The 43396-nt window shown below is 66.0% G+C and carries 34 protein-coding genes; 7 read left to right on the forward strand and 27 right to left on the reverse strand.

The window, feature by feature from the left end:
* The 6 genes from ACXJKJ_RS23310 to ACXJKJ_RS23335 form a co-directional block, all read right to left on the reverse strand.
* Positions 1 to 449: FGGY family carbohydrate kinase (locus tag ACXJKJ_RS23310; protein ID WP_457392859.1), on the reverse strand; the 449-nt coding region annotated here is incomplete at its 3' end.
* Positions 449 to 1681 carry an ROK family protein gene (locus tag ACXJKJ_RS23315; protein ID WP_056193159.1) on the reverse strand — a complete coding sequence of 411 codons (1233 nt, stop codon included), beginning with the start codon at positions 1679 to 1681 and terminating at the stop codon, positions 449 to 451. The genes ACXJKJ_RS23315 and ACXJKJ_RS23310, both read right to left, overlap by 1 nt.
* A gap of 151 nt (positions 1682 to 1832) precedes the next feature.
* Positions 1833 to 2663 carry a 3-keto-disaccharide hydrolase gene (locus tag ACXJKJ_RS23320; protein WP_457392862.1) on the reverse strand — a complete coding sequence of 277 codons (831 nt, stop codon included), beginning with the start codon at positions 2661 to 2663 and terminating at the stop codon, positions 1833 to 1835.
* Positions 2664 to 2810: 147 nt separating this feature from the next.
* The gene (locus ACXJKJ_RS23325) at positions 2811 to 4091 is read right to left on the reverse strand and encodes an L-fuconate dehydratase (RefSeq protein ID WP_457392865.1); all 1281 of its coding nucleotides are present in this window, start codon (positions 4089 to 4091) and stop codon (positions 2811 to 2813) included.
* On the reverse strand, positions 4088 to 4942 hold the full coding sequence (locus tag ACXJKJ_RS23330; RefSeq protein ID WP_457392868.1) for an ureidoglycolate lyase: 855 nt from the start codon (positions 4940 to 4942) through the stop codon (positions 4088 to 4090). Before ACXJKJ_RS23330 ends, ACXJKJ_RS23325 begins: the two co-directional genes overlap by 4 nt.
* A 50-nt stretch (positions 4943 to 4992) precedes the next feature.
* Positions 4993 to 5745, reverse strand: a complete 753-nt coding sequence (locus ACXJKJ_RS23335; protein ID WP_056193466.1) for an SDR family oxidoreductase — start codon at positions 5743 to 5745, stop codon at positions 4993 to 4995.
* A gap of 330 nt (positions 5746 to 6075) precedes the next feature.
* Between ACXJKJ_RS23335 and ACXJKJ_RS23340 the strand changes: the two genes are divergently transcribed.
* Positions 6076 to 7344, forward strand: coding sequence for a GGDEF domain-containing protein (locus ACXJKJ_RS23340; protein ID WP_457392871.1), 1269 nt, complete (start codon positions 6076 to 6078; stop codon positions 7342 to 7344).
* A gap of 12 nt (positions 7345 to 7356) precedes the next feature.
* Here ACXJKJ_RS23340 and ACXJKJ_RS23345 read toward each other — a convergent pair whose 3' ends face one another.
* The 16 genes from ACXJKJ_RS23345 to ACXJKJ_RS23420 form a co-directional block, all read right to left on the reverse strand.
* Complete coding sequence (locus ACXJKJ_RS23345; RefSeq protein ID WP_457392874.1) at positions 7357 to 8334, reverse strand: YeiH family protein; 978 nt, start codon at positions 8332 to 8334, stop codon at positions 7357 to 7359.
* An 81-nt stretch (positions 8335 to 8415) separates the two neighbouring features.
* A complete protein-coding gene (locus tag ACXJKJ_RS23350; protein WP_457392876.1) occupies positions 8416 to 9189 on the reverse strand; it encodes a ferredoxin--NADP reductase in 774 nt (257 codons plus the stop codon).
* Complete coding sequence (locus ACXJKJ_RS23355) at positions 9186 to 9485, reverse strand: gamma-butyrobetaine hydroxylase-like domain-containing protein (protein WP_457392879.1); 300 nt, start codon at positions 9483 to 9485, stop codon at positions 9186 to 9188. The genes ACXJKJ_RS23350 and ACXJKJ_RS23355 overlap by 4 nt, the downstream gene beginning before the upstream one ends.
* Positions 9485 to 10345, reverse strand: a complete 861-nt coding sequence (locus ACXJKJ_RS23360; RefSeq protein ID WP_235531857.1) for an ABC transporter ATP-binding protein — start codon at positions 10343 to 10345, stop codon at positions 9485 to 9487. The genes ACXJKJ_RS23355 and ACXJKJ_RS23360 overlap by 1 nt, the downstream gene beginning before the upstream one ends.
* Positions 10346 to 10350: 5 nt before the next feature.
* A complete protein-coding gene (locus ACXJKJ_RS23365; protein ID WP_056193470.1) occupies positions 10351 to 11301 on the reverse strand; it encodes an ABC transporter permease in 951 nt (316 codons plus the stop codon).
* 5 nt (positions 11302 to 11306) lie between these two features.
* Positions 11307 to 12770, reverse strand: coding sequence for an ABC transporter substrate-binding protein (locus ACXJKJ_RS23370; RefSeq protein WP_457355569.1), 1464 nt, complete (start codon positions 12768 to 12770; stop codon positions 11307 to 11309).
* Positions 12771 to 12840: 70 nt separating this feature from the next.
* Complete coding sequence (gene fdxA, locus ACXJKJ_RS23375) at positions 12841 to 13179, reverse strand: ferredoxin FdxA (RefSeq protein WP_457326261.1); 339 nt, start codon at positions 13177 to 13179, stop codon at positions 12841 to 12843.
* Entirely contained in the window at positions 13176 to 14129 is a 954-nt protein-coding gene (locus ACXJKJ_RS23380) for a HEAT repeat domain-containing protein (protein WP_457392882.1), read from the reverse strand. The genes fdxA and ACXJKJ_RS23380 overlap by 4 nt, the downstream gene beginning before the upstream one ends.
* A 2-nt stretch (positions 14130 to 14131) precedes the next feature.
* The gene (locus ACXJKJ_RS23385) at positions 14132 to 14365 is read right to left on the reverse strand and encodes a 4Fe-4S dicluster domain-containing protein (protein ID WP_201804485.1); all 234 of its coding nucleotides are present in this window, start codon (positions 14363 to 14365) and stop codon (positions 14132 to 14134) included.
* A 13-nt stretch (positions 14366 to 14378) separates the two neighbouring features.
* Positions 14379 to 16106 carry a fumarate reductase/succinate dehydrogenase flavoprotein subunit gene (locus ACXJKJ_RS23390; protein WP_457392885.1) on the reverse strand — a complete coding sequence of 576 codons (1728 nt, stop codon included), beginning with the start codon at positions 16104 to 16106 and terminating at the stop codon, positions 14379 to 14381.
* A gap of 13 nt (positions 16107 to 16119) precedes the next feature.
* Entirely contained in the window at positions 16120 to 16908 is a 789-nt protein-coding gene (locus ACXJKJ_RS23395) for a GntR family transcriptional regulator (protein WP_457392887.1), read from the reverse strand.
* 324 nt (positions 16909 to 17232) lie between these two features.
* Positions 17233 to 19560: a GGDEF/EAL domain-containing response regulator gene (locus ACXJKJ_RS23400; protein ID WP_457392890.1), complete on the reverse strand. Its 2328-nt coding sequence runs from the start codon at positions 19558 to 19560 to the stop codon at positions 17233 to 17235.
* Between the two features lie 2 nt (positions 19561 to 19562).
* The gene (locus tag ACXJKJ_RS23405; protein ID WP_457392892.1) at positions 19563 to 22568 is read right to left on the reverse strand and encodes a response regulator; all 3006 of its coding nucleotides are present in this window, start codon (positions 22566 to 22568) and stop codon (positions 19563 to 19565) included.
* A complete protein-coding gene (locus tag ACXJKJ_RS23410) occupies positions 22565 to 23173 on the reverse strand; it encodes a YfiR family protein (protein WP_457392895.1) in 609 nt (202 codons plus the stop codon). The genes ACXJKJ_RS23405 and ACXJKJ_RS23410 overlap by 4 nt, the downstream gene beginning before the upstream one ends.
* Positions 23173 to 25011, reverse strand: a complete 1839-nt coding sequence (locus ACXJKJ_RS23415) for a TonB-dependent receptor plug domain-containing protein (RefSeq protein WP_457392898.1) — start codon at positions 25009 to 25011, stop codon at positions 23173 to 23175. The genes ACXJKJ_RS23410 and ACXJKJ_RS23415 overlap by 1 nt, the downstream gene beginning before the upstream one ends.
* Before the next feature lie 314 nt (positions 25012 to 25325).
* Entirely contained in the window at positions 25326 to 27539 is a 2214-nt protein-coding gene (locus tag ACXJKJ_RS23420; RefSeq protein ID WP_457392900.1) for a PAS domain-containing hybrid sensor histidine kinase/response regulator, read from the reverse strand.
* An 86-nt stretch (positions 27540 to 27625) separates the two neighbouring features.
* On the opposite strand from ACXJKJ_RS23420, the gene ACXJKJ_RS23425 reads away from it, so the two are divergent.
* A complete protein-coding gene (locus ACXJKJ_RS23425; protein ID WP_457392902.1) occupies positions 27626 to 28381 on the forward strand; it encodes an alpha/beta fold hydrolase in 756 nt (251 codons plus the stop codon).
* A 14-nt stretch (positions 28382 to 28395) separates the two neighbouring features.
* The gene (locus ACXJKJ_RS23430; protein WP_457392904.1) at positions 28396 to 29157 is read left to right on the forward strand and encodes a MauE/DoxX family redox-associated membrane protein; all 762 of its coding nucleotides are present in this window, start codon (positions 28396 to 28398) and stop codon (positions 29155 to 29157) included.
* Positions 29158 to 29273: 116 nt separating this feature from the next.
* Here ACXJKJ_RS23430 and gstA read toward each other — a convergent pair whose 3' ends face one another.
* The 5 genes from gstA to ACXJKJ_RS23455 all read right to left on the reverse strand — a co-directional run bounded on the left by gstA (position 29274) and on the right by ACXJKJ_RS23455 (position 37335).
* Positions 29274 to 29879: a glutathione transferase GstA gene (gene gstA / locus ACXJKJ_RS23435; protein ID WP_457392906.1), complete on the reverse strand. Its 606-nt coding sequence runs from the start codon at positions 29877 to 29879 to the stop codon at positions 29274 to 29276.
* 130 nt (positions 29880 to 30009) lie between these two features.
* Positions 30010 to 31818 (reverse strand): response regulator, encoded by a 1809-nt coding sequence (locus ACXJKJ_RS23440; RefSeq protein WP_457392909.1) that lies wholly within the window; start codon positions 31816 to 31818, stop codon positions 30010 to 30012.
* Complete coding sequence (locus tag ACXJKJ_RS23445; RefSeq protein WP_457392912.1) at positions 31815 to 34748, reverse strand: sensor histidine kinase; 2934 nt, start codon at positions 34746 to 34748, stop codon at positions 31815 to 31817. Before ACXJKJ_RS23445 ends, ACXJKJ_RS23440 begins: the two co-directional genes overlap by 4 nt.
* A gap of 237 nt (positions 34749 to 34985) precedes the next feature.
* Positions 34986 to 36278 (reverse strand): MFS transporter, encoded by a 1293-nt coding sequence (locus ACXJKJ_RS23450; protein WP_457392915.1) that lies wholly within the window; start codon positions 36276 to 36278, stop codon positions 34986 to 34988.
* Positions 36279 to 36315: 37 nt separating this feature from the next.
* Positions 36316 to 37335 (reverse strand): LacI family DNA-binding transcriptional regulator, encoded by a 1020-nt coding sequence (locus tag ACXJKJ_RS23455; RefSeq protein WP_457355523.1) that lies wholly within the window; start codon positions 37333 to 37335, stop codon positions 36316 to 36318.
* Positions 37336 to 37547: 212 nt separating this feature from the next.
* On the opposite strand from ACXJKJ_RS23455, the gene ACXJKJ_RS23460 reads away from it, so the two are divergent.
* From ACXJKJ_RS23460 to ACXJKJ_RS23475, 4 genes are all read left to right on the forward strand, one after another.
* Positions 37548 to 38687 carry a glycoside hydrolase family 88/105 protein gene (locus ACXJKJ_RS23460; RefSeq protein ID WP_457392917.1) on the forward strand — a complete coding sequence of 380 codons (1140 nt, stop codon included), beginning with the start codon at positions 37548 to 37550 and terminating at the stop codon, positions 38685 to 38687.
* A 20-nt stretch (positions 38688 to 38707) separates the two neighbouring features.
* The gene (locus ACXJKJ_RS23465; protein WP_457392920.1) at positions 38708 to 39979 is read left to right on the forward strand and encodes a DUF2264 domain-containing protein; all 1272 of its coding nucleotides are present in this window, start codon (positions 38708 to 38710) and stop codon (positions 39977 to 39979) included.
* Positions 39979 to 41181 carry a DUF4861 family protein gene (locus ACXJKJ_RS23470; RefSeq protein WP_457392923.1) on the forward strand — a complete coding sequence of 401 codons (1203 nt, stop codon included), beginning with the start codon at positions 39979 to 39981 and terminating at the stop codon, positions 41179 to 41181. The genes ACXJKJ_RS23465 and ACXJKJ_RS23470 overlap by 1 nt, the downstream gene beginning before the upstream one ends.
* A gap of 462 nt (positions 41182 to 41643) precedes the next feature.
* On the forward strand, positions 41644 to 43396 hold a 1753-nt coding region (locus ACXJKJ_RS23475), incomplete at its 3' end, for a TonB-dependent receptor (protein ID WP_457392926.1).

The following is a 43396-nucleotide window of genomic DNA, read 5'->3' on the forward strand; positions in this document are numbered from 1 at the left end:
CTGGCCACGCGCTCGAAGACTTCGGGCTCGTGCTTCTTCACCCACAGCAGCTTCGGGGCGGTGAAGCCGGGCATGGCGAGGTTGCCGGCGATGTCGTGCAGGCGCGGCGCGGTGGTTGTCAGCTCGTCGCACTCGGCGTGGCTGCGGCCGTCGTTCCACAGGATGGCCGGGCGCAGCACGGCGTCGTCAGCGCCCAGCAGCACCGCGCCATGCATCTGGCCGGACAGGCCGATGCCGCGCACGGCGGCGAACTCGGTCGGGTGGGTCGTGCGCAATTGGGCGACGGCGGTGCCGGTCGCGCGCCACCAGTCGGATGGATTCTGCTCGGACCACAGAGGTTCCGGTGCCGACAGCGTCAATGCGCTGCCTGCGGTACCAACGATGCGACCGCTGTCGTCAAGCAACAGCAGCTTGACTTCCGAGGTACCCAGATCAATGCCGAGAAACATCAAGCAGCCTCCGCTGTTTCAAGAAAAATGGTTCCACCGTCAGCCAGAGGTAACGCGGGGCGGGTCAGTCGATAACGTGCCAGCGCTGCAGCGCCGACAGCGACGGCGTTGACGCCGAAGCGCGACGTGCGCACGATCGGCGGTGGCAAACCGGCTGCAGCGGCATAGGCGTTCAGCGTATCCAGCGCCGGCTTAAGGAATGGTTCCCCCAGCTCGATCGCGGCACCACCGAGAACGATGCACGCGGGGTCGTAAGTGGCAGACAGGTTCTGCAGCAGCACGCCGAGGTAGCGTCCGGCGGAGGCGACGGCATTCTGGGTCTCAGGGTCGTTCCCCAACAGATGGCTGCGTATCCGAGACAGCGAGGTCATCTCCGTCCCCCTGCCGTAGCCCCGCTGCATGGCGCCCATCGAGATCAGCGCCTCCGCGCAGCCCCGGCGCCCGCAGGAACAACGCGGACCATCGAGTTGCAGCACGGTGTGCCCCACTTCGCCAGCGAAACCTCGGTTGCCGGTCAGCAGCCGGTCACCGACGATGACACCGGCACCGAGGCCCTCGCTGATGGAGACGTAGAGCAATGGGTCCGCTGCGGTCGAGGAGTTGAACTCCACTTCGCCAACCGCGGCGACAGCAGCTTCGTTCTGAAGGAAGAGCGGCACGTGCGCCAGCGGGGAGTCAGCCAGTCTTTCGGCCAGCAGTGCTGCGAATGGCACATCGCGCCAGCCCAGGTTGGGCGCGAATCGAAGCACGCCACGCGCTGCATCGACGCCGCCGGGCAAGCCGACACCGATACCCAGCGCCTGCTCGCTGGCGGCGAGCTGCCCGAAGACCTTCAGCAGCGATGCGGCAAGTACTCGAATGCACGACTTGGCCGAGCGAATGGCACCGTAGCTGGCGACAGTTTCTGCACGTATCTCGCCCGTGAGGGACGTGGCAACCACGCGCACGGAGTCGACGCCGACTTCGGCACCGAGCAGCAGCAGTCGGGTTGGATCGATGAACAAGGGCGTGGGGCGGCGACCCATGTCGCCTGTCGGGACGATTTCGCGCTCGACCAGCCAACCCTCGGTAATCAATTCACGGGCGAGCAGGCCGACGGTGGATTTAGTCAGGCCCACCACAGCAGCCAGATCGGCTCGTGACTGACCTGGTTTGGCGCACAGTTGCCTGACGAGCGCCATGCGATTGATGACTTTGAGGAGCTGTTGGCTCGCGGCGGCTTCGACCTGCAAGGCACTTCTCCCTGATGAACTTTCGTGGTCGGACCACAACTTGTCGTTGTGTTTTTGGTATGACCAATGTTAGTTGGGGCGATGGACAAAGTAAATAGGGGCGCGCGGCTTCGTCATCGCAGGCCGCGAGTCACGGCAGCAGCAGGAGATTTCACCGAGGCACTCCCGGAGCCTGTTGCCCGGTCCGGGAAGTGGTGGGAAGGGATCGGATCCTGATGTTCCGAAACCATACGGGCTGCGATTCCGCCTGCAGCGCGATATGGCCGAATGACAACTGCAGGGGAGCACCGGCATCCAGCAGGGCCTTTGCGCTGTCCTCCCTGGGATCAAGCTGGGGGTGCTGATAGCGCAGGACCTCGACGCCATTGACGCGATGGACGACTTCCTCGTTGCCTCGAACCTCGACCTCCACCGCTACCCACTCATCCAGGGGGAACAATTTCGAGGTCGACTCGATGATGTGGTCTGTCACCAGCCGGCCCTTCATCTCGAGGTTGGTGCCAGGCGTGCACACATTTCCCGYCTGGCGGCCCGCCGTTGCGCCCGCGCTGAGGAACTGGAATTCCATGCTGGCAGGCCAGGCCTGGTTGAGCCCCATCGTCCAGGGCGACTGTGAATGGATCATCACGCCGCTGTTGAGTTTGGCCCAGGGTGGGGCATCTGCAACGGCAGTGCCCGTGATCCGGTACTCGAGCCTAAGGATGTAGTTGGCGTAGGCCAGGTTGGAGTACAGATGGCCGAACTGTTCGTCGAACTTGCCGTAGCCGTCATAGCTGACCTTGATCACGCCGTCTTCCACCCGAAACGTGTTTGCGTAGTTGTCTCCAAGCGGATGCTTGTTGATCTTCACGGTCCATCCGGAAAGGTCGCGGCCATTGAACAGCGAATGCCATTCGCCCTCGTCCTGCGCACTCGCGTGGGCTGGGGCCAGGAGGGAGATGCACAGGCTGGCCAGCAGCGCTGACGGAGATCGGTTCTTCATGACGTGGACCTATCCGGGAAAAGGCAAAATCGCGCGGTCTCTTTCAAGGCCGCGCGTTGGTGCTGGAACGGTTCTGGCGAGTTATTGCCGACCGTCGGAAAAATCGATGCCGGACCGAGGGCGTACTTGAAGGCGCGATGAGTCCCTTCAGCCCGCGAACCGGTACTGCTCCAGCGAGGCCGGTTTCATCGTGATCGAAAAGCCAGGTGCTTCGGGCGGCATGTAGGCCGCGCCGCGCACGACACAGGGGTCGACGAAGTGCTCATGCAGGTGATCCACGTACTCGATGACACGGCCGTCACGCGTGCCGGCAATGCAGAGGTAGTCGATCATGGACAGGTGCTGCACGTACTCGCACAGGCCCACGCCACCGGCATGCGGGCAGACGGGCAGGCCGTGCTTGGCGGCCATCAGCATGACGGCCAGGATCTCGTTGACGCCGCCCAGGCGGCAGCTGTCGATCTGCACCACGTCGATGGCGCCGCGCATCATGAACTGCTTGAACAGGATGCGGTTCTGGCACATCTCGCCGGTGGCGACCTGCATGGGCGCGATGGCCTGCCGAATGGCACGGTGGCCTTCGACGTCGTCGGGGCTGGTCGGTTCCTCGATGAACCAGGGCTTGGCAAAGGCCAGGTCCTTGAGCCAGTCGATGGCCACGGGAACATCCCAGACCTGATTGGCGTCGATCATCAGCTTGCGGTCCGGCCCCAGCACCTCGCGAGCGATACGCAGGCGGCGGATGTCGTCCTCGCGGTCGCGGCCGACCTTGAGCTTGACGTGGTTGAAGCCCGCGTCCACAGCCTCCTGGCACAGCCGGCGCAGCTTGTCGTCGGGGTAGCCCAGCCAGCCGGCCGAGGTCGTGTAGCAGGGGTAGCCCTCGCGCTCCAGCGTGGCCAGGCGCTCGGCCTTGCCCTCTGCTGCGCGGGTCAGCAGCGCCAGCGCCTCGTCGGGTGTGATGCAGTCGGTGATGTAGCGGAAGTCGATGCAGCGCACCAGCTCGGCCGGGCTCATGTCGGCCACCAGGCGCCACACCGGCTTGCCCTCGGCCTTGGCCCACAAGTCCCATACGGCATTGACGACGGCGCCGGTGGCGAGGTGGATGGCGCCCTTGTCGGGCCCGATCCAGCGCAGTTGGCTGTCCGACGTGACGTGGCGCCAGAAGCGGCCCATGTCGGCGGCAATCCAGCTCAGCTCCAGGCCGACAACCAGGTGGCGCATGGCCTCAATGGCGCGGCAGCAGATATCGTTGCCACGGCCGATGGTGAAGGTCAGGCCATGGCCTTCCAGGCCCGGCGTGTCGGTTTCAAGGATGACGTAGGCGGCCGAGTAGTCCGGGTCGGGGTTCATCGCGTCCGAACCGTCGAGGTGCTGCGACGTCGGGAAGCGCACATCCACCGTGCGCAGGCCTGTGATGCGGGTGGTCATGCTGCGACGGTCTTCTGCGTTTGAACGCCCAGGCCCTGGATGCCCAGGCGCATGGTCTGGCCGGGCTTCAGGTACAGCGGCGGCTTCTGGCCCAGGCCGACGCCGGGCGGCGTGCCGGTGGAGATGATGTCGCCGGGCTGCAGGCTCATGAACTTGCTCAGGTAGCTGACGATCTGCGCAACGCCGAACACCATGGTGCGCGTGTTGCCGTTCTGGAAGCGCCGGCCGTCGATCTCCAGCCAGAGGTCGAGTTGCTGCGGGTCGGCCACCTCGTCGGCCGTGACGAGCCAGGGGCCGATGGGGCCGAAGGTGTCGCAACCCTTGCCCTTGTCCCACTGCGTGCCGCGCTCGAGCTGCCATTCGCGCTCTGACACGTCATTGACGACGCAGTAGCCGGCCACATGCTTCATCGCGTCGGCTTCCTCGATGTAGCGGCCACCTTCGCCGATGACGACGCCCAGCTCCACCTCCCAGTCGGTCTTGAGCGAGCCGCGCGGGATCTGCACCGCGTCATCGGGGCCGCAGATGGCGCTGGTCCACTTGGCGAAGACGACGGGCTCGGTCGGCACGGCCAAGCCGGACTCGGCAGCGTGATCGGCGTAGTTCAGGCCGATGCAGATGAACTTGCCGACGCGGCCGACGCAGGGGCCGAGGCGCAGGTCCTGCTGGGGTGTGCCTTCGACGAGCGGCAGCGAGCTGGCGTCGACGGCGCGCAGGCGCTCCAGCGCCGCGGGGGTCAGCACGTCGCCCGCGACATCGTCGACAAGGCCCGAGAGGTCGCGCACGCGGCCGTTGTCATCGAGCAGGCCGGGGCGTTCTTGGCCCACAGGGCCGTAGCGAAGGAGTTTCATGGGAAGTTCGTTATTGACGGATCGGGAGATATGCCGAAATGACGCGCGCCTTAGATCGTGACGCCACCATCCACGCAAACGGCCTGCCCGGTGATGAAGCGCGACGCGTCGCTGAGCAGGAAGACGACGAGCGGTGCGATGTCGTCGACTGTGGCCAGCCGGCCCATGGGCTGGCGGGCGATGAAGTCTTTCTCGGCCTGCACGGGATCGGCCGCCGCAGCGATCCGCCCGCGCAGGGACGGTGTGTCCACCGTGCCAGGGCAAAGGGCGTTGCAGCGCAAGCCTTGCTTGACGAAGTCCGCAGCGACTGCCTTGCTCAAGCCGATGACGGCCGCCTTGGTCGTGCCGTAGGCGAAGCGGTTCGCAAAGCCCTTCACCGAAGAGGCCATGGATGCCATGTTCAGCACCGAGGCGCCGCCGCCGTGGCGTGCGGCCTCTGCGAGCATGCCCGGCAGGAAGGCGCGCAGCGTGCGCAGCATGCTCTTCACGTTCAGGTCCATGCTGAAGTCCCAGGCCGCTTCGTCGCAGTCGAGCACCGTGCCGTGATGCACGAAGCCGGCGCAGTTGAACAGCCCGTGCAGAGCAGGGAGCCGACCGGCCAGGCTCTGCACCGACAGGGTGTCGCGGACATCGAGAACCTCGGTACGCAGCGCCGAAGACGCCGCTTCCCGGGCCAGCGCGGCCAAGCCGCTCTCCTGGATGTCCGTGGCGATCACCTCGGCACCCGCCGCAAGGCAGGCCAGGGCGCTTGCACGTCCGATTCCCTGTGCTGCTGCGGTGATCAGAACGGTCTTGCCCGTCAGGCAGGCGGAAGGGGCGTGGAAGTCACTCACGATGGTCAGGGTATTGAAGGTCTGACCAGTGTAGGCGAACATGGCATAAATCGTTAAATTGGCCTTACCAATTTCAATTATCGAAGGCGCTGGCGCCCATCGAACCGATTCGCGGCAGTTGGCCAGGCCGCGTTTTTCATGGATTGCCGTCGACGGCGATTTGCCCCGTGAGGCGAGCGCTTCGTTGTGCCGGCGCCCGCCTTTGGATCTAGAGTGCACAGGACGCGAATGCCGAAGTTTGATGGCGTGCAATCTGACCTGACCAGCATCAGATTCCTCATGGGAGGGATCGTGCTCACCGTGGCCGTGCTGGGTGTTCACATGATGCTGCCCGCGCGAACTCTGGATCTGCTGGAGCCGGGCGTGAGCAAGCATTTCCTGGAAGCCCCCCCTCAGGCCGGCGAGGAAGCCGCGGTGCAGTGGGTGGACGCCGGGCGGTTGCGATGGCGTTGCCAATACGTCGTCTCCGGGAAGTACCAGCCGTGCGTCCTGACCTATCTGCTGACCGGCGACGATCTCAGCCGCGGCCGGGATCTGAGCGGTTTTGACCACATCGAGCTGGAACTGGACTACCAAGGGCCGGCGCCATTCCTGCATCTTGATATCCGGAATTTCGATCCGCGCTTCTCCAGGCTCGAGGACGCCAACAGCTCGCGGATGCACGCGGTCACGCTTCGAAGGCGAGACGTTGAGCAACCGGTGCGCATCAAGTTGAGCGAACTCAACGTGCCCGACTGGTGGGTCCAGATGTTCAATCTGCCTCGCGAGTACAACCAGCCGAGCCTGGACAACGCGACGTCGTTGTCCATCGGCATTCCCGGAGAGCTGACCGGCCAGCACCATGAACTGCAGCTTCGCCGCCTGGTGCTGAAGGGCGAATGGATCGGCGACGACCGCGTCTACCTGGGCATCCTGCTTGCCTGGCTTTTTGGTGCTTGCGCCATGGTGTTGCGTGGCTGGCAGCGACTGCGCCTGAGCCATCGCCGCCAGCAGCGGGAGATCGATGCCTTGACCGCGCGCACGCGTCAGTTGCGCATCGAGCAGGAGAACCTGCGCCGCCTGGCTACGGTCGATGAACTGACCGGTGTGTTGAACCGGCGCGGCCTGGAGCAATCGCTGGGTGACATGGAAGAGGCGGCACAGGGGATGTCGCTCGTGCTGCTGGACATCGACCACTTCAAGCATGTCAACGACCGCCATGGCCATGATTGCGGCGACGAGGTATTGCGCCGCGTTGCGGCCATCGTCGCGGCCAACCTGCGCGCGAGCGATGTCATCGGTCGCTGGGGCGGCGAGGAGTTCCTGATCGCCTGCCAGGGCACGCGTGTGCGTGATGCCGCCCGCCTGGCCGAGAAGCTTCGCGAACGCGTGCAGCAGAGCGAGGTCAGCTGTACTGCGGGCCGCCTCGCAATCACCGCCAGCTTCGGCGTGGCGCTGTCGCCGCCGGGAGGGTCGGCTGCGAACGCCCTCAAGCGGGCCGACGAGGCCCTGTATCGCGCCAAGGAGGCCGGCCGGAACCGCGTCGAGATAGACAGGACGCTGCAGAGCGACTCACCGACCACGGTCTGATTTGTTGGACCCTCAATAAAACCGCAATCCCCAGGCGGCGGCGAGCGAAACGGCTGCAAGCCACAAGCTCGTCGCCACCATCAGCAGGATGGGCCGCCAACCTGCGCTGGCGAGGTGCGGGAACGACGTCTTCATGCCGAGCCCGGCCACCCCCAGCATGAGGCAGGCGCGCGAGGCGAGATTGAGCTGCTCCTGCACTGGCCGCAGGCATCCCAGCGAGTTGAGCGTCGCCAGCGCGACGAACAGCCACAGAAAGCCCGGCACCAGCCCGCCGAGTCGCATCACCATCGGTCGTGCCGTGGGCGGCGGCTCGTCGGCCGAAGTGCGGCAGGCGATGGACACGCCCAGCACGACGATGAAGAGCAGGCTGACGCGCAACAGTTTGACGATGGAGGCCGCGTCGCCGGCGGCCGCAGAGATCGAATAGCCCGCTACCACCACCTGCGCCACGTCATGGATGCTTCCGCCGATGAAGAGGCCAGCACCAGCCGGCGACAGCTGCAACTGCCGCGCGATCAGTGGGTAGGCCACCATCGCCGCCGTCGACAGCAGCGTGGCCAAGACGGCCACGACGAGCGCGTGGCGTTCGTTCGGCGTCTCCCCCTCACCGGCACGCGGCAGCACCGCACCAATCGCCAGCGCCGCCGAGGCGCCGCAGATGGCCGTGGCGCCGCCCGCCAGCACGCCGAGCGCCCACGGCAGGCGCAGTGCCTTAGCCAGCCACCGACCGCACAGGAGGGTGCTGGCGACCGCGAACAACACGACAAGCAAGGTCGGCCAACCGAGCCCGGCGACCTGCTCCCAGCTGATGCGCGCACCCAGCAGCCCCACGCCCAGGCGCAGCAGCGTGCGGCCGCAGAAGTCCACACCAGCGGCCGTGCGGTCCTGCGGGCTCTGGCTGTGCAGCGCCGCGCCGAACAGCAGCGCATACAACATCGGCGGCCCCTGATACAGCGCGGCAACGAATGACGCAGCCAAAGCGATCAGCACGCAGGTCGCCCAACCCGGCCAGACTCGCCGCAGGGCCTGGCCATGAGCGTCGAAGAAGGCAGCCCGTGCCAGCATGGCCGTTCACTTCTCGACGAAGGCCCGCTCGATGACGAAATGCCCGGGATGGCTCATATTGCCCTCGGTCATGCCCATCTCGTCGAACACCGCGCGCGTGTCGCGCAACATCTCGGGGCTGCCGCACAGCATGAAGCGGTCGTTCTCCTTGCACAGTGGCGGCAGGCCGATGTCGCTGGGCAGCTTGCCGTTGGCCATCAGCGTCGGGATGCGCCCCTGGTTGCGGAAGGGCTCGCGCGTGACGGTCGGGTAGTAGATGAGCTTGTCGCGCACCTGGTCGCCGAAGAATTCGTTGTCGGGCAGCTCGCGCGTGATGATGTCCTCGTAGGCCAGCTCGCTCACCTGGCGGCAGCCATGCACGAGGATGACCTTCTCGTAGAGCTCATAGACGTCGGGGTCGCGCACGATGGCCATGAAGGGCGCCAGGCCCGTGCCGGTGGCCAGCAGGTAGAGATGCCGACCGGCCAGCAGGTTCTGCGTGACGAGGGTGCCCGAGGCCTTGCGGCCGATGTGCACCGTGTCGCCGACCTGGATGTGCTGCAGGCGCGAGGTCAGAGGGCCGTCGGGCACCTTGATGCTGAGGAACTCCAGCGTGTCGTCCCAGTGCGGGCTGACGACGCTGTAGGCGCGCAGCAGCGGCTTGCCGTCGACCATCAGGCCGATCATCGTGAACTGCCCGCTCCGGAAGCGAAAGCCCGGGTCGCGGGTGCAGGTGAAGGAGAACTGGCGGTCGGTCCAGTGGCGGACGTCCAGCACCTTGGCGTCGAAAAGAATGCTCATGCGCAAGGCTCCAGGCAGAGTTGATGCAGATAGGGCCAGGGGTAGATGCCGCGGTCGTGGCCGTCGCTGAAGACGAGCTGCAGGCCCTGCGGCCCGACCGGGTGAAGGCCGGTGAGCTGTGTGTCGACGGGCGCCTGCACGGGCTCGCCGCTGCGCCGGCGCTGCTCGCAACCGGCACATTTGCAGGCGGCGCGCAGCACCGGGCCACTGAGGCGGGCGGCGCGGCCGTCGGCCCAGGCCAGCGCCAGCACGCCGCTGGCCTGGTGCCAGACGACTTCGGTGGGAACGGCGTCCATCAGACGAGGTGCTCCACGCCCTGCGGGCCGATCTCGGTGCACAGGCCCGCCAGCCCGCCTTCGCTCAGTTCGCCCCCCATGGCCGCGATGCTTTCCTCGCGGATCAGGCCCTTGATCTGGCGCACCATGGCGACGAACTCGGGCTCGGAGGTCATGTCCGGCGTGCGCGGCCGCGGCAGCGGCACGTCCAGCTCGGCCTTGATGCGTCCGGGCCTTGCCGTCATCACGTAGATGCGGTCGGACAGGAACACCGCCTCCTCGATGTCGTGCGTGATGAAGAGCACCGAGATGCGCAGGCGCTGCCACATATTGGTCAGGATCTCCTGCATCACCACGCGGGTCTGAGAGTCGAGGGCGCCGAAGGGCTCGTCCATCAGCAGCACCTGCGGGCTGGTGGCCAGCGCGCGGACGATGCCCACGCGCTGCTTCATGCCGCCGGAGAGTTGGTCGGGGTAGTGGTTCTCGAAGGACAGCAGGCCGGCCAGCCCCAGCAGCGTGCGCGCCTGCGCCTCGCGGTCGCTGGCCGACGCACCCTTCATGCGCAGCCCGAACTCCACGTTCGCACGCACCGTCATCCATGGGAAGAGCGAGTACTGCTGGAACACGACGCCGCGGTCCGAGCCCGGGCCCGTGATGGGTTGACCGTCCAGCAGCACCTGACCGCCACTGGGCTTGAGGAAGCCTGCCACCGCGTTCAGCAGCGTGGACTTGCCGCAGCCGGACGGCCCGATCAGCGACACGAACTCGCCGGGCCGCACATGCACGTTGGCGGCGCGCACGGCTTCGAAATCCTGGCCTTTTGAGTGGAAGCGGATGTCCAGCTCGCGCACGTCCACGCGGCCACGGGATGCTGTCGCCATGTCCATCAACGTCCTCCTTGCGAATGGGCCTGCCAGGGCATGGCGAGCTTGGCCAGCAGCCGGATGGCGCCGCTGCACAGCAGCCCCAGCACGCCGATCGTGATCATCCCGAGCGCGATCTCGGCATAGCTGATCAGCGAGTAGGCCTCCCACGTGAAGTAGCCGATGCCGAACTGCCCCGAGATCATCTCGGCGGCGATCAGCGACACCCAGGCCACGCCCATGCCTACCGCCAGGCCCGTGAAGATGTGGGGCAGGGCGCCGGGCAGCACCACGTGCCTGAGCAGGCTGGCCTCGCCCGCGCCCAGCGTGCGGGCGGCGCGCAGCAGCACCGGGTCGATCGCCTCGACACCATGCACGGTGTTGAGCAGGATGGGGAAGAAGGCGCCCAGGAAGGTGATGAAGACGATGCTCACCTCGTTGTCGGGCCACAGCATGATGGACATGGGCACCCAGGCGATGGCCGGGATGGGCCGGAAAACCTCCATCGCCGGCATGGCCAGCCCGCGCACGATGCGGTAGCGGCCGATCAGGATGCCCAGGCCGACGCCCAGGCCCGTGGCCACCAGGAAGCCGAGCAGGATGCGCCGCACGCTGATGCCGATGTTGGTGACGAACTTCGGGCTGGCGTTGACCTCCACCACCTTCTCCAGCACTTGGGCCGGCGTGGGGATGTTGTTGAAGCGGATGTAGGCGTCGAGCTTGTAGCGCGTGGCCAGGTGCCAGAAGAGCAGCACGCTGGCGATGGACAGCGCACCCATCAGCACCGCCGCGCCACGGCCCCGCCAGAAGCGCTGCCGCAGGCTGGGCGCAGCAGCCGCGGGCAACGGCAGGGGCAGCGGCGTGATGCCCTGGCCCACGTGGGCGGGCGGGGCCGCCTTGGGCGCCGCCGCAGGCATTGCAGCAGGCGGCGCCAGGGGCGGCGTGTAGGTTTGGATGCGGGGCAGCGCGCTCATGGTGTTCACTTCACGCTGACCGCGACGACAGTGGCGTTGGCCTGCCCCAGGGCCTCCGCAAAGGTGGCGAGCTTGCCGTGCGTCCTGGCGGCGTAGGCCTCGGCGTCTTTCTTCAGCAGGAAGGGCACGGCCAGCGGCGCCTTGGGGTTGCTGGCGTCGACCGCGTAGAAAGCCTTGTCGGCGACGACCTTGATGCCCAGCTCCTTGTCGTAGAGGTAGGCGACGTTGACCTTCTTGCCCGCCGCCTCGTACTGCTTCACGCCAGCCAGCAGGCAGGCGGGCGAGCTGGCCACGACGATCTCGCCGCTGGACAGCCAGATCTCGCCGGCCTCCTTGGGCCGCGTGACCGGCACCTTGCAGATGGGGTCGTTGCCGGCGATGTCGTAGTTGGCGAGCGTCTGCTTCTGGGCCTCGTAGTCCTGGCCGCGCTGCTTGAAGGCTTCGCGCAGATAGCTCTCGTTGACCCAGGCGACGGCGTCGAACTCCTTCACGCGGCCCAGCTTGGCCAGCACGCCGTGTGCGATCTTGATCGTCTCGACCCAGCGCGGCTTGATGCTCGGGTCCAGCGTGTGGATGCCGCCCGGGCCGAGGAAGAGGTAGACGACCTCCTTCTCGATCTTGGTCCACTCTTCGATCTTGGCGGCGGCCAGCTTGGGGTCCTTGCGCACCCAGTCGTTGGCCTCCATCAAGGCCTTGATGTAGGCCACGACGGCCTCGGGGTATTTGTCGGCGAACTCCTTGCGCACGACGACGCCGTGGAAGGTCGGAACCTTGGTCTGTGCGCCGTCGAAGATCTTGCGGGCAAAGCCCCGCTGCGGCAGCAGGTCGGCGAAGGGCACGAAGTCGCCGTGGGCGTCGATCTTCTTTTCCTGCAGATTGGTGGTGCCCACCTCGGGGCTCTGGCTGACGAGGTTCCAGTAGTCCGCCGGCCAGCCGCGCTCCTGCATCGCCTGCAGCATCATGCCGTGCGCCGCCGAGCCGAAGGGCACCGACACCGTCTTGCCCTTGAGGTCGGCCAGCTCGTAGTAGGGGCTGTCCTTGTGCACCACGACGCCGTTGCCCGAGCCGAAGGCGTTGTAGGCGATGACGGCGACGAGCTGGGTCTCGTTGCCCTTGTTGAGCTGCCCGGTGGCGCCGTTCACCAGCAGCGGGTAGTCGCCCATCATGCCGATCTGCAGCTTGCCGGCGACCATGCCGTTGGTGATGGGCGGGCCGGAGGTGAAGTTCTGCCAGTCGAGCTTCCACTCGATGTTGGCGTACTTGCCCGTCTTGGGCAGGTGCTTCTCCAGCAGCTTGAGCTCCTTGAGCACCACACCGCCGGTGACGGTGTTGGTGGTGGTGTTCTGGGTGCCGATGCCTATCGTCACCACCTCCTTGGCGGCGTGGGCCTGCGGGGCCAGGAAGGCCGCGCAGAGCGCGAGGCACTTCGCGAGGGTGGCGGAAACATGCGAGAGCTGGGGCAACTTCATCTCAATCTCCTGGCAGTCGGGTAGGTTCAGAAGCAGCGGCGCAAGATCGGTGCCTGCGTCGCGCCGGGTCTCAGGCGGGCGCGGCGGTCTCCGTCAGCAGGGCGCGCTTGTGCGTCTGGTTGGCCCAGTGCTCGGCATCGGGCAGCGGTTCCTGTGCGGCAGTGATGAGCGGCCATTGCGCGGCCAGGCGCCGGTTCAGTTCGGCGTATTCGCGCTGTTCGGGGGGCAGGTCCTTCTCGTCGAAGATGGCCTCGACCGGGCACTCCGGTACGCAGACGCCGCAGTCGATGCAGGCGCTGGGGTCGATGACGAGAAAGTCAGGGCCTTCGTGGAAGCACTCCACGGGGCAGGCGGCGACGCAGTCGGTGTACTTGCAGCGGATGCAAGCCTCGGTGACGACGAAGGTCATGCCGCACCTCCATTCATCTGGATGGTGGTGAGTGCGAGCTTGGAGAGCTTGCGCACGTCCGGGTCGGGGTCGCGCAGCGTGCGTTCCAGCGGCGTGATGGCGCGCGGGTCGCCGATCTCGCCCAGCGCGATGACGGCTTCTTTGCGCAGGTTGCTGACCGGGTGGATCAGCGCCTCCACCAGCGCCATCACACCGTCGCGCGCCTTCAGCTTGCCCAAGGACCGAGCGGCCTTCACCCGCACCTGCCAGTACTCGTCGTCCATGGCGCGCACGAGGTTGGGCACGCCCAGCGCCGAGCCCGTCTTGGCGAAGGTCGTGGCGGCTTCCTCACGCACCTGCCAGACCGGGTCGTTGAGGGCACGGCTGAGGGCCGGATGCACGCTGACCTCGGCATCGTTGGCAAAGCTCAGCGCGCCGACCGCGACGCGGCGGACTTCGGCATCTGTGTCGTGTGCCGCCACCTCGGTCAGCGCCGAAATGGCTTGCGGCTTCTTCAGATAGCCCAGCACGCTGACGGCAGCGCGGCGCACCTTGGCGTCGGCATGGGCGAGCGCGGCCATAGCGGGGTCGAAGGCGGCGTCCACGCGCAGGGCTTTTACGGCCTGCAGCGCGGCGGCCTGCACTTCGGGGTCCGCGTCGCCCAGGTAGGGCAGCAGCGCCGTGGCGGAGGCTGAGTCTTTCAGCTCTGCGAGCGTGTAGGCAACGGCCTCGCGCACCTCGGCGTCCGGGTCCTTCAGCAGGGGGGCGAGCGCCGCCAGCACCTCGGGCTCCTCGAAGCCCTCGAGCGCCTTCGCCGCTTCAAGCCGCACGGTGGCGTCGGTATCGGCGAGGGCTGCAACGAGCAGCGGCGCGATGTCGTCTTCCTCGTCGGTGTAGGGCAGGTCGATGACGGCGATGCGGCGCACGCCTGCATCGCTGTTGCGCAGCCGGTCATGGATGGTGGCAAGCATGATCACCTCACCAGGTAGGGGATGTCGACGCGCACGGCGCCGGTGGGGCAGTCCTTCTCGCAGGGCATGCAGTACCAGCATTCATCGAACTTCATGAACGCCTTGTTCTTCGTCAGATCGATGGCCAGCACGTCGAGCGGGCAAACGTCGACGCAGACGGTGCAGCCCTTGTCAGCGATGCACTTGTCCTCGTCGATGACGACGGGAGCCTGGGTTCGGGTCAGGGCGATGGTCATGGTGGTTTCTCCGTTAGGCAGCGGCAGGTGTTGCCACGCGCAGGCGCTGGTAGGCGGACTTCTCTTCCTCGTTCAGCTCCACGACGTAGGGCTCCACCTCGCGCTTGCGGAACACCGCGTTGCCATTGGCATCGCTGGTCACGTTGGTGTGGCAGAACCAGTCGGCGTCGTTCTTCTCGGGGTGGTCCACACGCAGGTGGTACAGGCCCCAGCGGCTCTCGGTGCGGAACAGCGAAGCGCGTGCCGCCAGCTCGGCGCAGTCACGGATGGTGTGGGCCTCCATCGCACGCATCAGCTCGTGCGGGTCGGCCGCGCCCATGTGCTGCAAGTCCTCGCGGATCTCGTCGAAGCGCTGCAGGCCGATCTCCATCTTGCGGGTGACCTTGGGCGGCTGCAGGTAGTCGTTGACGATGCGGCGCGTCTTGTACTCAACCTGGAATGGCGTCAGGCCGTCGACCTTGCCCAGCGGCGCGTAGACGCGGGCCTTTTCCTTTTCCACCTGGCCCGCGTCGAAGGCGAGCTGGGAGACACCGCTGACGTAGTCCGCCGCGTTCTCGCCGCAGAACTTGCCGTAGACGAAGGCGCCCAGCATGTAGTTGTGCGGGATGCTGGCGCAGTCGCCGGCCGCGTACAGGCCGGGGATGGAGCATTCGCCGCGCTCGTTGGTCCAGATGCCCGAGGCGCTGTGGCCGCTGCAGAAGCCGATCTCCGAGATGTGCATCTCAATCATCTGCTTGCGGTAGTCGGTGCCGCGGCCCTCGTGGAAGCGGCCGCGGCTGGGGCGCTCGTTGGTGTGCAGGATGTGCTCGATCTCGCTGATCGTTTCTTCAGCCAGGTGATCGAGCTTCAGGAACACCGGGCCCTTGCCGCCTTCGAGTTCGTTGAAGAACTCCATCATCATCTGGCCGCTCCAGTAGTCGCACTCGATGAAGCGCTGGCCGGCGTTGTTGGAGGTGTAGCCGCCGAAGGGGCCGGTCACGTAGGCGCAGGCCGGACCGTTGTAGTCCTTGATCAGCGGGTTGATCTGGAAGCACTCGAGGTTGGTCAACTCGGCGCCGGCGTGATAGGCCATCACGTGCCCCTCACCGCAGTTGGTCGGGTTTTCGTAGGTGCCAAACAGATAGCCACTGGCGGGCAGGCCCAGACGCCCGGCCGCACCCGTGCAGATGACCACTGCCTTGGCCTTGATGACGTGGAAGTCTGCCGTGCGGCAGTCAAAGCCCATGACGCCGGCAATCTCGCCGTCCGGGCCGGTCAGCAGGCGGGTCGCGACGACGCGGTTGGTGATCTCCACGCGCGCCCGCTTGAGCTGCCGGTACAGCACCCGCTTCATGTGGTGGCCCTCGGGCATGGGCAGCACATAGCTGCCCAGGTGGTGGACCTTGCGCACCGAGTAGTCGCCGGTCTCGTCCTTCTCGAACTTGATGCCCCAGCGGTCCAGCTCCTCGATCATCGGGAAGCTGTTGGCCGCGTAGGCGTACACCCCCTTCTGGTCGACGATGCCGTCGTTGGCGACGGTGATCTCCTTGGTGTACTGCTCGGGCGTCGCGTGGCCGGGGATGACGGCGTTGTTCAGGCCGTCCATGCCCATGCTGATGGCGCCGCTGCGCTTGACGTTGGCCTTGTCCAGCAGCAGCACGCGCAGCTTGGGGTTCTTCTCCTTGGCCTTGACTGCGGCCATCGGGCCGCCGGTGCCACCGCCAACGATGACGATGTCGTATTCGGTTTCGATCGTGTTCATGTGCAGGCTCTCCTCAAGAGGCTCGTTCTGAAACAGGCACGCGATCGACGCGCACCTTGTACTGGAAGGCGTCACCGCGGTAATAGAGGTGTTCGTAGTCGATGGGCGCGCCGTCGGCGGTGTGCGTCGTGCGCTCGATGAAGAGCACGGGCGAGCCCTCCTCGACCTTGAGCTGCCCGGCCAGCGTCTCGTCCGCCAGCGTCGAGCCGATCTGCAGCTCGGCGTGGCCGAGGGCCAGGCCGTAGTCGTTCTCCAGGATGGCGAAGATGTCGCGCGCGGCCAGGTCTTCCTTGGCCAGGCGCTGGCCGATGGCCGCGGGCACGTAGGTGACATCCAGCGAGATCGGCTCGCGGTTCAGGAAGCGCAGGCGGTGCAGCTCCGTGACCTTGGCGCGTTTGGCCAGCTGCAGCTTCTCGGCCACCTGCTGCGACGGCAGCACCGTCTTGATCGACAGCACGCGGGCAAAGGTCTCGTAGCCCATCTGCCGCATCGCCTCGCCGAAGCCCTGCAGGCGCCCCAGATCCTGGAAGGCCTTGGGCTTGGAGACGAAGCTGCCCTTGCCGTGGATGCGGAAGATCAGGCCTTCGTTCTGCAGGTCATTGAGCGCCTGGCGCACGGTGATGCGGCTGACGTCGAACGCGGCCATCATCTCGCTCTCCGACGGCATCTGCTGATGCGGTTGGTAGCTGCCGTCGAGGATGCGGGCGCGCAGGATCTCCTTGATCTGCGTGTACAGCGGCAGCGGTGACGACAGCTTGATGCGATGAGCGCCGTCCGCCTCGGGGGCAGGGACCAGCGTCAAGGATTTCCTAGCTGCAAGAGCGCCTTTGCTCATGGCCGTCCAACTCGTTATGACAAGTCATCACGAGCAGGAGCCGTGCCAGCTTTTCCAGGCTGGGTTTGCACGCGGCTGGTGCCGCAGGGCGGCTGGTGCTGCAGGGGCTGTTTCCAGTGTCTGACGCCCGGGACGGCGGCGTCAGGAAGGTCTCATCGAGACCGCCCGCTGCCCCTCACGCCATGTGTTCTGGCAATGCACCGAAGCGGGTCCATGCCCCAATTTGAATGCGCCAAATGTGTGAATGACCCGCCGCTGGCGGAGCCCTGAAAACCGGACATCGATCCGCCGTCAATGCTCCAGAGGCTGGCGTCGCATGGGCAGCGCGATCCTTTCGCCGGCCGCCCCCGTGCCAGGGGCGGCCGCGGTCATTGCCAACTGCCGGCCCTCCAGCAGCATGCGGGCGTATTCCTCGGCCGGCACCGGGCGGCTGAAGTGGTAGCCCTGGATCTGGTCGCAGCCGCTGGCCCTCAGGAACTCCAGCTGCGCGGGGGTCTCGACGCCTTCCGCAATGACGTGCATGCGCATGCTGTGAGCCATGGCGATGATGGCCAGCGAGATGGCGGCGTCTTCTGGGCTGCGTGTGATATCGGTGATGAAGGACCGGTCGATCTTCACCGAGTTGAAAGGAAAGAGCTTCAGGTAAGCGAGCGAGGAGTAGCCGGTGCCAAAGTCGTCCAGAGACAGGTGCAGGCCGAACTGGCGGAGGTCATGCATGGTGCGCTCGGCCGCGATGGGGTCCTGCATGACCAGGGTTTCGGTCAGCTCGAGTTCGATGGCGTCGGCGCCCAGCCCGTTGTCGCGCAGGGCCTGCTCGACGCACTGGCGTACCCGGCCCTCGCGGAACTGCAGGGTCGACAGGTTCACCGCGACCGGCCGCGTCGCGATGCCTCGCGACCGCCAGACCGCCTGCTGGGCGCAGACGGCCTGGATGACCCATTCGCCGATGGGCACGATGAGGCCAGTCTCTTCGGCGATTGGAATGAAATCGCCCGGCGGCACCAGGCCGCGCTTGGGATGCTGCCAGCGGATCAGGGCTTCGGCCGCGGTGATCTGGCCATCGGCCAGATTGACCTTGGGCTGGAAATGCAACACGAACTGCTGCTGGGCCAATGCTTCGCGCAGCTGCCCCTCCATCTCCAGCTTCTCGGCCATGCGGGCATTCATCTCTGGCGAATAGGTGGCATGCTTCTCGCCAGCCAAACGGGCCTGCTTGAGGGCGGACTCGGCATTGCGGAACAGCGATTCGGCACTGGCGCCGTCCTCCGGATACACGGACACGCCCAGGTGGGCGGACAGGCTGACGTCGCTGCCATCGACTGACGTGGGTCGGCCGATGACTTCGTCCAGCACGCGCAGCAGCGTCGCGACGTCCTCGTCGCCCTTGTAGCTGCCGGCGACGGCGAAGTTGTCGCCCGCCAGCCGGGCCACGTTGTGGCTGCGCGCGAATTCGGTGGCCAGGCGCTGCCCCAGTTGTCTCAGCAACTGGTCCCCCACGTGCCGGCCCAGGGTGTCGTTCAGCCGTTTGAACCGGTGGAGGTTGGCAATGACGGCCACCACGCCGGTGCCGGCCGCAGCCGCGGACTGGATTGCGAGGTCAAGGCGGTCCAGGAAGACAAGGTTGTTGGGCAGGCCGGTCAGTGCGTCATAGCGGGACAGGTAATGGACCTTTTCCTCCTGCTCGATGTGCCTGAGCGCAAACGAGATATCGCCGGCCAGCTCGCCGAGCAGCTTGAGCTCGTCCTCGTCGAAGAGATGGGCCTCCGTGGCGTACAGCGCGATGACGCCGACGAGCCGGTCACCGGAAGTCAACGGCAGCGCAATCGCGGAGCCGACCCCCTTCGCCGGCGCAACGGCGTGGACAGCCGCACCCATGTCCTCCTGCGAGAGGTCGTTGCAGTACACGACGCCGCCGCCATCGAGCGCCCGGTAGGGAAGTGAGCGTCGACCTGGCGCACCGGTTGCGCCCAGAGCGCCGCGCAACTCGTCGAGCTGCCCGGCATCCAGGCCTCGCGCGGCAATGGGGTCGAGCCTCTTCAAAGGGCCGTGGGCGAGGCCGATCCAGGCACTCGCGAAGCCGCCATCCTCGGCGGCGATGCGGCAGGTTTCATCGAACAGCGCCTGCCGGTCGCGCAGCCTGACGATGGCCGAGTTGATGCCGCTCAGGACGCTCTTGATGCGGCTGAGCCGGCTGATCTTCAGCTGCTGGGCCTCGAGCTCCTTGACGTAGCGCTCCAGCATGGAGGTATGCACCAGCGACAGGTGGGTGCGCACCCGTGCCAGCACCAGGGCCGGCGACACGGGCTTGACGATGTAGTCGACCGCGCCGCAGTCGAATCCCGCGGCCTCGTCGCCGACGTCGGCCAGCGCCGTCACGAAGATGACGGCGATGTGCTGGGTCTGGGGGGCGGCCTTGAGCCGGCGGCAGACCTCATAGCCGTCCAGGTCGGGCATCTGGACGTCCAGCAGGATCAACGAAGGCTGGTGCTTCTGCGCGGCGGCGAGGCATTCACCGCCACTGCGCGCGAACGCCAGCGGATAGTACGGCGCGAGGATCTGCTTCAAGGTTGCGAGGTTGATCGGCTCGTCGTCGACGATGAGGATGGGTCCGTTCGGCATGCCTACTTCCTTTGCTCTTCCAGTTCGGCGACGAGGTCCCGGGCCATCTGTTCCGCACGCCGGAAATCGAACTCCTCGACGCTGGCAAGCAAGGCGGCCAGCGTGGCCTGCGGCAGCAGCCCGTCCAGACGCTGGAGCACGGGTGCGGCCAGGTCCGGGTTGTCGCTGTCCAGTGCGTCCAGCAGCTCATGAAGCAGGGCCGCCACCCGTGCCCTGTCGACGGACGGGCTGGCCGGCGCCGGCTGCGGTTCATTCGCGGCGGCGTCAGCCGTGAACGCCGCAATCGATCGGAGCGCCTGGGCGAAGGCGGCCTCGAACGGCGCCCATTCGTCGAAGGGGTCCCTGCCTTCGATCAGCCGATGCTCCAGGCGGCCGGCAGCGCGTGTCAGCTGGGGAAGAGCCAGGTTGCCCGCAGAGCCCTTGAGCTTGTGCAGCAGGGCGGTGGCTTCCTTTTCTTGCCCTTGGTTGAGCAGCTTGCGCAGCTGCGCCGCGCTGTCGGCGTTGTCGCGGGCAAACTTGGCCAGGAACTTCCGGTAGACGGCGAGGTCCTGCCAGACCTTGCGCGCGTCGGCCACCGAGATGCCTTCAAAGGGAACGCCGTCCTCGGCCTGCGGGCCGACCGGCGCCACGGCCTCGACGGATGCGATGTCGGCCGGCTCGCGCTGCGCGGTCAGGCGCTGAATGGCCGCGATCAGCTCATCGACGGCAAAGGGCTTGGCCACGAAGGCATTCATGCCGGCTTCCCGCGCCTCTTCCTGCTGGATCTTGAACGCGCCGGCCGTCAGCGCGATGACCGGGAGGTCTGCCAGGCCTGGCGTGCCGCGCAGCACGCGCGTTGCCTGGTAGCCGTCCATCACCGGCATCTGGACGTCCATCAGCACGATGTCGACCTCGCCGACATGGGCCGTCAGCCAATCCAGGGCCTGCAGGCCGTTCTCGGCCAGCTGCACGGTGGCGCCTTCGGACTCGAGGATGCGCAGCGCAACCTCGCGGTTGATGTCGCTGTCGTCAACGACGAGGGCGCGCAGGCCAACAAGGCGCTGCGTCGCCTCGGCTTGCGGGCTGTCGGACATGGCCGCAACCCCCCGGCGTCGCATGGCCTGGGCCACGCTGTTGTACAGCGAAGAGCTGGTCACGGGCTTGTTGAGCACGCCGTCGATCAGCTCGCTGCCCTCGCTCTTGAGGAGCTCGTCCCGGGAGTAGGCCGTCACCATCAGCACGATGGGCGCTTGCTGTCCCTCCATCGTGCTGCGGATGGCCCGCGCGGTCGCCAGCCCGTCCAGGCCGGGCATCTTCCAGTCCAGCAGGAGCACGTCATAGGCCGCGGTGCCCTGGAGTCGATTGCGCACCTTGCCGAGGGCGGCTTCGCCGGAATCGGTCAGCGTGGGTGCCCAGCCCATGGCCCGAGCGGTCAGCGCAAGGTTTTCGCGCGCCACGTCGCTGTCGTCCGCTACCAGGACTTCCAGTTTTGACAGCGCCGCGGGCTGGTAGTTCTGGATCGGGACCCATTTGAAAGGCAGGCTGAACCAGAATTCGCTGCCTTTGCCAGGCGTGCTGATGACGCCGATCTCTCCGCCCATCTTGGTGACGAGCTGGCGGCAGATCGCCAATCCCAGCCCGGTACCTCCGAAGCGGCGCGTCGTTGACATGTCCGCCTGGGCAAAGGCCGAGAAGATGTGGCTCTGCTTCTCCAGCGGAATGCCGATGCCCGTGTCGCTGACCGAAAAACGAAGGCGAGCCGAGCCGTCGGTGCGCTCCAGCAGCGCGATGCCGACCTTGACGACACCGCTGGAGGTGAACTTGATGGCGTTGCTGGTCAGGTTGATCAGGATCTGTTCGAGCCGCAGCGCATCGCCGTGCAGTTCGCCACCAACATCGGGCGCCGGCGAGATGACAAGCTCCAGATCCTTGTCGCCCGCATTGGCGCTCATGATGTTGGCCAGGTTGTCCAGCACGCCGTCCAGGTGCAGGGGGGCCTCTTCGATCTCCAGCTGGCCGGCCTCGATCTTGGAGAAGTCCAGGATGTCGTTGATGATGGTCTGCAGCGACCGGCCGGCATTGCGGATCTTCTTGACCAGGTCCAGCGCATCGGGCTCCAGCGGCTTGTTCGCGAGCAGGTAGGCCAGCCCGAGCACGGCATTCATCGGSGTGCGRATCTCGTGGCTCATGTTGGCGAGGAAGTCGGCCTTGGCGCGGCTCGCGGCCTCGGCCTCCTGGGTGCGAACGACCAGCTCCGCGGTGCGCCGCTCGACGCGCTGCTCCAGCTCCGCGTTCAGCGTGCGTACGGCCACCTCGGCCGTGCTGCGCTCGGCGATCTCATGCTCGAGCGTCTGCAGCATGCCGTTGAAGGATTCGGCCAGCTCTCCGATCTCGTCCTCGGTCGTCTTGCGGGCACGCAGGCTGAAGTCGCGCTGCTGCATGACCTGCTGCGCCACTTCGCTGACAGCCAGCATGGGCCGGGTGATGCGGCGCTGCAGCCGAAAGGACACCAGCAGGCCCAGGGCGAGGCTGCCGCCGAGCACGACGCCGAAGATCAGGAGATAGTCCCGAAGCCATTGGGCGACGTCGTAGCGGCCATCGATGTAGACCGCTCCCAGGCGGCCATTGGCGCCATTGACCGGCAGCATCACGATCAGATTGCTGCGCAGGACCTGCACCCCCGCGGATGGCGGCTCGGCAGGCAGGGCCGCGCCGGGGGTGGCGGCGTTCACGTAGCGCGCAAACAGCTTGCCGCCTGCCGTGTAGATTGCCGCGGCATTGATGTTGGGGTCACCGCGCAACTGGCCGAGGGTGTCGGTGGCAACCTTGGAATCATCGAACTCCAGGGCTGTCGCGCTGCCCTGGCCGAGGATGTCGGCAAGCGTTGTCAGTTCGCGCACCGAGCGGTCGCGGTTCTCCACCATGTCGTGATAGAAGAAGGCGGCGCTGGCCCCGAGCAGCGTGCAAGCGTTGACGGCCAGCACCATCAGCAGCAGCTTGTTGCTTATCGAGCGCAAGCGGATCCTCATTCAGAGGCTCCCGGGTTCCCGCGCTGTGCGACAGCCAACAGGCGCGAGCTGATCTTGAGCCCGTGTCGCTCCGCGTTGCGGACCGAGATCTCGAAGCGCACCCGGTTGTCCACCAGCATGAAGTTGATGACGCAGCCCGCGTCGATGCCGCCTGGGATGTCCGAGACCGTCAGTGTCGGCAGGGCCTTGTAGGGCTCGAGCGTGCGCCTGAGTTGCGGGGTGTCGGCGCCGCTCACAAAGATGAGCTGGACACTGCGGGGCAGGTCTCCGGCCTTGAGAAGGCGCACCTCGACGGGGTGGTCGCTCAGTGAACGGCCCGACGTGAGCTTGTTGAGCTCGGTGGCGATGTCCCCGGCGCCGATGATGCCGATGGTGAAAGGCATCGTGGCGTCCATGAAGGCATTCGGCGGCCACTCCACATAGCCGGCGAACTTGTACAGATAGGCGGCCTTGATCTGGGCTTCCAGCGCACGGCTGTCGTTGTCGGCGGCGCCGCTCTGCGCGGCGGCGAAGAAGAGAAGACCTGCGATCGCCATGCGCCGCAGCACTGGCACATTGCCGCGCCATTGCAGGAGGCACCCGAGAAATAGGCTCAGGCGCGGCATCAGAATCTCGCCGTGGCGGTGATCTGGGCGGTGCGCCCGACCATGATCGGGTCGGCCCCGGTTGCGCCGCCCTGCGCGAACTCGCGGTGATTTGCATGCAGGAGATTGCGCGCTGAGACGGCGAAGGCCAGCCTGTCGGAGTACCGCCAGCCGACACGCGCATCGGCCTCGTTGTAGCCGGGCACGGTGGTGAAGCGCAGCTTGGCGACCCGCCGCAGCGTGACATCGATGTCCACGCCCGCCGCCAGCGACCAAGAGGACTGCAGCCGAACCTGGTAGCGGGGATCGTTTCCGGGCGCGATGGCGGCCACGTTGGCGCCGCTGAAGCGCTCGTGCATCGAGGTCAGTCCCGCATGAACAGCCCAGCTCCTGCTGACCTGGTAGCGGCCCCAGGCCTCGACGCCATAGACCTCCGCTTTGGATGCATTGATCAGTACGAAAGTGCGGTCGCTCAGGCGCCGGTAATTGCGCAGGCTCGAGTAGCGGCTGCCGAATACCGTGACCGAGTAGGACAGGTTCTCGCTGGGTTGAGCTCGCGCGCCAACCTCCAGCGTGTTGGCAATCTCCGAGCGGAAGTTGGGGCCGCCCGCCAGCTGGTAGGGAGGCTGCGCTGGTACGAAGAACTCGACGTCGATGCGGGAGGGCGTGCGCACTGCACGGGACGCTGCGCTCCACAGCAGCAGTTGGGGCGACAGTTTCCAGCCCAGCCGCGCACTTGGCATCCATTCCGTGCCCGTGTAACTGTTGTGCTCGGCCTTGGTGCCCAGTGTCAGCGTCGCGGCCGGCGAAAGCTGGCGCTCATGCTGGACGAAGGCATTCGTCCAGTGCAGGCGCCGGGATGCAGGCAGAAAGGCCAGGCTGCCGTAGTTGCCGACTTCGTCCTCGGCCATGCGGTGGCCGCCGCCAAAGATCCACTGGCTGCCCTCGCTGGCAGCCAGCAGGTACTGCAGGTCGACATCGACGACCTGCAGGTTCTCGTTGTAGGAGCCAGGGACATCGCGCCAGGAGCGGTCGACGTAGGTCTGCAGATTCAGCGTTGCGCCGTCGTCCATCGGTCGTACCCAACGCGCCAGCAGGTTGCCACCATGGTGGCGCTGGTCGGCGGCATTGGGCTGGCTGATCGACTCCTTGTAGGCATCGCCCTGCAGCGTCAGCGCGCCGCCGCCGGCGTCGATGCCCGCCCGAAAACCCAGCTGGAGCTTCTCGAAGCCATCGTCGGCATCAATGCCGCTGGCTCGCTCGCTGTCCTGGCGGCGGTTGTACTTGGCATAGGCGCGCACGGCGCCGCCGCCATCGAAGCGCCAGCCATGGCGCAGCGACAGGCCCTGGCTGAGATTGCCAGCCGCCGCCGAAGCGAGCGTCCCGAGACTGCCTTCGGCGGGCGTGGTGATGACATTGATGACGCCGTTGACGGCATTGGCGCCCCACAGCGTGCCGCCCGGGCCGCTGACGACCTCGATGCGCTCCACGTCACCCAAAGGCACGTCCTGGGATTCCCAGAACACGCCGGAATACAGCGGCGTGTAGACGCTGCGGCCATCGATCAGCACCAGCAGCTTGTTCGCCGTGGCCGAATTGAAGCCGCGCGCGCTGATGGCGTACTGGCTGGCATTGATGCGTGCAACCTGCAGGTTGGGTGCCAGGCGCAGAGCCTCGGCCAGCGTATTGACGCCGGCGCGCTGGATGGCCTCCTTGGTGATGACGTAGATTGAGGCCGGCGCGTCGGCCAGGCGCTGCTCCCGTTTCGACACCGAAGTGATCTCGATGTCGCCGAGCTGTTCCAGCGACAGGTCTGCCAGGTTCGTGTTGCCAGCCGCGCTGGCCACGCCCTGTGCCATCACCAGAAGCGAAAAGAGCAGGCCCAGGCCATGAACGCAGCGCGGCGCGCGCGGCCACCGTTCAACTCTCCCACCTGTCTCCTGTCTCGGCCGGCTGCGCAGCGTCTCAGACATGGCCGCCTCGTTCATTTGATTTGTAGGTCAGCTCATTCTGTGAGTCATGTGCTACAGAGGCAACGCAAACACAATGGCCGCACCGTCGTTATGGTTTTTCGGCCGTTGGTGGGGGAGTCTGAAGTTAGGCCCCGATGCCGGTTGCGCCGCAAGTGTGTCAGTTTATTTGATAAGTTAGCTTTAGGATCGACCGGACGACTTCAGACCGCTCTGTGGCGGATGGCGTCGTCGATCGCAGACAGCAGATCACCCTGGTCAAAAGGTTTGGCAACCCGGCGGAACCAGAGGATCGGCTCGCCGTCCCCCTCGGGCATGGTGTCGGCCCCCGCGCTGATGGCGATCACCGGAATGCTGGCGGTACGCGGATCCTGCGACAGCAGTTGAAAGGCCTGGCGCCCGGTGAGTTCCGGCATCCGGTTGTCCATCAGGATGACGGCGGGCGCGTGGGCAAGGGCCAGCGCCACACCCTCGCGGCCGTTGCTTGCCGTGATGAGGCGCAGGTCCGGCCGATGCAACAGCTGCGCGCGCACGAGGTCGTGGCTGGGCAGGTCGTCTTCAACCAGCAGTACGGTGAGCTGCGGCTGGATGTCGCTCACGCCGCCGGGGCGCTCCTGCGGGCCGACGCCGATCTCCGGCTTTCGCGACACGGCTTCACCGCCAGCCAGCTCGAACCAGAAGCAGCTGCCCGTTCCGGGCGTGCTGTCCACGCCGATTCGGCCGCCCATCAATTCGACCAGGTGCCGGGTCACGACCAAGCCGAGGCCCGTGCCTTCCACGGCGCCCGGGCCTTCGCCGGAATGCCCCAGCCGATTGAAGGCCTCGAAGAGCTGGGCCAGCTCCTGCGGGCGCAGTCCGGAGCCGCCGTCTTGTACTTCGATGCGCACACGCTCGGCGCCGGAGGGTCGCACCCGCAGTTCAAGCGCACCGCCCGGCCGGTTGTACTTGATGGCGTTGGACAGCAGGTTCAGCAGCACCTGCTTGAGTCGCGTTCGGTCCGCCACCACGGCCAGCGCGTCTGGCGGCGCCTCGAAATTCGTTTGCAGGCCGCGGGCCTGGGCTTGCGGCATGACCATGGCTTCGCACTCGGCCAGCAACTGGCGCAGCGGCAGTACCTGCATGTCGAGCTTCAGCTTGCCGGCTTCGATCTGCGACAAGTTGAGCAGTTCACCGATCAGCGTCAGCAGGTGCTCGCCGGCCTTCTGGATATGGGCGTTGAAGGCCGCTTGCCTTTCCGCGGGCAAGCCGTGGCCCGGGGAGGCAAGCATTTGCGAGAAGCCGATGATGGCGTTCAGCGGCGTCCGCAGCTCATGGCTCATGCGGCTCAGGAACTCGCTCTTGGCCTGGTTGGCGCGCTCGGCGGCGCGAGTGGCAGCGACGAGCTCGCGGTTGGATGCTTCCAGTTGTTCGGTCCGCAGGGCCACCCGGTGCTCGAGCTGCTCGTTGAGGTCGCGCATGGTGGCTTCCGCCGCCTTCTGGACCGTCACATCCTGCAGGGTGCTGAACCATCGCAGGCCGCCGACCTCGGCCACTTCCTCGAGGGGCTCGATCACCTGGGCCACCTGCACGACTTCGCCATCGGCGCGCACCAGGCGGTACTCCACTTCGACTTTGGCCCGCGTGCGCGCCGCTTCGAGGCTCGCACTGCGGTAGCTGGCCCGATCGTCGGCATGCACCCGTTGATTCATCCAGTCACGTGTCGTGCGCGGCATGTCCTGCGGCGCGCAGCCGACGAGCTGGGGCAGGGTGTCGGACCAGCGCTCGAAGGAGCCGTCCGGGCGGGTCACCACATGGCTGAGTTTGGCCACCCCCTGGGCGCGCCGAAGGCCAGCCTCGCGCTCTCGCAGTGCCGCTTCCGCCTGCATGCGCAGGGTCACGTCCAGCGGCGCGACGAAGCGGGCAGGCCGGCCTTCATAGAGCAACTCATGAGAGGTGATTTCGACGTAGATCAGCCGCCCGTCCTTGAGCCGATGCCGCCAGACGCCGCTGTTGAACACCCCAGCGGGCGTGAGGCGTACTGACGTCTCCACGGCGCCCACGTCTTCCGGTGGGCGGATGTCGCGGATGGACATCGAAAGGAATTCCTCGCGCGTGTAGCCGTATTTCTGGCAGGCCACCTCGTTGACGTCGAGAAAGCGCAGCGTCTGCAGGTCATAGACCCACATGGGCAAGGGGTTGGCCGCGAAGAGCTGTTGATACCGGCGTGCGTGCGAACCGCTCATTTGCCTCAACTCAAGCGTTGACCGGCGCTTGCTGCGCAAAACCTTCCTGCCTCGGTGAGCTGATTTTCCGGATCTGGCGACCATTCGTTCGCTCCTGCAAGCGTGGCCATGGTTCCGCAGCGCAACGGCGCGCCGTTCTGACTCTAAGTCCAATCTGCCATGGCACGCCGTAAGTAACACTTTGCTTGCCTGCATGGGCTTGAAAGCTCAGGCAGTTGTCCGACACGCGAACCGTCCCGACCGGTCTACCGTCGTCACCAGAACCATTGGCTGGAGCGACCATGGCGTCGATGCCGTTGCTGCTGTTGCCTGGGCTTCTGAACGATGCCCGGGTGTGGGGGCCCATTCTTCAAGCGATCTCCCAGGAGCGCATCGTGGAAAAGGGGCAGACCCACATCGCCGACAACGTCGGCGCGCTCGCCGCTGCGTCGCTGGCTCGCATGCCTGCGGGGCGCTTTGCTGTCGCCGGGTTCTCGCTGGGCGGCTATGTTGCGCTGGAGCTCTGCCGCCAGGCGCGGGACCGGATCGCGGGCATCGCACTGATCGACACCAGCGCGCGCGCCGACACGGCCGAGGCTAGGTTGAACCGCCAGCGCATCCTCGATCGCCTCAAGGCGGGCACCGCGACGTTCGAGCAGGTTGTTGCAGAGCTTTCCGCTCGCCTGCTGCATCCGGCGCATGCCGCCGATGAAAAACTGCTCGACCTGCTGCGCGACATGGCGCGTGCCGTCGGGGTCGGCGGCTTCGTCCGTCAGCAGACGGCGGCGATGAATCGCGCCGACCGCCGCGACGTGCTGCAGACGCTGGAGTGTCCGGCGCTGGTGGTCTGTGGCCGCGAGGACCAGGTCACGCCGCCCGAGCGCAGTGAGCAGATGGCCCACTTGCTCAAGGGTGACGTCGAGTTGTTGCTGGTGCCGCAGGCGGGCCACCTGACGACGCTGGAGCAGCCGGAGGCGGTCGGCGGGGCCGTCCTGCGTTGGCTGGCGAAGGTGGATGCCTCGTCATCAACGCGTTCAACCTTGGGCTCCGGCGCCTGAGCCGAAGTTCAGCGATGGTGAAACCGGTCAAGCGGGCAGTGTTGTACCGGATGGTCATGCCGGAGCATGTCTGCCCGTTCGGGCTGAAGTCCTTGGATCTGCTGAAGCGCCACGGCTACGAGGTCGAGGATCACCCGCTCACCAGCCACGCCGAGACCGAGGCATTCAAGAAGGCGCAAGGCGTGCAGACCACGCCTCAGACCTTCATCGATGGCAGGCGCATAGGTGGGCACGATGACCTGCGCGCGTTCTTCGGCCACCCGGTGAAGGACGAGGGCGCTGCCACCTACCTGCCGGTCGTCATGTTGTTCGCAATGGCCGCGGCGATGTCGTTGGCCATCGGCTGGGACGACTACGGCGGCTTGCGCATCGTCCAGGCCATGGAGCGTTTCGTGGCCCTCTCGATGTGCCTGCTGGCCCTTCAGAAGCTGCGTGACGTCGAGGCCTTTTCCACCATGTTCCTCAACTACGACCTTCTGGCCAGGAGGTGGGTTCGCTACGCCTACATCTATCCGTTCGCAGAAGGACTGGCCGGCATCCTGATGCTGGCAGATGCGCTCAGGTGGCTGGCGATTGCCCTGGCGCTTTTCATAGCGGTGGTGGGTGCGGTGTCCGTCTTCAAGGCGGTGTATGTCGACAAGCGCGAGCTGAAGTGTGCCTGCGTGGGTGGTGACAGCGGCGTGCCGCTGGGCTTTGTCTCGCTGACCGAGAACCTGATGATGGTCGCCATGGCTTGCTGGATGGCGGTGAAGCCCGCCGGCCTTGGAGTCCCTTGACACGGCTCACGCGAGCGGCATTCCTCACCGGCCGCTGTGGTGACGAGGCCAGCGCCGCGCAGGCACAGGTGCTTCTTCCCGTGGCGAGGCAGCGGCCCGCTTTCCAGCAGCAGCGATCAAGCCTGACTTTCGGCCTGCAGGGCCGCCTGGACCGCAGGGCGCTGGCGCGTTCGCGCCTGGTGGGCCGCCAGGTTCTCCAGGCCCGCGATGTCCACGCCGACGCGGCCGGCCCAGCCGGTGATCACGAACAGGTAGGCGTCGGCCACGGTGAAGGTCTCGCCCATCAGGTAGGACTTGCCGGCCAGTTGCTGGTTCACCCAGCCAAAGCGATCGAGCAGTTTCTTCTTGAAGATCGGCCTGGCCTCTTCGGGCAGGGCCGGATTGAACAGCGGCGAGAAGCCTTTGTGCAGTTCGCTGCCGACGAAGGCCAGCCATTCCTGCACGCGCGTGCGTGCCAGGGTGCCGGCCGGTGGCAGCAGGCCTCGGTCGGGCGCGCGTTCGGCCAGGTACTGCACGATGGCTGCGTTCTCAGTGATGCGCTGGCCGTCGTCCAGCTCCAGCAGCGGCACGTAGCCGCGCGGGTTGATGGCGTAGTAGTCACTGCCATCGAGCAGTTGGTGGGCCTTCAAATTGACCTGCACGGTTTCGGCGGTCAGGCCTGCTTCCAGCACCACGATGTGTGGGCACAGCGAACAGGCACCAGGGGCGAAGTAGAGCTTCATGGAAAGGTCTCCTTGCGAGCGAGCGTGAGCCATGCAGGCTAATCCAATCGCTTCAGTCGTTCAAACCTCGAGGATTGCCGGGTGAGGGCAGGGCGCGCAACGCGCCCGCCCGGACCATGCCGCCGCTCAATCAGTCAGCGCCTGCCGTGGGCGGCCATTGCAGGCCGAGCTGCTCTCCGATATGGGCCCGCAGCGCTTCCAGGGACACAGGCTTGGTCAGGAACACGTTGACGCCGGCCTGCAGGCAGGCGGCACGGTGCTCGGCGGTGGCCGAGGCCGAGACCGCGATCACGGGCACGGTGGCCAGATCGGCCTCCCGCCGCAGTCGGCGCGTGGCTTCCACGCCGCCGACAGACGGCATCACGCTGTCCATCAAGATCAGGTCCGGCCGGAAGCTCCTCGCCGCTGCCAGCAGTTCGCTGCCATCGCTGGCCTGCGCCACTTCGAAGCCGGCGTTGGTGAGGAAATCGCACATCAGCGTGCGGTTCGCCGCCACGTCGTCGACCACCAGCACGCGTCGCGGCGGCCCCGTGTAGCGCGCCACGCCGGGCATCCTGCGAGGCGCGGCCTCCGCCGGCTGCGCTATTGGCAACGGCAGCTCCACGCGAAACCGGGAGCCGCGCCCGAACTCACTGCTCACCTGCACTTGTCCGCCCATGTCGTTCACCAACGCGCGGGTGATCGCGAGCCCCAGCCCCGTGCCAGCACTGCGGTGCTGCACGTCGCCCACCTGCTCAAAGGGCTTGAAGATGCGCTCCATGTCGTCGGGGCGCATGCCGACACCGGTGTCCTCGATATCCAGCCGCAGCAACACCTGCCCGGGGCCAGTCGGCTCGGCACGGGCGCGCAGCGCGACCGTCCCGTGGTCGGTGAACTTGATCGCGTTGCCCAGCAGGTTCAGCAGCACCTGGCGCAACCGGCGCTCGTCGGCCAGCACGGCCTCGGGCAAGCCCTCACCGGCCTCGAACACGAAGGCCAGACGCTTCTCGTCTGCCTTCACCCGCATGAGGTTCACGACCGTCTGCAGCAGGCCGGTCAGGTGTACCGGCTCCGGGTTCAGGTCCGTGCGACCGGCCTCGATGCGCGCCAGGTCGAGGATGTCGTTGATCAGCGCCAGCAGGTGCTGCCCGCTCTGGTGGATGGTGTCCAGGCCGCGCGCCTGGCGCGCGCTCAGGCCGCCCTCCATGGTCAGCAGTTGCGCGTAGCCGAGGACGGCATTCAGCGGCGTGCGCAGCTCGTGGCTCATGCCGGCGAGGAACTCGCTCTTCGCGCGGTTGGCCGCCTCGGCGGCGTGCCGGGCAGCGCGCTCGGTCTGGAGCATCCCGCGCTCGAGTTCGAGCGTCGCGGCATGCGCGCGATCCCGGGCATCCAGCTTCGACAGGGTGTTCCGCACCTGGCTTTCGACCGCCTCCTCGCTGAGCGCGAGCGCCCGGGCGATCTCGGTGTAGGCGTTGCCCTGAGCGATGAATCGCAGGACGCTGATCTCCGCCGGCGTGAGGTTGTCGTCGATGATCTGCTCGGCCAGTTCAAATGACCCTTCCGACGGAAGCGCGTGGCGGCCGGCGTGCACGGCGCGGATGGCGTCGAGCAGCTCCTTGTGCAAGGCGTTCTTCAGAAGGTAGCCGCGCGCGCCGGCTTGCAAGGCGCGCTGCGCCTGAGCGTCGCCGGCATAGGTGGTGAGCACGATGATCCGGGCTTCGGGAAACTCGGCCCGGATCGCGCCGATCGCGTCAAGCCCGCTCATGCCGGGCATCTGCAAGTCCATCAGCGTGACGTCGGGGCGGTGCGCGCGGAATTGCTGAATCGCTTCGCGTCCGTTCGCTGCTTCCGCCACGAGGGCCATGTCCGGCTCCACGGAAAGCAGCATCGCGATGCCCTGCCGCACGATCGGGTGATCGTCGACGCAGAGAACCTGGATGCGGGTCAGATCTTCGGTCATTCGCCGACCTCGCTGGGTGCGAACTTCTTGTGGAGGAACCATGATCGGGCCGGTACCGGCCGACTGTACGCCTGCGACGCCGGCGCACTGAATGCCACTTCCGTTCCTGTTCCGGGGCCGCTGCGAACCGTCAGCTTGCCACCGACGAGCTCGGCGCGCTCCCGCATGCCGCTCAACCCGAAGTGCCCTTGTTTTTCGCCCGCGTGCAGCACTTCCGGGTCGATCCCCTTGCCGTCGTCGCGAACCCGTACGCACAGCTGCCGCTCGTCGTAGCCAATCTCGACCTGGATCTGCTTTGCATCAGCGTGGTGGAAGGCGTTGCGCAGCGCCTCGCCGGCGATGCGGAAGGTCTCGTCGCGCACCAGCGGATGCAGAGCTTGCGGCGTTCCCTGCACTTCGACATGCGCCGATGCCGCGTGACCGCTCTCGTTCGCCAGATCCTCGGCGAGCGCCCGCAAGGCGTCCGCCAGGTTGTTGGTCTCCAGCGCCGAGGTCCGCAAGCCCTGCACGGTGTCGCGGCCCTCCGTGATCGCCTCGGCTGCATGGTCGATGGCGCCCGCAAGGATCTGCCTCGACTCGCGCGGGCGATCAGGCAGCAGGTTGAGCGCGGCCTGGAACTGCAGCAGCAGCCCGTGAAAACGCTGCAACAGGGTGTCGTGCAGGTCGCGAGCGATGCGCGTGCGTTCGGCAATACGCGCCTCCAGCGTCGCCTCCAACTGCCGATGCAGCCGCCGGATGCGCATGTGCAGCCGGAGTTGGAAAGCGCTCCATGCCAGGCCGATGAGCAGGACGGCGCCGGCCAGGCGGAACCAGGTGGTTTGGTAGAAGGCCGGTGGAATGGCGAATTCGAGCTGCGCGCCATCCTCGTTCCACACGCCGCTGTTGTTGGACGCCTTCACGCGAAAGCGATAGTTGCCGGGCGGCAGATTGGTATAGGTGGCCTGGCGCCTGTCGATGGCCTCCTGCCAATCGTGGTCGTGCCCCTCCAGCCTGTAGCGAAAGCGCGTGCTCTTCGGGTCGACCAGGCTCAGCGCGGTGAACTCGATCGTCATGTCGCGGACCAGCGGGGGCAGACGAAGGCCGTTCTCGACCGCATAGGGCTTGTGGTCGGCGAGCAGAGCTTCGATGTGAACCGGCGGAGGCAGCGGGTTGAAGGGCAGGTGGTCGGGGGCGATCACCTGGACGTCTGCGCCCGACACGAACCAGAGCTTGCCGTCCGGCCCTTTCGCCACGGGAGGGTTGAAGTAGGCCGGCGTGAGCGCCAGCAGCGGCACGCCATCCGCGGCCCCCCAGACCTTCGTGGCGACCCGGCGGCTCGGGTCGGCGATCCAGGCAGCCAGGTCATCACGCAGAACCCGCACGAGTCCGCAGGACGCATACATCCACAGCGACCCATCGTCGTCCAGCGTCGACCAGTGCACCGTGTTGCAGGGCAGGCCGTTGCCGACCGTGAGCGTGGCGACGCGGCCATCCTTGATCCGGCTGAGGCCTCCTTCTTCGGTGGCAGCCCAGACCGCTCCGTCGGCATCGAGCCGGAGACCGGCGACGTGGCCCGCGCCCAGCCCTTCGGCGGGCGTGTAGGCGGCCTGGACCTTGCCGTCCTTGAAATACAACACCCCACCGTCTTGCCAGAAGGACAGCCACAAGCCACCTCGGTCGGCGACGACGACCTTGGCCTGTTGCCGGCGACCGAGCGCGGCCCATGGGATGTTCTCGGCGAATCGGCCCTTGTGCAGCCGTGCAAGGCCATCGTTGCCTGAAAGCCAGAGGTCGCCCGCCCCGTCCCCCGTGATGGAATAGATCTCCTTGCTGGGCACACCGCTGACGGCGACGAAGCGGTCGTTCGCAAAGTAGGCGAGGCCACGGCCCGTGCTCACCCAGAGTCGCCCCTCGGCGTCCTGGTGCAGGGACTGCACCCTGGCGTCGGGCAGGCCGTCGCGTTCCCTGTAGACGGTCGGTCTCGCGCCCTTCCACCGGGCCAGTCCATCGCCGGTTGCCACCCAGACGCTGCCGTCCGTCGTGGCCAGCACAGACTTCGTGCCGTCATTGGGCAGCCCTTGTTGCAAGGAGAGGGTGGTGACAGGCAGCTTTCGGAAGCGGTCTATTCCCTTCTCGCTGCCGAACCAGATGTTGCCCTCGCGGTCTTGGAAGAGACTGCAGGCGATGTTCCCGGAGAGGCCGTCTGCCCGGGTGAACGCGTCGGCCTGGCCCTCCTGCAAATGGAGGATCCCGTGGCCTTCGGTTCCGATCCAGAGCCCGCCATCGCGGTCCCGCAACAACTTGTTGGCCTTGACGTCGCGGTCAGAGAGCCATTCATCGGGCTTGGCAGCGCTTCGCATCGGAGCAGGCACCAACCTGTCGCCGTCGATGCGCTGGATTCCTGCGCCACGGATGCCAATCAGGAGCTGTCCATCGGCGGTCGTGCTCAGGTCGCCCACTCGCACGCCTGGCGTCTCGAATCGTTGCGGCGTCCCGGGCTTCCATCGCCAGAGGCCCGAGTCCGCACCCACCCACAGCGCCCCGGATTTGTCTTCGGCCAGGCTCCAGACGAACTGGCCAAACCCGCCTTCGGGCATGGAACATTGGGCCTGACCTGCGCGGATGGCGCACAGCCGTCCCTGTTCGCCCAGCAGGCCGGCCCAGACCGTTCCGTCGCGGTCCTCGAACAACGACGTCACGAACCCGTTGGGGATCTGCGGATAACGGGTCAGCTCGATGCCATTCCAGCTGACCAGGCCATTGAAGGTGCCAATCCAGAGCGTCCCGTCGCGGGAAACCAGCAGGGCGTAGGGATTGCTTGGCAGCGACTGGCCTCTCGGTGGTTGCCAGGGAACGAACCGAAGGCCGTCGAAGCGAAACATGCCAAATGACCCACCGACCCAGAGATAGCCGTCGGGGGTTTGTGCCATCGCAAAGACGAGGCCCAGCAAGGCGCCGTCCCGAGCAGTCCACGAGGTGTGCGCGTACTGGGATACCTGCAGGGGAGGATCGAGCGCGAGGGCAGGGGATGGCGAGGTGAGCAGAGCCGACACCAGGAGCAGACCCGGCAGGAGGTGTCTCTGACTCTGGCCTTCCAGTTGACCCACTGAATTCCTTTGCCTTCGCTTGCCGCTGGCAGCATGCGAGCAGCGTATCGCGAAAGGCCCGCTGCGGGGCGGTTCAGATCCTCATCGTCGATTGGAAAGCACCGAAGACGGCTGCAGGCGCAACAGGCACACAACGCACAGCAGAGAGAAAACCGTTCCTGCAAGCAGCGTGTAGCGATAGTCGTGTTCGGACAGGTCGAGCATGGGCCCTTGGACGCTGCTGACCAGGATCGTGCCGAAGATCACCATCAGATCTTTGGTCGAGTTGAACTGCACGAATCTGTCGCGCGGGAAAAGCGCCATCGGCATTGATGCGGCAGCCGTGAACCATGCGCCGGAAATCACCACGTGGGCAAAGTAGAAGACGCGGAAGCTGGCGGCGTCCGACACCAAGGCGAAGCCGGCCGCCGAGATGGCGCAATACACCGTCATGATGGCTACCGAGACCCGCACCGCACCCAAGCGATCAGCCATCGATCCAATGGCAAAGGCCGATACGATGGACACCGCATAGCCTGCTGCCGTCAACGCGCCCAGCGTGGCCTTCTGGATGCCGGCCGCGTGCGCGTAGTGCAGATAGAAGGTGTTGAAGGGGCTGAAGGTGACGCTCGCCAGCACGAAGGCGGCGACGGCCCACCCATAGGAGCGATGGCGAAAGCAGGCCAGCACGTGGTCGAGGGGAAATCTCAGCCGGGGCTCCGTCTTGTCAGCGGGCGCGGCGTCGGGCGGCAAGGGTGTCTCCTTCAGCATCAACGCCATCGCGAGGATAGGCAGGCAGAAGAAGAGGCCGACGCCCAACAGGACCTCGCGCAGATGGTGATCCGTGAGCGCGAAGATCCAGTTGTGATACGCGATGCCGATCGTCAGGCTGACGATGCGGAACACCGCAAAGAAGCGACCGAGCAGGCCCGCGGGCACGAGGTCATTGACGAGGCCGTTGAACAGCGAGAAAGCGCTGATGGCGGCACAGTCGAATGCGGCCCAGAACAGGCTGAACAGCGCGAGTCGGCAGTTGTGCAGGCCGGGTGACCAGCCGCCCAGTGCCGCATCGAGCCAGCCCGCCAGCGTGGGTGAGGCAGCCAGGCCCACCATGGCCACGAGGCCGGTGGGCGCTGCAACCATCAGAAAGGGCTTGCGCCTGCCAAGGCGGCTGCGGCAGCGGTCCGAGTGATAGCCGGCCAGCGGGACCAACAGCAAGCTCAAGGCGGCGGGCACCGTGGACAGCAGCAGCGAGATCGTCGTGTCGGACGCCGCGTGCCGGCGCAGCAGCTCCAGCGCGCTGGGCACGGCAGCGCGGTCGCGCATCGAGACGCCGAAATCGCCGCACAGCAGCCAGAGCAGCAGGGCGCCCAGCCCGACAAGGCTGAGCGGCACAGCCGCCCCAGCTCTCGCAGCCAGTGCGCGATTCATGTCAGCCGCGCTGCGCCACGGGGCCGGTCGATTTGCGGACGACCAGTTCCAGCGGGAGGGCGATCTTCTTCGCTGCGATGCCCTGGCCCTCGATCAGCGCCACAAGTTCCCGTACCGCGCAGGCGCTGAGTTCGACCAGCGGCTGGCGCATCGTCGTCAGGGGTGGGTGGATGTGGCTGGAGATGGCGATGTCGTCGAAACCCACGACCGAGATGTCTTCGGGAACGCGCAGCCCCTTGCTGTGGATGGCGTCGATGGCGCCGAACGCCATCTCGTCGTTGGCCGCGAAGATGGCGGTGGGCGGCTCCGGCAGGTCCAGCAGCTGCACGGTGGCCGCGTAGCCGCCGGTCTGGACGAAACGCCCCGGAACGATCAGCGCCGGGTCTGCGGCGATGCCGGCTTCGTTCAAGGCTTCGACATAGGCGGCCTGCCGCTCGGTGCTTTGGCCCGTGTAGTGGGAGCCGGCAATGAACGCGATGCGGCGGTGCCCCAGCGATAGCAAGTGCTCGACTGCCGTGCGGGCGCCCTTGCGGTTTTCGACCACGACGACGGGCAGCCCCATGGCGCGCGCATCGAAGTTGACGAACACACAGGGCAACTGGCGGTGTTCAAGGTCGCCGAGGTAGGCATCTTCCACATTCGGCATGGGCAGGATCAGGCCGGCGCACAGGTTGGCCAGCATGTCGCGCGTGTCTGCGCGGCCTGGGGCGTCGAAACGGTCGGCGTTGAACAGCAGGATGTCGTAGCCGCGGGCACGCGCTTCGTTGCTGATCTCCTTCGTGATCTCATGCAGCACCAGTGAGCCGAAGTTGTTCACGAAGATACCGATGAGCCGGCTTTTCTCGCCGCGCATGCGTCGCGCCACCATGTCGGGCGAGTAGTTCAGCTTGGCCGCAGCCTCCATGACGCGTGCGCGTGCATCTTCCGAGACGTAGCCCGTGCCGCGGATTGCACGCGATGCGGTGATGGGCGCGACACCGGCCAACTTCGCTACTTCACTGAGCCTGCTGGGTTTTGGCATAGATCGACGCAGAGATGGAATACCAGAATGTGGTGACGATACCACATTCGTTGGCGCGGCCGGCAAAGCGTGCCGGTCGCGCAAATTTCTTTGTGATTTCGGCTTGATATGCTAACGTAACCATACTCTATGGCCGCAGCAGCCAACCGGCGGGCTGCGCCGACCAGGCCGACGCATTGGAATTGCTCCGTGCGTTCAACGGATCGATGCTGATGAAACTGAAGAATTGCGTGAGCGGCTTGTTATTGACGCTGGGCATTGCTCTGGGTGGATGTGCGGGCGCGCCCGCTCAGAACGGCAGCAATCGCGGTGAAGTGATTGCGGCGATCGACAAGGTCAATTCCTACTGGCAAGCGCGCGCACCTGCTCAAGACAGCCCGTTCTGGAATGTGGCGGCCTATCACACCGGCAATATCGAAGCCTACCGGGTGACCGGCAATGAAGGTTATCGGCGCTATACCGAGACCTGGGCCGAATACAACCAATGGGCGGGCGCGCGGTCCAAGGATAAATCGACCTGGAAATACACCTACGGCGAAACGCCGGAGCACGTGCTATTCGGTGATTGGCAGATCTGCTTTCAGGTTTACGCGGATCTTTATCAACTGGAGAAGGACCCGCGCAAGATTGCCCGCGCCCGCGAGGTGATGGAATATCAGATGAGCACCCCCGACAAGGACTATTGGTGGTGGGTGGATGGGTTGTATATGGCCATGCCGGTCATGACAAAGATGTACGAGGCCACCGGCAATCGCCAGTATCTCGACAAGATGTACGAGTATTACAGCCACGCCAACAGCATCATGTACGACGCGCAGGAGAAGCTCTATTACCGGGACGCGAGATACGTGTTCCCGCAGCACAAGAGCGTCAACGGCAAGAAGGACTTCTGGTCCCGCGGCGATGGGTGGGCATTTGCGGCGCTTGCCAGGGTCCTGTCGGAATTGCCGCAGGACGATCCGCACCGCGGTGAGTACGTGCAGCGCCTTCAGGACATGGCTGCGGCGCTGATGCCGCTGCAGCAGCCCGAGGGTTACTGGACGCGCAGCCTCATGGACCCGGCCCATGCGCCGGGCCCCGAGACCAGCGGGACGGCCTTCTTCACCTACGGGCTGCTGTGGGGTATCAACAATGGCCTGCTGCCGCGTGACCGGTATCTGCCTGCGGCGCAGCGCGGCTGGCATTACCTGACAACCGTGGCCCTGCAGCCTGACGGCAAGCTGGGGTATGTGCAGCCGATCGGCGACCGCGCGATTCCGGGGCAGGTGGTAGACCAGAATTCCACGTCGCACTTCGGCGTCGGCGCCTTCCTGCTGGCGGGGGCTGAAATGGTCCGTCTGCTCGACAAATAACGGCGCAGCCAGGAGACAAAGTGCAACGTCGAAATTTCATGCGCGCTGCGGCCTTGGGGCCGTCCGTGCCGGCCCTGTTGGCCACCAGCGAGGCGGCAGCTGCGGCGACTGCCTCAACTGCCGCAGCGCCTGGACAGGAGCGTGCCTACATGCTCAACCTGCTGCGCCAGATGGCGGAGCCGGTGCTGGGCCTGATGTCCAAAGGCGAGCTGAAAAAGAAGTTCGCGCTCGAACTGAGCCCCACCTGGGATGGCCGCGACCCTTCCGTCGCCTACCTCGAATGTTTCGGTCGCTTGATTTCGGGCATCTCGCCGTGGCTCGCGCTGCCGGCGGATGACACTGCCGAGGGCAAGCTGCGCCAGCGCCTGCAACAACAGGCGCTGCAGAGCTACGTCAACGCGGTCGACCCCAAGAACCCCGACTACCTGACCTGGAAGGGGCATGGCCAGGCGCTGGTGGATTCGGCCTATTTCACCAACGCGCTGATGCGCGCACCCAAGGTGTTGTGGGAGCCGCTGGACGCGGCCACGAAAGGCCGCATCGTGGCCGAGATCAAGGGCCTGCGCCGCATCGAGGTGCCCTCCATCAACTGGCTGCTGTTCGCGGCGATGAACGAGGCCTGGCTGCTGTCCATCGGCGAGGAATCCGACCCGATGCGCATGAACGGGGCCATCCGCAAGATCAACGAGTGGTATGTCGGCGACGGCTGGATCAAGGACGGCCAGGACTTCCATTTCGACTACTACTGCTCTTACGTCATGTACCCCATGCTGCTTGAGATCCTCGAGGTGCTGGTGGCCAGGAAGGGGCCGTTCTGGAACGCCAAACCCGAGGACCTGCTGGCGCAGGCCACGAAGCGCGCGCAGCGCTATTGCGAACACCTGGAGCGTTTCGTCGGCCCGCAAGGCAGCTACCCGCCGATCGGCCGCTCGCTGACCTACCGCACCGCGGTGTTCCAGCCGCTGGCCTTGCTGGCCTGGCGCAAGCAGCTGCCGGCATCGTTGCCCGAGGGGCAGGTGCGCTCGGCCTTGCACGCCGCGCACGTGGCGATCTGGGACGGCCCCGGAAACTTCACGAAGGACGGCTTCCTGACCATCGGGTTCCGCGGCCATCAGCCTGAACTGGGGGACTGGTACTCCAACAACGGCAGCATGTACATCGCCGCGGCGGGCCTGCTCGCGCTGGGCCTGCCCGCGACCGACTCCTACTGGACGGCGCCGGCGCAGGACTGGACGCAGAAGAAGGCGTTCAGCAGCAACCGCTTTCCCAAAGACTACGCCGTGGGCTACTGATGAAGCGGGCGTTCCTCGCCGTTTGGCTGGCCTTGAACGCGCTGGGCGCCGGCGCGGCGGAGCGCCTGGTCGTCACTGTCCGGCACGAGCTGAAGGCCGCGCGGCCGGCCGAGACGATCGCGGTCCCCTGGTCCGAAGTGGCCCGGCGCCTGCCCGGGGCACTGCTGCATCAGCTCGCTGTGCGCGATGCCGGTGGCAACCTGCTGCCCTACCAAGTCACCAACGTGGCGCCGTTGGCGAAAGACCCGAAGAACGAAGGCATCGCCTACGGGGAGCTGATCTTCCAGCATGACTTCGCCATGGACGAGCAGAGCGCGCGCTTCACCGTCGAGAAGACGACGACGGTTGCGCCGCCGTTTCCCGTCAAGGCCTTCGCCCGCTATGTCCCCGAGCGCCTCGACGACTTCGCGTGGGAGAACGACAGGATCGGGCACCGCACCTACGGCCAGGCGCTGGCCGCGCCGGCGCCGCCCGGGAGCGACAAGGAAGTCCTCGTCACGAGCGGCGTCGACATCTGGTTCAAGCGGCCGTCCTATCTCATCGTCGACCGTTGGTACAACAAGGGCCACGACCACTATCACAAGGACGAGGGCGAAGGGCTCGACATGTACGCCGTCGGCCGCACCCGCGGCGCGGGCGGCACGGGCATCTGGAATGGCAGCCGGCTGTTCGTCAGCCGCAACTATTCGGCGTGGCGCGTCGTCACGAACGGGCCCGTCCGTGCCGTTTTCGAGTTGACCTACGACAAGTGGGACGCGGGCGGTGTGGCGGTCAGCGAAGTCAAGCGGTTCACCGTCGACGCGGGCCATCTTTTCGACACGGTCGAAAGCACTTTCAGCACTGCCACGCCGCAGACGCTCACGGTCGCGCTGGGTCTCAACAAGAAGCCGGCCTATCCCGAGCAGGCGCCGACGGTCGCTGCTTACCGTGCCCCGGACACGCTGATGCAATGGGTGCGCCAGCGCAGTGCGGGTGACTTTGGTGTCGCCATCCTGCTGCCGGGTGCAGACGGCTACGCGGCCGATCCCGACAACGAACTGATCCTCGTCAAGGCCAAGACCGGCCAGCCGCTGCGCTACTACCTTGGCGCCGCGGTCGACTGGTCGGGTGAGATCCCCACGGCGCAAGCCTGGCAGGGCTATGTGGAGGCCTACCGCAAGCGCGTCGCATCGCCGATCCGGGTCGAATTCGGCGCGGAGTAGCCATGTTTTCCCGGTGGCATCCTGCGATGTGCTTTGACTCTGAAATTTTGTATATCTCGCGGCGCCTTATTCATAGCTCCTTTCGCGCCGTGGAGACTAAGCTGAACGGAGCGAGGCCGTGACACCCCTAGTTTGATAGTCACCAAGATTGCCAAGCATCCCTGACTGTCTTCAAGAACATTGGTGATGATCCTGCAATGTCGCACCAAAGCAACTTTCAAGATCGATGAGGCAACGTTACCATACCGTAACTAAGGGTCGAGGAAGCGTGATCACATGCTGCGCTGTAAGCGCCTTGGAGGGTTTCATGAGCCTATTTTTTTGGGGCTCGCATGGTAACGTTGTCACATATTGCTGTTATCGAAATGAATCTGCGATGAGCAAGCTGATCCAGCCATCGCCGATATAAAAACAACTTGTAGTCACATTGATGACAAAAGCCCTTGAGGCATGGAGAGAGACATGAAACAAACCCTGATTTGCTCGGCCGTGTCGATGGCGCTTGCCGCCGCCTACGGCCACGCCGCGGCTCAGGCTGCGGCGCCCGCCCAAGCGGCCGAAAAAGCGCCCGACGCCGCAGACGCCGCCGCCAAGCCCGACGGCCAGAAACTCGAGACCGTGGTCGTGACCGGTTTCCGCGCCAGTCTCGAGAAGTCGATGGCGTTGAAGCAGCAGGCCATCGGCGTGCGCGATTCCATCGTGGCCGAGGACATCGGCAAGTTCCCCGAGGCCAACGTGGCCGAATCGCTGCAGCGCGTGCCGGGCATCATCCTGAACCGTGACGAGAGTTCGGGTGAGGGGCAGCGCATCTCCATCCGCGGCCTGCCGACCGAGTACACGGTCACCACGCTGAATGGCGCGCTCGTCAATACCGTGTCCACTTCCACCATCGGCTCGGCGGTGCGGGGTTTCAACTACGACGTGTTCGCGTCCGAACTGTTCGGCCGTGTGGACTTCTACAAGTCGCCGCTGGCGGAACTGAACGAAGGCGGCATGGGCGGCGTGGTGGACCTGCAGACGCCACGCCCCTTCGACAACCCCAAGCGCACCATCCGCTATGGCGTGACGGCGTCGTACAACACCACGTCCGGCAAGACGGACCCGATGGGCTTCGCGCTGTACTCCAACACCTGGGGCGACTGGGGCGCGCTGATTGGCGTGTCGCACGCCGCCGCCGTGAACAACCGCTCAGGCTTTGAGGCGACCGGTGGCTATAACAGCTCGGCCCGCGCCAGCCAGAGTCCCGTGAAGGGCAACTTCGCCTTCGCGCTGGACTACGACAGCCCGCGCGCCAACCTCGGCAGCTACACCCGCGCCCAAGTCGACAACGCACTGCTGCCCCGCATCTACCGCTTCTACGGTTCGGCCAATGACCGGACCCGCGACGGCCTGGTGGGCTCGCTGCAGTTCAAGACCCCGACGCTGAACTTCAGCCTGGACACGCTCTATTCCAAGCTGAAGAACACCCGCGACGAGATCTACTTCGGCCTGCTGATCCGCAACAGCCGTACCACCGACCGCACCAAGCCGGCGGGCCAGAGCGGCAACAACGGCTTCATTCCGCTGAACGTCAAGATCGACCCCGCGTCCAACCTGCTGACCGGCACCTTCGGCAATACGTCCTACAGCAGCGGAGCGACCTACAGCGAAGACGAAACCAAGTTCGGCTACGTGGCCGCCAATGCCCGCTGGAGCGTCAGCGACAAACTGGTGCTGACTGGCCAGCTGAGCACCAACAACAGCAAGGCGCTGAGCTACCAGGACACCCTGTCCGGCCAGATCTTCGGTGTCGACTCCACCATCGACTACGGCAGCGACCACGTCTACCCGTCGCTGTCCTCGCCGACCAGCTACACCGACCCCGCCAACTTCCAGGGTTTCGGCATCGGTACCGGCTGGACTCGTGAGACAGACAAGAGCAACCAGGGCCGCGTCGTCGCCGACTGGGACTACGCCCTCGCCGGCGACTGGACCGGTCACCTGAAGGCCGGCCTGGCCTATTCCGAGACCTCCAAGGAGATCAACAAGCGCAACGGCACATCCGCCGCTACCGCCAAGCTCAACACGCTGGGCACGGCGGGCCTGCGTTCGGGCATGACCTCCGTGCTGCCGATCGGCAACCTTGACATGGGTGCCGGCTGGCCGCACGCCTGGGGCACCTTCACCCGCGCCTACACCTACTCCACCTTCGACCCGCTGGCCCTCAACTCGGAGG

The organism is Roseateles sp. P5_E1 (assembly GCF_054049335.1).

Coding starts and splice junctions, on each gene's coding strand:
- ACXJKJ_RS23325 (WP_457392865.1), bottom strand. CDS start 4,091: ATGACCACCCGCATCACAGGCCTGCGCACGGTGGATGTGCGCTTCCCG.
- ACXJKJ_RS23330 (WP_457392868.1), bottom strand. CDS start 4,942: ATGAAACTCCTTCGCTACGGCCCTGTGGGCCAAGAACGCCCCGGCCTG.
- ACXJKJ_RS23350 (WP_457392876.1), bottom strand. CDS start 9,189: ATGAGCATTCTTTTCGACGCCAAGGTGCTGGACGTCCGCCACTGGACC.
- ACXJKJ_RS23355 (WP_457392879.1), bottom strand. CDS start 9,485: ATGGACGCCGTTCCCACCGAAGTCGTCTGGCACCAGGCCAGCGGCGTG.
- ACXJKJ_RS23360 (WP_235531857.1), bottom strand. CDS start 10,345: ATGGCGACAGCATCCCGTGGCCGCGTGGACGTGCGCGAGCTGGACATC.
- ACXJKJ_RS23365 (WP_056193470.1), bottom strand. CDS start 11,301: ATGAGCGCGCTGCCCCGCATCCAAACCTACACGCCGCCCCTGGCGCCG.
- ACXJKJ_RS23370 (WP_457355569.1), bottom strand. CDS start 12,770: ATGAAGTTGCCCCAGCTCTCGCATGTTTCCGCCACCCTCGCGAAGTGC.
- fdxA (WP_457326261.1), bottom strand. CDS start 13,179: ATGACCTTCGTCGTCACCGAGGCTTGCATCCGCTGCAAGTACACCGAC.
- ACXJKJ_RS23380 (WP_457392882.1), bottom strand. CDS start 14,129: ATGCTTGCCACCATCCATGACCGGCTGCGCAACAGCGATGCAGGCGTG.
- ACXJKJ_RS23385 (WP_201804485.1), bottom strand. CDS start 14,365: ATGACCATCGCCCTGACCCGAACCCAGGCTCCCGTCGTCATCGACGAG.
- ACXJKJ_RS23390 (WP_457392885.1), bottom strand. CDS start 16,106: ATGAACACGATCGAAACCGAATACGACATCGTCATCGTTGGCGGTGGC.
- ACXJKJ_RS23400 (WP_457392890.1), bottom strand. CDS start 19,560: ATGCCGAACGGACCCATCCTCATCGTCGACGACGAGCCGATCAACCTC.
- ACXJKJ_RS23410 (WP_457392895.1), bottom strand. CDS start 23,173: ATGCCGCGCCTGAGCCTATTTCTCGGGTGCCTCCTGCAATGGCGCGGC.
- ACXJKJ_RS23415 (WP_457392898.1), bottom strand. CDS start 25,011: ATGGCACAGGGCGTGGCCAGCGCGGCTGGCAACACGAACCTGGCAGAC.
- ACXJKJ_RS23420 (WP_457392900.1), bottom strand. CDS start 27,539: ATGCAGGCAAGCAAAGTGTTACTTACGGCGTGCCATGGCAGATTGGAC.
- ACXJKJ_RS23425 (WP_457392902.1), top strand. CDS start 27,626: ATGGCGTCGATGCCGTTGCTGCTGTTGCCTGGGCTTCTGAACGATGCC.
- ACXJKJ_RS23430 (WP_457392904.1), top strand. CDS start 28,396: ATGGTGAAACCGGTCAAGCGGGCAGTGTTGTACCGGATGGTCATGCCG.
- gstA (WP_457392906.1), bottom strand. CDS start 29,879: ATGAAGCTCTACTTCGCCCCTGGTGCCTGTTCGCTGTGCCCACACATC.
- ACXJKJ_RS23440 (WP_457392909.1), bottom strand. CDS start 31,818: ATGACCGAAGATCTGACCCGCATCCAGGTTCTCTGCGTCGACGATCAC.
- ACXJKJ_RS23455 (WP_457355523.1), bottom strand. CDS start 37,335: ATGCCAAAACCCAGCAGGCTCAGTGAAGTAGCGAAGTTGGCCGGTGTC.
- ACXJKJ_RS23460 (WP_457392917.1), top strand. CDS start 37,548: ATGAAACTGAAGAATTGCGTGAGCGGCTTGTTATTGACGCTGGGCATT.
- ACXJKJ_RS23470 (WP_457392923.1), top strand. CDS start 39,979: ATGAAGCGGGCGTTCCTCGCCGTTTGGCTGGCCTTGAACGCGCTGGGC.